Annotated in this window: 51 protein-coding genes and 1 pseudogene; 35 read left to right on the plus strand and 17 right to left on the minus strand. The window is 64.6% G+C overall.

Annotated features, from left to right (window positions below; genetic code table 11):
- Positions 1-74: 74 nt before the first annotated feature.
- The gene (locus tag QM685_RS21350) at positions 75-1502 is read left to right on the plus strand and encodes an aldehyde dehydrogenase family protein (RefSeq protein ID WP_415119042.1); all 1428 of its coding nucleotides are present in this window, start codon (positions 75-77) and stop codon (positions 1500-1502) included.
- Positions 1503-1584: 82 nt separating this feature from the next.
- On the opposite strand, the gene QM685_RS21355 is transcribed toward QM685_RS21350, so the two are convergent.
- The 7 genes from QM685_RS21355 to QM685_RS21385 all read right to left on the minus strand — a co-directional run bounded on the left by QM685_RS21355 (position 1585) and on the right by QM685_RS21385 (position 9906).
- Positions 1585-3279 (minus strand): GMC family oxidoreductase, encoded by a 1695-nt coding sequence (locus tag QM685_RS21355; RefSeq protein WP_415119044.1) that lies wholly within the window; start codon positions 3277-3279, stop codon positions 1585-1587.
- A 70-nt stretch (positions 3280-3349) separates the two neighbouring features.
- The gene (locus QM685_RS21360) at positions 3350-4411 is read right to left on the minus strand and encodes an ABC transporter substrate-binding protein (protein ID WP_415119046.1); all 1062 of its coding nucleotides are present in this window, start codon (positions 4409-4411) and stop codon (positions 3350-3352) included.
- Positions 4412-4705: 294 nt separating this feature from the next.
- The gene (locus QM685_RS21365) at positions 4706-6034 is read right to left on the minus strand and encodes an NAD(P)/FAD-dependent oxidoreductase (RefSeq protein WP_415119048.1); all 1329 of its coding nucleotides are present in this window, start codon (positions 6032-6034) and stop codon (positions 4706-4708) included.
- A 52-nt stretch (positions 6035-6086) separates the two neighbouring features.
- Positions 6087-6431 carry a cupin domain-containing protein gene (locus QM685_RS21370; protein WP_415119050.1) on the minus strand — a complete coding sequence of 115 codons (345 nt, stop codon included), beginning with the start codon at positions 6429-6431 and terminating at the stop codon, positions 6087-6089.
- Positions 6432-6497: 66 nt separating this feature from the next.
- A complete protein-coding gene (locus QM685_RS21375) occupies positions 6498-7976 on the minus strand; it encodes an NAD-dependent succinate-semialdehyde dehydrogenase (protein ID WP_415119052.1) in 1479 nt (492 codons plus the stop codon).
- Positions 7977-8091: 115 nt separating this feature from the next.
- Positions 8092-9015, minus strand: a complete 924-nt coding sequence (locus tag QM685_RS21380; RefSeq protein WP_415119054.1) for a 2-hydroxyacid dehydrogenase — start codon at positions 9013-9015, stop codon at positions 8092-8094.
- A gap of 6 nt (positions 9016-9021) precedes the next feature.
- Complete coding sequence (locus QM685_RS21385; protein ID WP_415119056.1) at positions 9022-9906, minus strand: GNAT family N-acetyltransferase; 885 nt, start codon at positions 9904-9906, stop codon at positions 9022-9024.
- 304 nt (positions 9907-10210) lie between these two features.
- Between QM685_RS21385 and QM685_RS21390 the strand changes: the two genes are divergently transcribed.
- From QM685_RS21390 to QM685_RS21440, 11 genes are all read left to right on the plus strand, one after another.
- A complete protein-coding gene (locus QM685_RS21390; RefSeq protein ID WP_415119058.1) occupies positions 10211-10822 on the plus strand; it encodes a cupin domain-containing protein in 612 nt (203 codons plus the stop codon).
- Between the two features lie 424 nt (positions 10823-11246).
- Positions 11247-12740 (plus strand): aldehyde dehydrogenase family protein, encoded by a 1494-nt coding sequence (locus tag QM685_RS21395; RefSeq protein WP_415119060.1) that lies wholly within the window; start codon positions 11247-11249, stop codon positions 12738-12740.
- Positions 12741-12843: 103 nt separating this feature from the next.
- A complete protein-coding gene (locus QM685_RS21400) occupies positions 12844-13512 on the plus strand; it encodes a haloacid dehalogenase type II (RefSeq protein ID WP_415119062.1) in 669 nt (222 codons plus the stop codon).
- Positions 13513-13593: 81 nt separating this feature from the next.
- Complete coding sequence (locus tag QM685_RS21405; RefSeq protein ID WP_415119064.1) at positions 13594-14871, plus strand: NAD(P)/FAD-dependent oxidoreductase; 1278 nt, start codon at positions 13594-13596, stop codon at positions 14869-14871.
- Positions 14872-14941: 70 nt separating this feature from the next.
- Positions 14942-15745, plus strand: coding sequence for an ABC transporter substrate-binding protein (locus tag QM685_RS21410; protein ID WP_415119066.1), 804 nt, complete (start codon positions 14942-14944; stop codon positions 15743-15745).
- A gap of 114 nt (positions 15746-15859) precedes the next feature.
- Positions 15860-16516: an amino acid ABC transporter permease gene (locus QM685_RS21415; protein WP_415119068.1), complete on the plus strand. Its 657-nt coding sequence runs from the start codon at positions 15860-15862 to the stop codon at positions 16514-16516.
- An 18-nt stretch (positions 16517-16534) separates the two neighbouring features.
- Complete coding sequence (locus tag QM685_RS21420; RefSeq protein WP_415119070.1) at positions 16535-17326, plus strand: amino acid ABC transporter ATP-binding protein; 792 nt, start codon at positions 16535-16537, stop codon at positions 17324-17326.
- Positions 17323-17634, plus strand: coding sequence for a (2Fe-2S)-binding protein (locus QM685_RS21425; RefSeq protein WP_415119072.1), 312 nt, complete (start codon positions 17323-17325; stop codon positions 17632-17634). Before QM685_RS21420 ends, QM685_RS21425 begins: the two co-directional genes overlap by 4 nt.
- Positions 17613-18989 (plus strand): FAD-dependent oxidoreductase, encoded by a 1377-nt coding sequence (locus QM685_RS21430; RefSeq protein WP_415119074.1) that lies wholly within the window; start codon positions 17613-17615, stop codon positions 18987-18989. Before QM685_RS21425 ends, QM685_RS21430 begins: the two co-directional genes overlap by 22 nt.
- Positions 18986-20164 carry an NAD(P)/FAD-dependent oxidoreductase gene (locus QM685_RS21435; protein ID WP_415119076.1) on the plus strand — a complete coding sequence of 393 codons (1179 nt, stop codon included), beginning with the start codon at positions 18986-18988 and terminating at the stop codon, positions 20162-20164. The genes QM685_RS21430 and QM685_RS21435 overlap by 4 nt, the downstream gene beginning before the upstream one ends.
- An 11-nt stretch (positions 20165-20175) precedes the next feature.
- Positions 20176-20544, plus strand: a complete 369-nt coding sequence (locus QM685_RS21440; RefSeq protein WP_415119406.1) for a helix-turn-helix domain-containing protein — start codon at positions 20176-20178, stop codon at positions 20542-20544.
- Positions 20545-20636: 92 nt separating this feature from the next.
- Here QM685_RS21440 and QM685_RS21445 read toward each other — a convergent pair whose 3' ends face one another.
- From QM685_RS21445 to QM685_RS21455, 3 genes are all read right to left on the minus strand, one after another.
- A complete protein-coding gene (locus tag QM685_RS21445) occupies positions 20637-21140 on the minus strand; it encodes an Lrp/AsnC family transcriptional regulator (protein ID WP_415119078.1) in 504 nt (167 codons plus the stop codon).
- 88 nt (positions 21141-21228) lie between these two features.
- Positions 21229-22629, minus strand: coding sequence for an aspartate aminotransferase family protein (locus tag QM685_RS21450; RefSeq protein WP_415119080.1), 1401 nt, complete (start codon positions 22627-22629; stop codon positions 21229-21231).
- Positions 22630-22836: 207 nt separating this feature from the next.
- Positions 22837-23727 carry a GNAT family N-acetyltransferase gene (locus QM685_RS21455; RefSeq protein WP_415119082.1) on the minus strand — a complete coding sequence of 297 codons (891 nt, stop codon included), beginning with the start codon at positions 23725-23727 and terminating at the stop codon, positions 22837-22839.
- A gap of 494 nt (positions 23728-24221) precedes the next feature.
- On the opposite strand from QM685_RS21455, the gene QM685_RS21460 reads away from it, so the two are divergent.
- The 6 genes from QM685_RS21460 to QM685_RS21485 all read left to right on the plus strand — a co-directional run bounded on the left by QM685_RS21460 (position 24222) and on the right by QM685_RS21485 (position 34016).
- Entirely contained in the window at positions 24222-25802 is a 1581-nt protein-coding gene (locus QM685_RS21460) for an ABC transporter substrate-binding protein (RefSeq protein ID WP_415119084.1), read from the plus strand.
- A gap of 73 nt (positions 25803-25875) precedes the next feature.
- Complete coding sequence (locus QM685_RS21465) at positions 25876-26829, plus strand: ABC transporter permease (protein ID WP_415119086.1); 954 nt, start codon at positions 25876-25878, stop codon at positions 26827-26829.
- A complete protein-coding gene (locus tag QM685_RS21470) occupies positions 26826-27818 on the plus strand; it encodes an ABC transporter permease (protein ID WP_415119088.1) in 993 nt (330 codons plus the stop codon). Before QM685_RS21465 ends, QM685_RS21470 begins: the two co-directional genes overlap by 4 nt.
- 41 nt (positions 27819-27859) lie before the next feature.
- Positions 27860-29785, plus strand: coding sequence for an ABC transporter ATP-binding protein (locus QM685_RS21475; protein WP_415119408.1), 1926 nt, complete (start codon positions 27860-27862; stop codon positions 29783-29785).
- 155 nt (positions 29786-29940) lie between these two features.
- Positions 29941-31983, plus strand: a complete 2043-nt coding sequence (locus QM685_RS21480; protein ID WP_415119090.1) for a hydantoinase/oxoprolinase family protein — start codon at positions 29941-29943, stop codon at positions 31981-31983.
- A 20-nt stretch (positions 31984-32003) separates the two neighbouring features.
- Entirely contained in the window at positions 32004-34016 is a 2013-nt protein-coding gene (locus QM685_RS21485) for a hydantoinase B/oxoprolinase family protein (RefSeq protein WP_415119092.1), read from the plus strand.
- Positions 34017-34142: 126 nt separating this feature from the next.
- Here the strand turns inward: QM685_RS21485 and QM685_RS21490 are convergent, their stop codons facing one another.
- A complete protein-coding gene (locus tag QM685_RS21490; RefSeq protein ID WP_415119440.1) occupies positions 34143-34283 on the minus strand; it encodes a hypothetical protein in 141 nt (46 codons plus the stop codon).
- On the opposite strand from QM685_RS21490, the pseudogene QM685_RS21495 reads away from it, so the two are divergent.
- A pseudogene (locus tag QM685_RS21495) lies at positions 34261-34410 on the plus strand (helix-turn-helix domain-containing protein); the annotation flags it as partial. The gene QM685_RS21490 and the pseudogene QM685_RS21495 sit on opposite strands and share 23 nt — an antisense overlap.
- Before the next feature lie 85 nt (positions 34411-34495).
- Here the strand turns inward: QM685_RS21495 and QM685_RS21500 are convergent.
- Both QM685_RS21500 and QM685_RS21505 read right to left on the minus strand, forming a co-directional pair.
- On the minus strand, positions 34496-35731 hold the full coding sequence (locus tag QM685_RS21500; RefSeq protein WP_415119094.1) for an NADH:flavin oxidoreductase/NADH oxidase family protein: 1236 nt from the start codon (positions 35729-35731) through the stop codon (positions 34496-34498).
- Positions 35732-35888: 157 nt separating this feature from the next.
- Complete coding sequence (locus QM685_RS21505) at positions 35889-36719, minus strand: alpha/beta fold hydrolase (RefSeq protein WP_415119410.1); 831 nt, start codon at positions 36717-36719, stop codon at positions 35889-35891.
- 267 nt (positions 36720-36986) lie between these two features.
- Here QM685_RS21505 and QM685_RS21510 point away from each other — a divergent pair, with 267 nt between their 5' ends.
- From QM685_RS21510 to QM685_RS21525, 4 genes are all read left to right on the plus strand, one after another.
- Complete coding sequence (locus QM685_RS21510) at positions 36987-37424, plus strand: MerR family transcriptional regulator (protein ID WP_415119096.1); 438 nt, start codon at positions 36987-36989, stop codon at positions 37422-37424.
- A 150-nt stretch (positions 37425-37574) separates the two neighbouring features.
- Positions 37575-38489, plus strand: coding sequence for an acetoacetate decarboxylase (locus QM685_RS21515; RefSeq protein ID WP_415119098.1), 915 nt, complete (start codon positions 37575-37577; stop codon positions 38487-38489).
- A gap of 17 nt (positions 38490-38506) precedes the next feature.
- On the plus strand, positions 38507-38992 hold the full coding sequence (locus tag QM685_RS21520; RefSeq protein WP_415119100.1) for a MerR family transcriptional regulator: 486 nt from the start codon (positions 38507-38509) through the stop codon (positions 38990-38992).
- Between the two features lie 127 nt (positions 38993-39119).
- The gene (locus QM685_RS21525; RefSeq protein ID WP_415119102.1) at positions 39120-39836 is read left to right on the plus strand and encodes a type 1 glutamine amidotransferase domain-containing protein; all 717 of its coding nucleotides are present in this window, start codon (positions 39120-39122) and stop codon (positions 39834-39836) included.
- Positions 39837-40057: 221 nt separating this feature from the next.
- On the opposite strand, the gene QM685_RS21530 is transcribed toward QM685_RS21525, so the two are convergent.
- Positions 40058-40621, minus strand: coding sequence for a helix-turn-helix transcriptional regulator (locus QM685_RS21530; RefSeq protein ID WP_415119104.1), 564 nt, complete (start codon positions 40619-40621; stop codon positions 40058-40060).
- 46 nt (positions 40622-40667) lie between these two features.
- Positions 40668-41363, minus strand: coding sequence for a flavin reductase family protein (locus QM685_RS21535; protein WP_415119106.1), 696 nt, complete (start codon positions 41361-41363; stop codon positions 40668-40670).
- Positions 41364-41763: 400 nt separating this feature from the next.
- Between QM685_RS21535 and QM685_RS21540 the strand changes: the two genes are divergently transcribed.
- From QM685_RS21540 to QM685_RS21555, 4 genes are all read left to right on the plus strand, one after another.
- Entirely contained in the window at positions 41764-42213 is a 450-nt protein-coding gene (locus QM685_RS21540; RefSeq protein ID WP_415119108.1) for a MarR family winged helix-turn-helix transcriptional regulator, read from the plus strand.
- Positions 42214-42248: 35 nt separating this feature from the next.
- A complete protein-coding gene (locus QM685_RS21545) occupies positions 42249-42557 on the plus strand; it encodes a hypothetical protein (RefSeq protein WP_415119110.1) in 309 nt (102 codons plus the stop codon).
- On the plus strand, positions 42554-43930 hold the full coding sequence (locus tag QM685_RS21550) for a DHA2 family efflux MFS transporter permease subunit (protein ID WP_415119112.1): 1377 nt from the start codon (positions 42554-42556) through the stop codon (positions 43928-43930). Before QM685_RS21545 ends, QM685_RS21550 begins: the two co-directional genes overlap by 4 nt.
- A gap of 518 nt (positions 43931-44448) precedes the next feature.
- Positions 44449-46305: a potassium transporter Kup gene (locus tag QM685_RS21555; protein ID WP_415119412.1), complete on the plus strand. Its 1857-nt coding sequence runs from the start codon at positions 44449-44451 to the stop codon at positions 46303-46305.
- 116 nt (positions 46306-46421) lie between these two features.
- Here the strand turns inward: QM685_RS21555 and QM685_RS21560 are convergent, their stop codons facing one another.
- Entirely contained in the window at positions 46422-47426 is a 1005-nt protein-coding gene (locus QM685_RS21560; protein WP_415119114.1) for a LysR family transcriptional regulator, read from the minus strand.
- A 607-nt stretch (positions 47427-48033) separates the two neighbouring features.
- Between QM685_RS21560 and QM685_RS21565 the strand changes: the two genes are divergently transcribed.
- From QM685_RS21565 to QM685_RS21600, 8 genes are all read left to right on the plus strand, one after another.
- Positions 48034-48957: a VOC family protein gene (locus tag QM685_RS21565; RefSeq protein ID WP_415119116.1), complete on the plus strand. Its 924-nt coding sequence runs from the start codon at positions 48034-48036 to the stop codon at positions 48955-48957.
- A gap of 53 nt (positions 48958-49010) precedes the next feature.
- Complete coding sequence (gene bphD / locus QM685_RS21570; RefSeq protein WP_415119118.1) at positions 49011-49865, plus strand: 2-hydroxy-6-oxo-6-phenylhexa-2,4-dienoate hydrolase; 855 nt, start codon at positions 49011-49013, stop codon at positions 49863-49865.
- Positions 49866-49885: 20 nt separating this feature from the next.
- Positions 49886-50233, plus strand: coding sequence for a hypothetical protein (locus QM685_RS21575; RefSeq protein WP_415119120.1), 348 nt, complete (start codon positions 49886-49888; stop codon positions 50231-50233).
- 29 nt (positions 50234-50262) lie between these two features.
- Positions 50263-51813, plus strand: coding sequence for a bifunctional 3-(3-hydroxy-phenyl)propionate/3-hydroxycinnamic acid hydroxylase (locus QM685_RS21580; RefSeq protein WP_415119122.1), 1551 nt, complete (start codon positions 50263-50265; stop codon positions 51811-51813).
- Between the two features lie 82 nt (positions 51814-51895).
- Entirely contained in the window at positions 51896-52684 is a 789-nt protein-coding gene (mhpD, locus tag QM685_RS21585; RefSeq protein WP_415119124.1) for a 2-keto-4-pentenoate hydratase, read from the plus strand.
- Between the two features lie 14 nt (positions 52685-52698).
- Entirely contained in the window at positions 52699-53649 is a 951-nt protein-coding gene (locus tag QM685_RS21590; RefSeq protein WP_415119126.1) for an acetaldehyde dehydrogenase (acetylating), read from the plus strand.
- Positions 53650-53654: 5 nt separating this feature from the next.
- Positions 53655-54680 (plus strand): 4-hydroxy-2-oxovalerate aldolase, encoded by a 1026-nt coding sequence (gene mhpE, locus QM685_RS21595; RefSeq protein WP_415119128.1) that lies wholly within the window; start codon positions 53655-53657, stop codon positions 54678-54680.
- 86 nt (positions 54681-54766) lie between these two features.
- Entirely contained in the window at positions 54767-55858 is a 1092-nt protein-coding gene (locus QM685_RS21600) for a porin (protein ID WP_415119130.1), read from the plus strand.
- A gap of 154 nt (positions 55859-56012) precedes the next feature.
- Here the strand turns inward: QM685_RS21600 and QM685_RS21605 are convergent, their stop codons facing one another.
- Positions 56013-56891: a cupin domain-containing protein gene (locus QM685_RS21605; RefSeq protein WP_415119132.1), complete on the minus strand. Its 879-nt coding sequence runs from the start codon at positions 56889-56891 to the stop codon at positions 56013-56015.
- Between the last annotated feature and the right edge of the window lie 160 nt (positions 56892-57051).

Here is a 57051-nt window from a genome sequence, read left to right on the forward strand (position 1 = left end):
CTCCTGAACATAGCTTCGGTCGTCATGACGGGGCGCTTTTCAACAACCTGCTAGGGTCGTTCGTGGGAGAACGTATGCGACATCTACAGCATTTCTATATCGACGGCGAGTGGGTGGAGCCGTCGGGCACCGCGCGCCTGCCGGTGATCGATCCCTGCACGGAACAGTCCCTGGGCGACGTCGCGCTCGGTGATGCAAGCGACGCAGGCCGCGCGGTGGCGGCGGCGAAGCGCGCTTTCGCGTCGTTCTCGCGGACGAGCGTGGAAGAACGCGTCGCGCTGCTCGAAAAGATACTGGCGGAGTATCTGAGGCGTTACGACGAAATGGCCGATGTCATCACGCGCGAGATCGGCGCGCCCACGACGCTCGCGCGCGAATGGCAGGCCGCGCTCGGCAAGCGGCATCTCGAGGAGACGCTGCGCACGGTCAGGCGCTTTCAGTGGCAGCGCATGAAGGGTACGACGCTCGTGAATCACGAGCCCGTGGGCGTGGCGGCGCTCATCACGCCGTGGAACTGGCCGGTCAACCAGATCGTCTGCAAGGTCGCGCCGGCCATCGCCGCGGGCTGCACGATGGTGCTCAAGCCGAGCGAAATTTCGCCGATGAACGCGGTGCTGTTCGCCGAGATCATCGACGCGGCGGGCGTGCCCAAGGGCGTCTTCAATCTCGTGAACGGCGACGGCCCGACGGTCGGCGCGGTGCTCGCCGCTCATCCGGATGTCGATATGGTGTCGTTCACGGGATCGACGCGCGCGGGTGTCGAGATCGCGAAACTGGCCGCGCCGACGGTGAAGCGCGTGCATCAGGAGTTGGGCGGCAAGTCGGCGAACATCCTGCTCGACGATGCCGATTTCGAAACCGCGGTCGCGGCAGGCGTTCGTTCGTGCTTCGGCAACAGCGGCCAGTCCTGCAATGCACCGACGCGCATGCTCGTGCCGGCATCGCGTCACGACGAAGCGGTGGCCATCGCGGTGCGTGTCGCGCGGACGCTGCGGGTCGGCGCGGCGGACGATCCGGCCACCACGATGGGCCCGGTCGTCAGCGGCGTGCAGTTCGAGCGCGTGCAGCGGCTGATCGGCGTGGGGATCGAAGAGGGGGCGTCGCTTGCCGTCGGTGGCCTCGGCCGGCCCGCTGGGCTTGCGCGCGGATATTACGTGAAGCCCACCGTATTCGCGAACGTGGATCCGTCGATGACGATCGCGCGTGAGGAAATCTTCGGTCCCGTGCTGGCGATCATGCCGTATCGCGATGAGGAAGACGCGATCGCCATCGCCAACGGCACGCCGTTCGGGCTCGCCGCTTATGTGCAGTCGGGCGATCAGGCGCGCGCGCGACGAGTGGCGTTGCGCATGCGCGCGGGCAGCGTGTACGTCAACTATCCCGCGTGGGATGCGGGCTCGCCGTTCGGCGGCTACAAGCAGTCGGGCAATGGGCGCGAGTATGGCGAGTGGGGGCTGGAGGCGTTCCTGGAAGTAAAGGGCGTGGTGGGATACGGCGCGTGACGGGCAGGGGGCTGCCGGGCGGCATGCGCCCCGCGGCCTTTTCTGAGCGGGGGCGCCCGAACGGCGGCTCACGGCGCACGGCTCACGGGTTCGCGCGAAGGTCTCCAGTGCGCAGACAGTCGGCCACTTTCTCCGCCATCATGATGGTCGGCACATTCGTATTCGCGCAGGGAATCGAGGGCATCAGCGAAGCGTCGCACACGTATAGACCCTCGACGCCATAAACCGCGCCGTGCTGATTGGTCACCGCCGACGGATCGGCTGGGGACCCCATCCGGCAAGTACCGGAAGGATGCCATGTCCCGCCGGCCGAACGGGTGACGAACTCGGTCATCGCGCCATCGTCGGAAAGCAGATCGTCGATGCCGACACCTTGCGTCACCACCCGTCTGATCAACGTGCCACGCAAAGGCCCGGCGATATCGAGCAGCCCGCTCAGCGCGCCGCGCTGCATCGCATTCCAGATGCCCGGCAGCGCCACCGCCGCCACGCGCGGCGAATAGCTCGATGGAAAGATCACGTCGCGATACGCGGCCATCGAGGGCGACGCCAGTTGGGCCGCTCCGAACCGCACCGCGAGCTTGAGCCGCTCCAGATCGCGCGTGTCGGAAAGCATCGCGAAGTCGACATCGGGTTCGTCGAGCACGTTGGACGATGCGAGCGTCACCCGTCCCCGCGAATACGACTTGTTGACCCAGAAGAACAGGGTTCCGATGCGATATCCGACTGAATGCCATCCCGAGCGCGACAGAATCGCGCCGTGCATGTCGCCGGGAACCGTGTCGGGCAGCCCTGATGAAAATCGCACGACCGCCTGTTCGTGATGTTCCGCGGGAAACGGCGTGCGTGCGTTGCGGGGCAGGAAAGCGGAGACGGCAATCGACGGATGCTCCATCAGGTTGCGTCCCACCCCCGCGCGATCCGCGACGATTTCGATGCCGTGCTTCTTCAGTTCGTCCGCCGGCCCGATGCCGCTGCGCAGCAACAGTGCGGCACTATGAATCGCACCGGACGACACGATCACCCGGCGCGCGCGCAGGTCCTCGCTCGCGCCATCCGCGTGGATGATGCGCGCACCGGTCGCGCGGCGCCCGTCGAACAGAATGCGGGCGGCCACTTCGTCGGTGCGTATCGTGAGGTTGGGGCGCGCGCGGGCCGCATCGTCGAGATAACAGACGGACGTGGGAATGCGCTCACCCGCGGCACTCACCCCGATCGAACCGATAAACGTGCCGTCTTCCCACGGCCCGTTCTGATCGTCATGCTGCGCATGACCGTTTTCACCGAGCGTGTGAAGCACCGCGCGCACGAACGGCGAGATGCGCGGCCAGGGAGTGCGCTGGATGCGAAGCGGCCCGTTACCGCCATGCAGCGGGCCGCTGAAATCGCAGTCGGTTTCGAGCTTGCGGAAATAGGGCAGACACGACGCCCAATTCCAGCCCGACGCGCCGAGCGCTTCCCACTCGTCGTAATCCGCGGGCGCGCCGCGATTCGCCATGAGGGCGTTGATCGCGGAACCGCCGCCGAGCAGACGCGCCTGTTCATATCGACGAAGCAGGCCGCGCGCGCTCATGCGCGCCTTGAGCTCTTGCCAGATGTTGCGCGTGTCGAGATAGGCGCGTCCCGGATAACGGCTGCGGATCGCGTCGGGCATCGTATCGGCGGAGATATCGCGGCCCGCCTCGATGACGCACACGTTCGTGCCCGCATCCTCCGACAGGCGCGCGGCCAGCACGCAGCCCGCGGAGCCGCCGCCCAGAATCAGATAGTCGATCACGTTGGAACAGGAGGGCCGCGCACGGCATCGTACGCGGCATGTGAAGAACGCTGCAACGAAAGAGCCGTACTTACTGCATGAACTTGAGCCAGCGTGCCTTTGCGTCGATCCCCTGCTTCGATGCCCACCACTCCTCGGACATCAATGCCTGCCTGGCCGCATTCGCGGGCGAGCTCGGCAATTGGGCCGCGCGGGCGTCGCTGATCTTGCCCGTCTTGAACGCGGCCGGATTGCCCGGCCCGTAATCGATGTAAAGCGGCAGATTCGCCTGCAGTTCGGGCGATACCGCGGCGTTGATGAAGCGCATTGCATCGTTGAGGTTCGGCGCGTTCTTTAGCACGCAGAGCTGTGTGTTCTGCAGGATGCCATCGTTATAGGTAAACGCGATGTCCGGATCGTCTTTCATCACGGCGCTCGCGCGGCCGTTCCAGATCATCGTCATGTCCACTTCGCCGTCGTGCAGCAATTGCGCGGACTGCCCGCCCGAGGTCCACCACACCGTGATGTTCGGCTTGATCTCCTCGAGTTTCCTGAATGCGCGATCGACGTCGAGCGGATAGAGCTTGTCGCGCGGCACACCGTCCGCCAGCAACGCGGCTTCGAGCACCGTCATCGGATCGTTGCGCAGCGCGCGCGTGCCGGGAAAATTCTTTACGTCCCAGAAGTCTTTCCAGCTCTGCGGGACTTTCTTCAGATTCTTCTTGTTGTAGCCGATGACCGTCGAATAGAACTCATAGGCGACCGAATAAGGCGTGCGGTACTTGTCCGGTACGGCGGCCGCGTTGGGGATCTTCGAGAAATCGAGTTTTTCCAGCAGGCCCTCGCGGCCGCCGCGCAGGCAGTTCGAGGTCGGTGTGTCGACCACGTCCCACACCGGTTTGCCGGTTTCGCCCTGGGCCTTGATCTGCGGCCACGCGTCGGGAATGCTGTCCTGATTGATGGTGATGCCGAGCTGTTTCGCGGCGGGATCGAGAATCGCCCTGGTTTGCGCTTCCTGATAAGCGCCGCCTTGCGAGACGAAAGTAATTTTGCCTGCCGCGAACGCCGGCGCGCCGCCCGCGATACTCAACGCTAAAGTCATGGCCAGCGGACACAATGGGAACATCGAGCGGCGAAACCTTGCAGTATTCATCACGGTGTTTCCTCGACGGGGATGAAACGATGGACGTCTTGCAGTTCGAGCCTTGCGCCTGATCTCCGCTACGTTCCAGAGACGCGGGAGTGGTATCGAATATATTGATTCATTAATACGGCAGCAACGCCAGAATTGTTGGACTCACCATGATCTGAAGTTATGCCTGGGTCGGTCCGGATCTGACGAGTCTCCCGATCGGACGATCGGGAGACTTCGACGATCGACGACGATCGAACCCGGTGAATCCGGCGCCGCGACGTCTCTTCATTTCTCTCGTGGCGCGCACGTCCGTTACATCATTTCGGGGCTCGCGAGCCGGGTTCCGTCGGTAAAGCGCGTCAACCGGTATGGCTGAATGTCGGTCCCGCTCGCGTCATCTGTGACGATGCGGCTGACCAGCATGCCTGCTCCCGGTCCCAGCCCGAATCCATGACCGCTGAACCCGGACGCGATCACGAGGCCCGCTTTGCTTTCCACGCGCGACATGACCGGCACCAGATCGGGCGTCGTGTCGATCGCGCCCGCCCACGTGTGAGCGATACGCAATCCCGACAGTTCGGGAAATACCATCGCAACGTTTTGCAGCGCGCGCGTCGGCCATTCGGCATCGGGCGCGGGATTGAGAACACGCGTCACTTCGAACGGAGAGATGTCGTCGTTACGCCAGTTCGCACTTCCTTCGGGGCCGCTGAAGAAGTGCTGCGCCATCCGGAATTTGAGCTTCTTGTTGAGCTTGCTGCGGAACATCTGGCGAAACCTGACCGCGTGCCGCAGGTTCTGCGGCGCGATTTCCATGCGTCCATAGCCGGGCACCGCGATCGTGTAGCCGCCGTCGAGCCGCCGCCGTATCGCGAAGTTCGGGCCGGAGAAGCACCCGTCTATCACGGCGGGCGCTTCCGCGGTGCGCAGCGCGGTGCCGATCACGTTGACCGCCGGCAGATCGATCCCATGATGCCGGCAGAAGAGGGCGCTCCACGCGCCGCCGGCCAGCACCACGGTGCCCGCGCCGATCAGGCCGCGCTCCGTCCATACCCCGGCAATCCGCCCCGCGCTGATATCGAGTCCGCGAACCGCGCAGGTCTGATGCACGCGCGCGCCGAGCCGTTGCGCGCCTCTTGCGATGGCGGGCGCCGCTTTCGACGGTTCCGCGCGGCCATCGGAAAACGACCACACACCGCCCGCCCACTTTGCATGACCGGTGGGAACGCGCGCGGCCAGTTCGCGAGCCGACAGCAACTGACTGTCGAAGCCGAGCGCGCGCGCCTTGCCGAGCCATGCTTCCCATTGAGCGACGTCGGAAGACTGCTCGCTTCCGTACAGAATGCCGGTGCGCCGGAAGCCGACGTCCTCGCCGAGTTCGTCGCTCAGTTCCGCCCAACGCTTGAGGCTCTGCATCGCGAGCGGCAACTCGTACAGATCGCGGTTCTGCTGACGCACCCAACCCCAGTTGCGCCCCGACTGTTCCGCGCCGATGACGCCTTTCTCGAGCAGCGCGACCGATATGCCGCGCCGCGCGAGCTCGTAAGCGGTGCTGACGCCGATGATGCCGCCGCCTATCACCACGACGTCGCAGCGCTCGGGAAATCCGTCGCTATTCGAGACTTCGTCGATTCTTAGCATGTTTGAGCAACCGTTAATGACATCACAGCGGAAGAGGGGGCGCGCGGCGTCTTCAGAAGATCACATAAATCTTGCGCAGCGTTTCGTCGATGTGCCAGAGCCCTGTCGTATCCGCTTCGAAAAACAGCGTGTCGCCCGCGGCGAAGCGGATCGTGTCTTCTCCGTCGGGCGTGAAGCTGCCGCTGCCCTTGATGAAATGCATGACTTCCGCCTGCGCGACGGAGCGCCTGTAGGTGCCGGGAGAGCATTCGAATACGCCGGTATCCACGGCTTCGTGGCCGGGAATTACGTACTGGCGTCCCGATACGCGCGACGGTTCGGTGCCGGGCAGGCCAGCGGTCCCCCAGTCTTCCAGTGCGGCGAGGTCCGCGGCTTGCCTGATCTGCTGGACTTTCATGCGGCTTGTTCCCATGGTCTTGATGTGAGGTCGATGCGCGTGGTTCGAGCGGCCGGCCTTGCGCGTTTACTCCAGGCCGCCCTGACACAGATACTTGATCGACAGATAGTCATCGAGTCCGTACTTCGATCCTTCGCGACCGTAGCCGGACTCCTTGACGCCGCCGAACGGCGCCGCTTCCGAAGCGAGCGCCCCTTCGTTGATGCCGACGATGCCGGCCTCCAGCGCGCGCGACACGCGCTCGATACGGCGCATGTTCTCGCTGTAGAAATACGATGCGAGCCCGAACGGCGTGTCGTTCGCGGCTTGCACGGCTTCCTGCTCGTCGTCGAACGGGAACAGCGGCACGACCGGTCCGAAGGTTTCTTCGCCGCACAACGCCATCGCCGGGGTGGCGTTGCCGAGCACCGTGGGCGCGTAGTAGTGCGGTCCCAGCGCGGTGAGCCGCCGTCCGCCCGTCAGCACGAGCGCGCCGTTCCCGAGCGCGTCGTCGACATGGCGGGCGATCTTTTCGACCGCGCGCACGTTGATCATCGGCCCGATCTGCGAGGCGGGATCGCTCGCGGGGCCGACCCGCAGCTCGGCCACCTTCGCGCACAGCAGCGCGGAGAAATGCTCGTATACGCCGCGCTGCACGTACACGCGGTTCGGGCACACGCAGGTCTGTCCGCCATTGCGGAATTTCGCGGCCAGCAGGCCTTTCACGGCGGCATCGAGGTCGGCGTCGTCGAACACGATGAATGGCGCGTTGCCGCCGAGTTCGAGCGAGAGCTTCTTCAGCGTGTTCGCCGATTCGCGCGCGAGATGCTTGCCGACCGGCGTCGAGCCGGTGAACGTGATCTTGCGCACGCGGCTGTCGGCGAGCCATGCGCCGACCGTGTCGGCCGCCGCGGCGCGAGACGCCGAGATCAGGTTGAGCACGCCGTCCGGCGCGCCCGCCTCGTGCGCCAGCAGCACCAGCGCGAGCGCGGTGAGCGGCGTGTCTTCCGCGGGTTTCGCGACGACCGTGCAGCCGGCCGCAAGCGCCGGCGCGATCTTGCGCGCGATCATCGCGAGCGGGAAATTCCACGGCGTGATGGCCGCGACCACCCCGATCGGCTCCTTCACCGCGCTCATGCGTTTGCCGCGCTGCTGCTGCGGAATCAGATCGCCGTAGATGCGGGTGGCTTCGTCGGCGAACCACGCGACGTACGACGCGCCGTAGGTCACCTCGGCGCGTCCTTCGGCAAGCGGCTTGCCCTGTTCGAGCGAGATCAGCGCGCCGAGCGCGTCGCGATTCGCGATGATCAGCGCGTGCCAGCGATGCAGCACGGCCGCGCGTTCGCTCGCCAGCAGCGCGCGCCACGCGGGGAACGCCCTGGCGGCGGCGTCGGCGGCCGCGCGTGCGTCGGCGGGGCCGCTGTCGGCGACTTCCGCGATCAGGTTGCCGGTTGCCGGATCGGTGACCGCGAAACGCCGGCCGCTCGCGGCCGCGACCCACCGGCCGTTGATGAAGTTGTCCGAGCGGATCAGCGCGCCGGCCTGCTGTTCGAGATTCGTGTGCATGTGAGTCTCCGTGCCTTGTGACGGTCGGTGGCGAAGTATCCGGCGCGCGCTGTCCGCCGACACCGCGCACCCGGCGAAACGAGGCGGCGTCCCGGTGGCGGGCCGCGCCTCGGTATCAGTAGCCGCGCGTGCGGTCGATCTGGCCATTCATCCGCTCGCCGGCGCGATGGCGGCGCAGGTTTTCCAGCACCGCGTCGACCGCCGATTCGGGCCGCGTCGCACTCGCGATATGCGGCGTGATGCGCACGCGCGCTTGCGTCCACAGCGGATGGTCGGCGGGCAGCGGCTCCGGGTCGGTCACGTCGAGCACCGCGCTGTGCATCTGTCCGCGTTCGAGGGCGTCGAGCAGATCGGCGCTTACGAGTTGCGGTCCGCGCCCGACGTGAACCAGCGACGCGCCTCGCGGCAGCATGTCGAACACCCGGCGCCCGAGCAGGCCGCGCGTCGCCTCCGTCAGCGGCAGCAGGCAGATCAGTACGTCGGTGCGGGCCAGAAACGCCGCGAGCCCGGCGTCGCCCGCATAACAGTCGATGCCTTCGATCTCGTGCGTCGAACGGCTCCAGCCCGCGCATGCAAAGCCGAACAGCCGCAAACGTTGCAGTACCGCCGTGCCGAGCATGCCGAGGCCAAGCACACCGACGCGGCGCGACGCGGCCGCGCGCAACGGCATGGGCTGCCATACGCGCGCGCGCTGCTGCAACTCGTAATCGAACAGATCGCGGTGAATCGTGAGCACGGCTTGCGTGACGTACTCGACCATGCCGTCGACGATGCCCGGCTCGATCATGCGGACCACCGGCAGATGCGCGGGGATCTGCGACAGATCGAGTTGATCGACGCCCGCGCCGACCGAAAACACCACCTGGAGATTCGGCAGCGTGGCGGCGAGACCGTCCGGCTGCCACGCCACCAGATAGCGCACGGCCGCGGGGTCGCCGAGGTCCGGCCACACCCGGAACGGGATGTCGGGCGCAAGCTGCGCGAACCGTTCGGCCCACAGCGCTCCGCGCACCGGATCGGCTTTGTAGAGAACGGTCATCGCCGCTCAGGCCATCGCCTGATTGATGATGCCATACGTGCGCCAGGTCGCGTCCGGGGCCGCCTCGCGCGCGTCGGCGGAAGCGTTGCGGACCATCTTTTCGACGGAGTCGACGCGCGTCATGCCGAGACTGGTCAACCAGTCGTGGATGCCCGCGTCGCCCGGTACGTCGATCCGCACGAAATCGCCGGCATGCTGCGCGAGCCAGTATGAAATCAGCGCGCGGGCGCGCAGATCGTCGGGCGAATGACGCGCGACGACAGGTCCGATCGAGTAGCCGCGCCCGAACGGACGGAACAGCGAGAAACCCAGCACTTCGCCGTCGCGTTCGAGCACCACGCCTTGCGAGAATTCGAGCAGCGCGGGTATCGTCGCGCTGCGGTCGAAGCCGCTCGCGCGCGACGCGAGTTCGATCAGCGTGGGCGTGTCTTCAGGCGTCGCGGCGCGCAGATGCTCGCCGGCGGGCGGCGCGACCGCGGCCACGCTGCCCAGCGTGCCCTGGTGCTGGGTCAGTCCGCCGCAGGTGACGAAGCCGAGCTTTTCGTAAAGCGGCTTGCCCGCCACGGTCGCGTGCAGGAAAGTCACGCGGCTGCCGAGTTCCTCGAGCACCAGTTCCATCAGCTTGCGGCCGATGCCGCGGCCCTGTTCGTCCGGCGCGACGATCACGAGGCCGAGCGTGCCGCGGTCCTCGCCGAATTTCCAGCACAGCGCGGTGCCGATCACGGTGCCGTCGTCTTCGGCGACGAAGCCCGTGCCGGCCTCGTACATGAAGCGCCAGTCGTCGGCGCGGTGCGGCCAGCGCACGGCAATGGAAAGGCCGTGCGCGGCGGGGATGTCAGCGGACGTGAAACGGCGGTAGCCCGGTGATTTCTTCACGGATGATTCGGACACTGCAAACTCCTGCTGGCGGCATGATCAGCCTAGACTGTCGCATTCCCGGTGCCTGCTTCATAGGACGATCTTTTTGTTATTCGCCGTTGCATGGGGCAGGGCTTGCAGCACCGCGCCACGCACTGCGCGGGGTATTTTTGATGTTCACCGCAAGGGTGGTGAATTCAATATAATGATGAGAAATCGTGCGGATGTTCATTGTAGCGACGCGGCGGGCGCCGCTTCGCATGCAACGGGTCCGCACCCGGCACACAACAGCGGCGGCGCGTAGCGGGCCGGCCGCATCGTCATCAACAGGAAACACATGCAGCGAACACAGCTCAAGAAGCGCGCGGTCGAGCCGGGTCACGGCGATGTCGGTGCCCGTCTGCGGGCGCTGCGCATCGCGCACGGTCTGTCGGTCAACGAACTGGCGATGCGCGCGGGCGTGTCGGTCGGCACCGTCAGTCAGGTCGAGCGCAACAAGGCGAATCCGTCGGTGCGCATTCTCGAACGTCTGCGCCAGGCGTTGCAGGTGCCGCTCACCGCGCTGCTCGAGGAAGACGACGCGGTGTCGGACCCGGTCACCGGCGATTTCGTGCGCAAGGCGGCTGAGCGGCCGCTGTTCGACGTCGGCACGCACGGCATGCAGAAAGAGCTGCTGTCGCCGCACGGCGATCACGATCTGCAGATGATGATCATCATGCTGCCGGCCGGCTCGGGGTCGGAGGAAGTGCTGGTCGGCATCGGCGAAAAAGCGGGGCTGGTGCTGGAAGGCACGGTCGTGCTGAATGTCGGCGACCGGCGCTCCGAGCTGCGCGCGGGCGACAGCTTCCAGTTCAAGAGCACGGTGCCGCACAGCGTGCATAACGAAAGCAACAAGACCGCGCGTTTGCTGTGGATCATGAATACGCAGCCGCCCGTCATTCATCTTTGATCTTTCCGTGGTTCCGAAGCCGTGTGTCTGGTGACAGGCGGCTCGGTCTTTCCTGTTTCCCTCTCCCTGGCATCCTTCTGATGCGCGGTGTCCGGTTCCGCCGGGCCGGCGGCTGACGTCGGCGCCTTTCGTTCTCGCTTTCCACTGTTCATTTTTGCGTTGCACGATCGCGCGGGCGTGGCGCGTGGACCCGCGCGTCGGCGCGATGGCCGGGGGCCCAACGCATTGCGGCGCACAACGAACTTTTCGCAAAGTTTATTTTTGACCACTAGTAATTCATTTGGTGTTCATTAAAATGAAATTCATTGGCGGCTCGTTCATTCGGTGATTGCGAGGACGAACCGCCGTGCCGGGCGGTGTCGTGCGTCGTGGAGGGATGAGCGGGCGCGGCATCGCACACTTGAACCTACTGATCAGGCCGGACATGTCGACTCCGTCACTCGATTTCGATCCTTCCGCCATTGCGTTGCCGCAGGGGCATTTCATCGGCGGCGCGTACTACTCGACGAGCGAGGCGCGGATCGCCGTTCATCGTCCGTCGGATGGCGCGCTGCTTGGTCACGTGCCGGACGCATCCGACGCCACCGTGGATTACGCGGTCAGCAATGCGCTGTCCGCCTGGAAGGAGAGCGGGTGGGGCACGCGTTCTCCGCGTGAGCGCGCGAAGGTGCTGACCCGCTGGGCCGAACTGATCGATCGCGATGCGCTGAGCCTCGCCCAACTCGAAACCGTCAGCTCGACGCGTCCGGTGGCGGAAAGCTATGCATCGGACGTGCCGTTCACCGCGGAAGCGATCCGCTTCTTCGCGGAGCTGGCCGACAAGCTCGGCGGCGACCTCGCGGCGACGCGCCGCGACAGTCTCGGCTTCACCACGTCGGAACCGTACGGCGTGATCGGCGCGATCACGCCGTGGAATTTCCCGCTGTCGATGTGTTCGTGGAAATGCGGGCCGGCGCTCGCCGCGGGCAACGCAGTCGTGATGAAACCATCGGAGATGACGCCGTTCTCGACGCTGCGTCTCGCGGAACTCGCGATCGAAGCAGGTATGCCGCCCGGCATCTTCAATGTGGTGAACGGCCGCGGAGCGACCACCGGCGCCGCGCTCACGCGTCATCCGGACATCTCGAAGATGAGCTTCACGGGATCGACCCGCACCGGCGCGGCGATCATGAGCGACGCCGCGCTGCACGGCACCAAGCCCGTCACCCTGGAACTCGGCGGCAAGAGCCCGCAACTGGTGTTCGAACACGTGAGGGATCTCGACCATACGGCGACTTGCATCGCGCGCGGCTTTACGGCCAACGGTGGACAGGCCTGCGTGGCCGGCACGCGGTTGATCGTTCATCAGCGCATTGCCGAACCGCTGATCGACGCGATTCAACGGAAATTGCTGCCGATCAGGCCGGGTCCGTTGTGGGACAGCCGCACCGCGTATTCGCCCATCATCAACCGCAATCAGGCGCAGCGCATCGAAACGCTGATCGAGCAGAGCCGCGACAGCGGCGCGGAAGTCATCTTCGGCGGCGGTTTTTTCGAAGGCACCGGCGAAGGCTATTTCCACCGTCCGACACTGCTCGCGAATGTGACCGGAACGACGCCCGCCGTGCGCGAGGAAATCTTCGGCCCGGTACTGACCGTGCAGACGTTCAGCGACGAAGAGGAGGGCATCGCGCTCGCCGCGCATCCGGTCTACGGTCTCGCGGCGGGTGTGCACAGCAGCGACATCGGCCAGGCGCTGCGCGCCATGCGCCGCATCGCCGCGGGCACCATCTGGATCAACCGCTATGGCCGCAGCGGCGACATGATCATTCCGACAGGCGGCTTCGGCCAGTCCGGCATCGGCAAGGATCTCGGCCGCGAGGCGGTGGTGGCGAGCATGCGGCACAAGAGTGTGCTGATCGATTTCGAAACGCTGTGAAGCACGGCCTTGCACCGGATTCGCGCAAACACCGATCGCACTGATTCAACCCGAAACTGAACCCCGAGCCTGCGAACAGGTTCGCCACGACAGGATGTTGACCATGATCGATTTCGAGCCGAAGTACATCACTTTCGACTGCTATGGCACGCTGACCAACTTCCAGATGGGCCAGACCGCGCGCCAGCTATACGGCGACAAGCTGGACAAGGCGAAGATGGACGAGTTCGTCGAATTCTTCCGCGGCTACCGCCTCGACGAAGTACTGGGCGCCTGGAAGCCCTATCGCGAGGTGGTCGTGAACTCGGTGCGCCGCACCTGCGAACGCACCGGCGTGCCGTTCGACGAAGCGACCGCGCTGAAAATCTACGAAGCCGTGCCGGGCTGGGGGCCGCACGCGGACGTGCCGGAAGGGCTGTCGCGACTGGCCTCGAAGTACCGGCTCGTGATCCTGTCGAACGCGTCGGACGACCAGATCCAGAGCAACGTCGACAAACTCGGCGCGCCGTTCCACAAGGTCTATACCGCGCAGCAGGCGCAAGCTTACAAGCCGCTGCAGAAAGCCTTCGAGTACATGTTCTCGCAACTGGACTGCAATCCGGAAGACGTGCTGCACGTGTCGTCGAGCTTCCGCTACGACCTGATGACCGCGTACGACATGGGCATCCGGCACAAGGCGTTCGTCAACCGCGGCCACGAGCCGTTGAACGCGTATTACGGCGTCAACGAAGTCTCGGGCATTCCGCAACTGGCATCGTTGCTCGGCCTCTGATCCGCGCATCCGGCCTGCTCACGACAGCGCTTGCCGCGCGCCGCCGCCGGCGGCGCAACCCACCGACAGGAACGCATCACGATGAAGCTCGACTCCTACTGGCTCGACACCGCGCCACGCTTTACGAAGGCCGCCGAGGGTCCGCTCCCGCGGCAGGTGGACGTTGCCGTGGTCGGCGGCGGCTTCACCGGACTGTCGGCCGCGCTGGAGCTGGGCAAGCGCGGCATGTCGGTGGTCGTGTTCGAGGCGGGGCGGCTCGCCGCGCAGGCATCGGGGCGCAACGGCGGCCATTGCAATACGGGCGTCGCGCAGGACTACGCCGCGTTGTCCGCGCGCATCGGCGGCGAGCGCGCGTCGGAGTTCTACCGCGCCTATGCGGGTGCTGTCGAGACGGTGAAGTCGATCATCGCGGAGGAGCAGATCGATTGCGATCTGCGTCACTCCGGCAAGATCAAGCTCGCCGCGAAGCCGCAGCATTTCGTGTCGCTCGCGAAGTCGTACGAGGTGCTGCGGCGCGAAGTCGATCCCGATGTCGAACTCGTGCCGCCCGAGCGGATTCACGACGAGATCGCGTCGGACGGATTTTTCGGCGGCCTCGTGCAGCGCAACGGCATGCAGATGCACATGGGCAAATTCGGCGTGGGTCTGGGCGAAGCCGCGGCACGCCGCGGCGCGCGGATCTACGAGAACACGCCTGTCACGAACCTGAAGCCGCTCGGCGGCAACGCGTTCGACGTGCAGTGTCCGCTGGGGACGCTACGCGCCGGGCGCGTGCTGCTTGCCACGGGCGCGTCGCAGGTGGGTCCGCTGCAATGGTTTCGCCGTCGCATCGCGCCGGTCGGCAGCTTCATCGTCGCCACCGAGCCGCTCGGCAAGGCCCGCCTCGATGCGCTGCTGCCCACGCGCCGCTCGTATGTAACGACGCTGAACATCGGCAACTATTTTCGCGCGACGCCCGACGAGCGTCTGCTGTTCGGCGGCCGCGCGCGCTTTGCGATGTCGAATCCGCGTTCGGACGAGAAAAGCGGGCGCATTCTGCGTGATGGTCTCGCCCGCTATTTCCCGCAACTGGCCGACGTGCGCATCGACTACTGCTGGGGCGGCCTCGTCGACATGACGGCCGATCGCCTGCCGCGCGCGGGCCAGCATGAAGGACTGTTCTATTCAATGGGCTACAGCGGCCACGGTGTGCAGATGTCGGTGCACATGGGCCGTCTGATGGCCGACGTGATGTTCGGCGCCGCCTCGCGCAATCCGTGGCGAACGCTCGAATGGCCCGCGATTCCAGGACATTTCGGACGCGCGTGGTTTCTGCCGCTGGTCGGCGCGTATTACCGGTTGCAGGATGTGCTGCATTAAACGACGAACCCTGCCGTCGGACGGCAGGGCAGCGCGCAGATTGAAAATCACTACTTCCAGAGGAAAACCCATGTTGCGTTTCATGTTCCAGCCTGCTTCCGCCGTCCGCTTCAACGCCGTGCAGCGCTTTGCCGCCGGCGCGGGCCTCGCGATGACGATGATGTTCGGCGCCGCCCACGCCGCCGAAACGGTGACGCTCACCGCGGGCTCGCCGCCGTCGAGCGCGCCGACCACGTTCATGAACGTGAAGACGCAGCAGATCGAAGGCCTGATGCCCGACGTCGTGAAAGAGATCGGCAAGCGCGAGGGCTTCAACGTGTCGTATGACGCGGTGCCGTTCTCGGCGCTGATCCAGTCGGTGGTGTCCGGCAAGATCGACATCATCGTCGCGGGCATGACGCCGACGCCGAAGCGCGCCGAAGTGGTCGATTTCTCGCAGCCGGTTACGGCGTTCGGCGAAGGCATCATCGTCAAGGACACGAACAAGGCCGTCTATCACTCGGTGCAGGACCTGAAAGGCATGGCGGTCGGCGCGCCGACCGGCACCGACTACGGCGACCAGCTGAAGAAGCTCGGCATCTTCACCGAGGTGAAGATGTACGACAGCCCGGCCGACATGACGCGCGACGTCGCGCTCGGCCGCATCGTCGCGGGCTTCAACGACTATCCGATCCTGAAGGCGCAGGAAGCGGCGGGCGCGATGGCGGGCACGCGGGTCGACGACGCGTACGTGCCGATGAAAAAATTCGACATCGCGATTGCGGTGAAGAAGGGCAACACCGCGCTGATGGCGAAGATCAACGACGCGTTGACGAAGATGAAAGCCGACGGCTCGCTCGACGCGATCCTGAAAAAGTGGCATCTCGCGGGCTGACCTGCTCCCTGAGAAAAGAGGCGTGCCCGCGGCGACGCGGGACCCGCCCTGCGACGTCCGCCGCCCAGCGGCGCGGCGGACGGAACGAATGCAAAGAGCAATGGAAGGCACGACATGCACTGGCACGATATAGCCGACTTTGTACCGATTCTGCTTCAAGGCGCGGTGATGAGCATCGTCATCACGCTCGGTTGCCTGCTGCTGAGCACCGTGCTCGGCCTCGCCTGGGCGTTGTTGAAGATGTCGCGCTATCCGCTCGTCGTACGCGGCGTGAGCACGATGATCAACGTCGTGCGCGGTCTGCCGATGATCGTGCTGCTGTTCTACATCTACTTCGTGCTGCCGGATATCCATATCCAGGTGACGGCGCTGCAGGCGAGCATTATCGGCCTGGGTTTCGGCTACTCGACTTACATCGCGGAAATTTTCCGGTCGGGCATCGAGGCGGTCGATCCGGGCCAGTACGAAGCCGCGCAGTCGATCGGCATGGGCCGCGTGAAAACGATGATACGGGTGATCCTGCCGCAGGCGATCAAGGTCGCGCTGCCGCCGTACAGCAACACGCTCGTGATGATGCTGAAGGACTCGTCGCTCGCGTCGACCATCACGGTTGCCGAAATGACGCGCGAAGGGCAACTGATCGCGGCGTCGACGTTCCAGAATCTGACGGTTTACACGCTCGTCGCGGTCGGCTACCTGGCGATGAGCCTGCCGCTGATGAGCATGACACGCACGCTTGAACGACGTTTCGGCCGGCACAAGGCCAGATAGGTGCGAAGCGAGGATGCGATGATCGAAATCACGAATGTGCACAAGAGTTTTGGCGCCGTGCCGGTACTGAAGGGCATCTCGCTCAACGTCCGCCAGGGCGAGGTGGTCTGCCTGATCGGCGCGTCGGGCTCGGGCAAGTCGACGCTGCTGCGCTGCATTAACGCACTCGAATCGTACGACGAGGGCGAGATTCATCTGCTCGGCCAGCGTGTCGCGCAGAGCGCGCGCAACATCAACCAGTTGCGCACCCAGGTCGGCATGGTGTTCCAGCGCTTCAATCTGTTCCCGCACCGCACGGCGCTCGAGAACGTGATGGAAGGGCCGGTGCACGTCAAACATATGGCGCGCGCGGACGCGCAACACGAGGCGTCGGAACTGCTCGTCAAGGTGGGGCTCGGCCACAAGCTGCATGCGTATCCGCATCAGCTTTCGGGTGGGCAGCAGCAGCGCGTGGCGATTGCGCGCTCGCTCGCGATGAAGCCGAAGGCGATCCTGTTCGACGAGCCGACCTCGGCGCTCGATCCGGAGCTGGTCGGCGAAGTGCTCGGCGTGATGCGCACCTTGGCGCGCGAAGGGATGACGATGCTGGTCGTCACGCACGAAATGGGTTTTGCGCGTGAAGTGGCCGACCGGGTGTGCTTTCTGCACGCCGGGCTCATCATCGAGGAAGGCACCGCGCAGCAGGTGCTGGGTTCGCCGCGCGAGGCGCGGACCCGCGAATTCCTGCGCCACGTGCTGACCAATCGCCGCGACGATCACGCGGCGTCCGATGGCGTGCCGCCCGACGATGTGGCGGGAGCCGCGGCATGAACGGCAGATTCGTACGCTTGGGCGAGACGGCGCGCGCCAAAGTCGAGTTCACGATCGACGGCGTGCCGGTCGACGCGCTGGCCGGCGACACGCTGCTCACGGCGATGCTGTGCTCGGTGCGGCAGGTGCGGCAGTCCGAATTCGGCGATGAGAAGCGCGCCGGCTTCTGCCTGATGGGCGCGTGTCAGGACTGTTGGGTATGGACCGCGGACGGCGAGCGGCTGCGCGCCTGTACCACCGTGGTCGAAGCAGGCATGCGCGTCGTCACGACGCAACCGGAGGCGCAATGGGCGAACCTCGCATCGTAATCGTCGGCGCCGGGCCCGCGGGCGTGCGCTGCGCGGAAACACTGCTGGCGGCCGGCATTCGCCCGATCCTCGTCGACGAAGGCAGGCGCGATGGCGGCCAGATCTACCGGCGTCAGCCCGAAGGTTTCACGAGGCCGTACGGGAAGCTGTACGGCACGGAAGCCGCGCGCGCGGAAAACCTTCATCGGACCTTCGAGCGCTTGCGCGCGCGGATCGATTACCGTCCGCAAACGCTGGCGTGGAACGTCGCGCAAGGCAAGCTGCATATCGTGCATGAAGGCCACGCGAGCGCGTTGGGCTACGACGCGTTGATCCTGTGTCCCGGCGCGACCGACCGGCTGATGCCGGTCAAGGGCTGGCAGTTCGCCGGCACGTACAGCCTCGGCGCGGCGCAGATCGCGCTGAAGTCGCAGGCCTGCGCGATCGGCCGCGAGGTCGTTTTCATGGGTACCGGACCCTTGCTGTACCTGGTCGCGAACCAGTATGTGCAGGCGGGCGCGAAGGTAGTCGCGGTACTCGACACGTCGAAAGCCGGTGCTCGCTGGCGCGCGCTGCCGAGGTTACTGGCGCGGGTCGACGTATTGCGCAAGGGCCGGGCGCTCGTGGCCGCGTTGAAGCGCTCGGGCGTGCGGGTCGAAAACGGCATCGAGCCGCTTGAAATTCCCGGCAATCCGGACGATGGCGTGCTTGGCGTACGCTTTCGCGATGCGCGCGGCAATGTTGCGCAGATCGATTGCGACGCAGTGGGACTCGGCTATCACCTGCGCCCGGAAACCCAGCTAGCCGATCTTGCGCGCTGCGCGTTTCGTTTCGATGCGATCACGCGGCAATGGGTGCCGCAAATCGACGAACTCGGCCGCAGTACCGAAAAGGGCGTCTATATCGCGGGCGACGGCGCGCGCGTGCTCGGCGCGGACGGCGCCGAGATCGCGGGACGGCTCGCCGCCTACGCGGCGCTGAGCGATCTCGGGCATGCCGTCGCGGCCGCGACGCTCGACGCGTTGCGCCGCGAACAGCGCAAAATGGACCGCTTCCGGCTCGGTCTCGCCGAGGCGTTTGCGTGGCCTGCCGCGCAGGCGGCCCGGCTGTCCGACGATACGATCGTCTGCCGTTGCGAAGGCATCACCGCGGGCGAACTGCGTCGCGTGGTGCGCGACGAGGGCGCGCGGGAAGCCAATCGCGCCAAGGCATTCAGCCGCGTCGGCATGGGGCGCTGCCAGGGGCGTTACTGCGGCCATGCGGGCGCCGAGGTGATCGCGGCGGCCGCGCACGTGCCGCTCGAACAGGTCGGCAGGCTGCGCGGACAGGCGCCCGTGAAGCCACTGGCCATCGCGACCGTGGAGGATACCGAGTGAGCGCGAACCGCGTGCAGGCCGATGTTCTGATCGTGGGCGGCGGCTTCATGGGTGCCGCCGCCGCCTTTTTTCTGCGGAAGCGGGGCCGCTCGGTGATCCTGCTCGAGCGCCAGCTCGTCGGACAGCAGGCGAGCGGCACCAACTTCGGCAACGTGCGCCGTCAGGGGCGTTTTCTGCCGCAGCTGCCGCTTGCGAACCGCTCGCGCGAAATCTGGGGCCGTCTGCCGGAGCTGATCCAGCACGACGCCGAGTTTCTGATGTCCGGCCATGTCCGCGTCTGTTATCGCGACGAGCAGGCCGACCAGTTCGAAACCTACGCGAAGGAGGCCGCGCACTACGGTCTGAACCTCGAACTGCTGCGCGGCGACGCGTTGCGGGCGCGGTTTCCGTTTCTCGGTGCCGAGGTGCTGGCGGGCTCCTATTCGCGGCTGGACGGGCACGCGAATCCGCGTCTCGCGGCGCCCGCGTTTGCCCGTGCCGCGGCGCGGCTCGGCGCGCGGATCGTGGAGAGCTGCGATGTCGTGACGGTCGAAAAGGAAGGCGCGGAATTTCGCGCGACGAGCGCCGACGGCCGCGCGTTCCATGCGCCCGTGCTGCTGATCACGGCGGGCGCGTGGGGCAACCTGCTGTCGGAGCAGTTTGGCGAACCGGTGCCGATCGCCGTCAACGGTCCGCAGATGGCCGTCACCGAACCGGTGCCGTATGCGATCCAGCCGGTGGTCGGCATGTCGTCGCCGCATATCGAAGAGGTGGTGTACTTCCGCCAGGTCGCGCGCGGCAATATCGTGATCGGCGGCTGCGCGCGCGCGCCGGCGTTTCTCGACGAACGCCGCGCGAAGGTGCTTCCGCAAAGCACCTTGCTGCAGTTCAGGCAGGCGCAGCGCGTCGCGCCGGTGCTGCGCAAGCTGAACATCATTCGCGTGTGGAGCGGCGTCGAAGGCTATATGCCCGACGACAGGCCGATCATGGGCGCGAGCGGCACGACCAGCGGCCTGTTCTATGCGTTCGGTTTTTGCGGCCACGGTTTCCAGCTTGGCCCGGGCGTCGGCGACACGATGGCCGAGCTGATCGATACCGGTGCAACCCGCACGCCGATCGAGCCGTTCGACATCCGCCGCTTCGCGGCCGGCCGGGATGCGGCGCCGGCGGTGCCGCCCACGTCGCGAGTTGCGTGAGCGGGGCACCGATGCTGAGCCCGAACCCGATCTCGTCATCATCATCGTCCGCGCCGGAGCGCGTGAGCCGCGCCGTGCAGCGTGCGCTCGACTTCATCGACGCGTGTTTCGCCGATCCGATCAGCCTGTCCGAACTGGCGGCCGTCGCGGAGCTGAGCATTTCGAGGTTCGCGGTGCGCTTCAGCGCCGAGATCGGCGTGTCGCCGCAGCAATACGTGCGGCTGGTGCGCGTGCGGCACGCACAGCGCCTGTTGCGGCGCGGCCTGCCGCCGTCGATCGTCGCGGCCGAGGTCGGCTTCTTCGATCAAAGCCATCTGTGCCGGCACTTCAAACGTGTGCTTGGCAGGACGCCGGGTGAGTGGCTGAGCGCCAACGGCTGACTGCAAGTTGAAAGGCCACCGGCATTGCGCCGGTGGCCTCGAAGGCATTCAACACGAGCAGGCCGGCACGCGCGGCCGGAACGATGCCCCCTTCATGGATGCTGTTGCGAGAACAGCGTTTCGAGCGGGTATTCGGATTTCACGAACGGCGTCTTGATGATGACGTAGCTGAAATATTTCTCGATGCCGATGTCGCGCTCGAGCAGCCCTTCGATCACGCTCTGATAGTGATTGACGCTGCGCGTGACGAACTTCAGCAGGTAATCGTAGCCGCCGCTCGCGAGATGGCATTCGACGATCTCGTCCACGGGACGGATCGCCGCCTCGAATTTGGCGAAGTCTTCACGGCGATGGTCGGCAAGCGTGACCTCAGTGAACACGATCTGTACGTCACCGAGTTTCTGCAGCTGGATATGCGCGCCGTAGCCGACGATATAGCCGGCCTTCTCGAGCCTTTTCACGCGGATCAGACAGGGGCTCGGCGAGAGCCCGACGGCGTCCGCAAGCTCGACGTTCGTGATACGGCCTTTCTTCTGGAGTTGCGAAAGAATGCGCAGGTCGATCCGGTCCAGCTTCGTGTCGCCGCTTGTCGTCATGTATCGGTCTGCCCGTCGAAGATTCTGCTTTTCGCTTCGTCGCGCTTCGCCCGAGTCAAGCGCCGCGCAGGCCGATGTTATCACGCGCTCAGGCGGCCGCGCGGTGCGCGGCGCGCAACGCGGCGCGTACTTCCGCCTGGTCGAGCACGTCGTCGAGCGTGCGCCGCAGACGCTCGAACAACTGGTCGAATTCGGCCTCGCCGAAGCAGAGCGCCGGCGCGAAGCCGAGAATGCTGTCGCCGAATGCGCGAAACACGAGACGGTTGCGGTAGGCGGCTGCCGCGATCCGGTCCGGCAGCTTCAGCGAAGGGTCGAAGCGGGCCCGCGATGCCTTGTCGGCGACGAGTTCCAGCGCGCCGAGCAGGCCGCGATGACGCGAGTCGCCCACCAGCGGATGATCGAGCAGCGCGTCGAGCCCGGCGGCAAAGCGCGGCGCCTGCGCGTTGCCGTTCGCGAGCAGACCGCCCTCGTGATAAAGACGCAGTACTTCGAGCCCGATCGCGGCGCTCACCGGATGCGCGGAGTAGGTCTGGCCGTGACCGACCACCGCGGTATCGCGCGCATCGCCCGCAATGCCCTGATAGATTTCATCGGACATCAGTACCGCGCCCATCGGCGCGTAGCCCGAGGTCAGCCCCTTGGCGACCGTCATCAGATCCGGCTCGACCTGTTCCGCCTCGCACGCGAAGAGCGGACCCGTGCGGCCGAAGCCGGTGATGACTTCGTCGGCGACGAACAGGATGTCGAGACGCCGGCACGCTTCGCGCATCGCCTTCAGCCAGCCGACCGGCGGCACGATCACGCCGCCCGATCCCTGGATCGGCTCGCAGAAGAACGCGGCGACGTTCTCCGCGCCGAGCGACGCGACTTTCGCTTCGAGCGCGGCGACGGACGCGGCGATCAGCGCCTGCGCGTCGCCGCCTTGCGGCTGACGGTACGCATACGGCGACGGCAGGTGGTGCTGGTGCGGCAGCGGCAGGTCGAAGTTGCGGTGGAACGCGGGCAGCGCGGTGAGTCCCGCGCCGACCGACGACGAGCCGTGATAGCCACGTTCGAGCGCGATCATCTGCTTTTTCGACGGGCGCCCGGTCGCGTTGAAGTAATGCGTGATGAAGCGAATCGCGGAATCGACCGCGTCGGAGCCGCCCAGCGTGAAATAGACATGCCGCAGCGAAGCGGGTGCGAGCGCGACCAGTTTTTCGGCCAGCTCGATGGCGGGTTCCGACGAGAAGTGGAAGTAGGTGGTCGCGTAGGGCAGCTTCGTCATCTGGCGCGTCGCCGCTTCGACGATGCTCTGCTGGCCGTAACCTACGTTCACGCACCACAGGCCGGAAAACGCGTCGAGCAGCGTGTTGCCGTCGATGTCGCGCAGATACGCGCCCTGTCCGGATTCGAGTACGGTGGCGCCGCGCGCTTCGTGCGCGCGGTAGTTGACGACGGGATGAATCAGATGCTTGCGGTCGGCTTCGATAAGCGATGAATTTGACATGATGGTATTTCCCGGCACGTTTCGATCAGGTGAGATTCACCCCTTGATAGTAGCGACAGCCGCATGCGTGCCGTTCAGCCAAAAGAAAGTCTAAAGAGCGTGGGTGCAGCGTTTTGTACCCCGCGGACAGCATTTTCTGCTGCACGTGCTTAATAGCGGCGCCGCATTGCGCGTGGTTCGGATTCGACGCAGCTTCCGTCGCGCGGCTCACGCGAGCGACTGCGTGATCACCGCATACTGTTGCAGGCCGTCGTCGGCGTGGCCGGATTCGGCGTTGCGTGGCGCGGAGGCAAGCCGTCGCATCTTCACGACCGTCTCCGAGCGCGCGAGACCGAGGCCGGTGAGCCACGCTCGCAGGCCGTGTCCGTGCGGCACGTCGATACGCACCAGCGCGCCTTCGTTCAGCGCGAGCCAATGGCGGATCAGCGCCTTCGCATGCACGGCGTCCGGCGTGGCGCCGGCGACCACGGGGCCGATCACGAAACCGCGTCCGAAGCGGCGGAACAGCGAGAAGCCGAGTAGTTCGCCGTCGCGATCGAGCGCGATGCCGTCGGCCAGATCGAGCAGCGGCGGCAGCACATGGTCGCGGTGGAGGCCGCTCGCGCGCGACGCAAGCGCGACGAGTTGCGCCGTATCGTTCGTCCCGAGCGGGCGCAGCCGTTCATTGGCGGGCAGCGCCACGAGCGGCGGACGGAACGCCGCGCCCTGCATCTGGTCAAGCGCGCCGCAGGTCTCGAAGCCGAGCGCGTCGCACAACGGCCGGCCAGCCTCGGTCGCATACAGCGTGATGTCGCGCCCGCCGAGTTCGTCGAGCGCGCGCGCGAGCAACGCGCGGCCGATACCCACGCCGCGATGCTCCGGCGCGACGAGCAGCATCCCCAGCGTGGCCTGGTCCGCGCCGAACTTCCAGCAGACCACGGTGCCGACCAGCGCGCCCGCCATCTCGGCGACGAAACCGATGCCGGTGCGCGCCGAGAACCGCCAGTCTTCACGGCGATGCGGCCAGCCGATCGCGGCGGACAGGCGTTGCGCGGCAGGGATGTCGTCGGCGGTCAGCCGTCTGCAGGTAAACAGTGCGTGGGTGGTCGGATCGGACACGGGTCGCTCCCGGAGTAGTCGGCCGTGCCGCGACTGTTGCACGTTGTTTGGCCAATGACTAGTACGAATTTCTCATCGCGGGGCGCTCGCCTGAAGAAGCGCCCCTTGTGCCCGCGTCGATGGCCGCCGGGCGAAATGCGCAGTCGAGTCCTGCAAATCGCGCGCGGCGTGCTGAAACAGCCAATTTTGTCGGTGCAATCTGCGGCGCGCTCCCTTCTACGATGAGGGTCATGCACCGGCGCCGGTCTCCCGGCACGGCGCGCGGCGCCCGGCACGCGCATCAGGGTCAACGCCAGGAGCGGCAAATCATGCTGTTTGGACCACGCAAAACCGTGTTTTCGAATGGTCGAATCCACCGATACGCGATCAACGGCATTTTTTGCGGTGCTTAAATCGGTTCATGCAGTCACACCGCGCCGCGACCAGCACGCGGCGCGCCGTCGAACACCAATGCTGGATATCCCGCGTTCAATCTCGAGTGAGGAGCAGTTCGCATGTACGACGACGAAATCAAAACGGGCGGTTTCAGCCGCCGTGACATGATGCGTTTGCTGGCCGCCGGCGGCATGCTCGCCACCGGCGCGGGAGGCCTGCTGGCGGCGGCTCGCCCGGCACTCGCGGCGCCCACGCCGAAGAAGGGCGGCAAGATCCGGGTGGCCTACGACGCATCGTCGACCGCGGATACGCTCGACCCGGCCAAGGGTTCGGCAGGCTCCGATTACATCCGCTTCTTCATGTTTTACAGCAGCCTGACGCAGCTCGACGCGTCGCTGACGCCGCGGATGAATCTCGCCGAATCGGTCGACAGCAGCGACGCGAAGGTGTGGGTGATCAAACTGCGCAAAGGCGTGAGCTTCCATGACGGCAAGCCGCTCGCGCCCGCCGATGTCGTCTACTCGCTGATGCGCCACAAGAATCCGGCTACCGCGTCGAAGGTGAAGACACTGGCCGATCAGTTCGCGGACGCGAAGCAGACCGGTCCCAACGAAGTCACGCTCACGCTCACCTCGGCCAACGCGGATCTGCCGGTGATTCTCGCGACGCCGCAATTCGTGATCGTCAAGGACGGCACGACGGACTTCACGACGGCCGTCGGCACCGGCCCGTACAAGGTGAAGACGTTCAAGCCGGGCATCTCGACGGTAGGCGTGCGCAACGACAATTTCTGGAAGACGGGCGGCGGCCCCTATCTCGACCAGATCGAGCTGATCGGTATCGGCGACGACGCGGCGCGCGTGAACGCGCTGCTCTCGGGCGACGTTCATCTGATCAGCTCGGTCGATCCGCGCGCGACGCAGCGCATTGCCGCGACGCCGGGCTACGAGGTGCGCGAGACCAGGTCGGGCCTCTATACCGATCTCATCATGCGCCGCGACAATCCGCAGTCGGGCAACCCCGATTTCGTGCAGGGGATGAAGTATCTGTTCGACCGCGACCAGGTCCGCACCTCGGTGTTTCGCGGTTATGCGGTGATCGGCAACGATCAGCCGATTCCGCCCGGACACCGCTACTTCAACGCGTCGCTGCCGCAGCGTCCGTATGACCTGGACAAGGCGAAGTTCCACTTCCAGAAGGCGGGCGCGATCGGCGCGACGCTGCCGCCGATCTACGCGACGACCGACGCGAACGGCTCGATCGAAATGGGCGAGCTGCTGCAGCAGGCCGGCGCGAAGATCGGCGTGAACCTGAACATCAACCGCGTGCCGGCGGACGGCTACTGGTCGAACCACTGGATGAAGCATCCGCTCGGCTTCGGCAGCGTCAATCCGCGTTCCAGCGCCGACGTGCTGTTCACGCAATTCTTCAAGTCGGATGCACCGTGGAACGAGTCGGGCTGGAACAACCCGAAGTTCGACCAGTTGCTGGTCGCGGCCCGTTCGGAAACCGACGACGCGAAGCGCAAGCAGATGTACGGCGACATGCAGGTGCTGGTATCGGAGCAGGGCGGCATCGGCATCCCGACGTTCCTGAGCCTGCTCGATGCGAACGACAAGCACCTGCAAGGACTCGCGCCCGTGCCGACCGGCGCGATGATGGGCTTCGGCTTCGCCGAGTACGTGTGGTGGAACGCCTGACACGCTGAAGCGCGCGGACGCGCCGGGCATAGGCCCCGCCGCGTCCCGCGGCCTAATCGAGGAGGTCTTGCCAATGAACGGGAACATCGCCCAGTTGATCGGGCGGCGCGTCGCCGTCGCCGCGCTGACGCTGCTGATCGTCTCGATCATCATCTTCGTGATCACCAACCTGCTGCCGGGCGATGCCGCGCAAGCCGCGCTCGGCCAGTCGGCGACGGCGGAGACGGTCGCGGCGCTGCGCCAGCAGTTCGGCCTCGACCAGCCGGCCTACCTGCGCTACTTCCATTGGCTCGTCGGTCTGCTGCACGCGAACTTCGGCGTGTCGCTGTCGAACAATCTGCCCGTCTCCGAACTGATCGAAGGGCGCTTGCCGAAGTCGCTGACGCTTGCCGCGATCACCACGGCCGTGTCGGTGCCGATCGCGGTGTCGGCGGGCATTCTCGCGGCGGTGAACCGCGAGTCGCTGATCGACCGGATCGTGAGTCTCGGCACGCTGTCGCTCGTCGCAACGCCCGAGTTCCTGATCGCGACGCTGGCGGTGTTCGTGCTGGCGGTCAAGCTGCACTGGCTGTCGGCGCTGTCGTATAGCGGCGAGATCGACAGCCTGCACGATTTTCTGCGCGCGTATGCGATGCCGGTCGTCACGCTGTGCGCGGTCGTGATCGCGCAGATGGCGCGCATGACGCGCGCGGCGGTGATCGAGCAACTCAGCTCGTCGTATGTGGAGATGGCGATGCTCAAGGGCGCGAGCCCCGCGCGCATCGTGCTGCGTCATGCGCTGCCGAATGCGATCGGCCCGATCGCCAACGCGATCGCGCTGAGCCTGTCGTATCTGCTCGGCGGTGTGATCGTCGTCGAGACCATCTTCAACTATCCGGGCCTCGCCAGCCTGATGGTCGACGCGGTGAGCAACCGCGACTTCCCGCTCGTACAGGCCTGCACGCTGCTGTTCTGCCTCGGCTATCTGCTGCTCGTGCTGCTGGCCGACCTGTGCGCCATCATCTCGAACCCGAGGCTGCGGACATGACGATTCTTCGACCTTCTTCCCGATCGCCTCACCGGCTCGGCGCGCTCGAACCGGTGCAGCGCAGCAGCATGTTGCCGCGGGACGCCGAGCCCGCGCCGTCGTGGGGCGGAGGCGGAAGCCCGGCGCCCCGGCCGGTGCGCCGTCGTGGCTTCGCGCGGCGCCTGAACCTGTCGACCGGCGGCTGGATCGGTCTCGCGATGGTGAGCTGCGCGCTGTTCGTCGCGGCGTTCGCACCGTGGATCGCGCCGCATCCGGTCGGCGCGATCCTCACGCCCGACGTCTTCGCGGGCTTCAGCGCGAAGCTGCCGCTCGGCTCCGACTACCTGGGCCGCGACATGTTGACCCGCATCATCTACGGGATGCGGCTGACGGTCGTGCTGGCGCTCGCGGCGGCGCTGCTCGCGGCGCTCACGGGGACGATGCTGGGGCTGCTCGCGGCGGTGGCCGGCCGCCGTATCGACGAAACCATGAGCCGGCTGCTCGATGCCATTACGTCGATTCCGTCGAAGATGTTCGCGCTGATGATCGTCGCCGCGTTCGGCTCGTCGCTGCCGTTGCTGATCGGCACGGCCGCGGTGAGCTACATGCCGGGCTCGTACCGGATCGCCCGCTCGCTGGCGGTCAATATCGGCACGCTCGAATACGTGCAGGTCGCGCGAGCGCGCGGCGAAAGCGCGCTCTACATCGCGTGCTTCGAGATGCTGCCGAACATGATTCATCCGATCCTCGCCGACACCGGCCTGCGGTTCACGTTCGTCGTGCTGCTGCTGAGCAGCCTGAGCTTTCTCGGTCTCGGCGTGCAGCCGCCGTATGCCGATCTGGGTTCGCTGGTGCGCGAGAACATCGCCGGGCTCGGTGAAGGGGTGCCCGTCGTGATCCTGCCCGCGATCGCGATCGCCGTGCTGACGGTCGGCGTGAACCTGCTGATCGACGGACTGCCGCATCGTGGCCGCCGCAAGGGCGCGGTGGATGCCGACGGAGGTCACTGATGATGAAGGCCCCTCTCTTCAAACGTGCTCCCGCGGCCTTCATGGCTACGTCGGGGAGCGCGCCGCCGCCGTCGAATCTCGTCGAGGTGCGCGGCCTGCGCGTGGTGGGCAGCCGGCCGGGCGAGCCGGACACGACGATCGTGCACGGCATCGACTTCGAGATTGCGCGCGGCGAGGTGCTCGCGCTGATCGGCGAATCGGGCTCGGGCAAAACCACGATCGCATTGTCGCTGATGGGCCATGCGCGCAGCGGCTGCCGCATCGCGGGCGGCGCGATCCGGGTGGGCGACACCGACGTGCTCGGTCTGTCGGCGAAGGCGCTGGCGGGACTGCGTGGCCGCAAGGTCACCTATATCGCGCAGAGCGCGGCGGCCGCGTTCAACCCCGCGCGCACGATCATGGACCAGGTGATCGAGAGCGCGCTGATTCACGGCACGCTCGGCAAACGCGCCGCGCAGGCGAAAGCGGTCGAGCTGTTCCGCGCGCTCGCGCTGCCGGACCCGCAGACGATCGGCCGGCGCTACCCGCACCAGGTGTCGGGCGGCCAGTTGCAGCGACTGATGGCGGCGATGGCGCTGATCACCGATCCCGAACTCGTGATCCTCGACGAACCGACCACGGCGCTCGACGTCACCACGCAGATCGACGTGCTGCAGGCGTTTCGCCGGGTGATCCGCCAATACGGGATGACGGCCGTCTACGTGTCGCACGATCTGGCGGTGGTCGCGCAGATGGCGGATCGCATCGTCGTGCTGAGCAACGGTGAGATTCGCGAAACGGGCCGCACCGAGCAGATCCTGCATGCGCCGGCGCATCCTTATACACAAAGCCTCATCGCCGCCGTGACGCCGGTCGCGCCCGCCACGCCGGTTGAATCGACGCCGGCCGCTTCGGGCGTTGCATCGCCCGAAGCAGTGCCGCTGCTCGAACTGCGCGGTCTGACGGCCGGCTACGGCGGCACCGATGCGAAGGGCTGGCCGCACAAGGTCATTCTGAACGACGTGGACCTCGTGATCGGCCGTGGTCAGACGGTGGGTGTGATCGGCGAATCCGGTTCCGGCAAGACGACGCTCGCGAAGGTGATCGCCGGGCTCGTGCCGCTGGCGCGCGGCAGTCTGCTGCTCGACGGCCAGCCGCTTGCCGGCGAGCTCGGCCGCCGCAGCCGCGAACAGTTTCGCTGCATCCAGATCGTGTTCCAGAACGCCGACACCGCGCTCAATCCGACGCACACCGTCGAGCACACCCTCGCGCGTCCGCTGAAGTTCTATCACGGCATGAAGGGCGAAGCCGCGCGTCGGCGCGTCGCCGAGCTGCTCGGACTCGTGCGGCTGCCCGCCGAACTGGCGCAGCGGCGCACCGGCGAGCTGTCGGGCGGCCAGAAGCAGCGCGTGAATCTCGCGCGGGCGCTGGCCGCCGACCCCAAGTTGATCCTGTGCGACGAAGTCACGTCCGCGCTCGATACGGTGGTCGGCGCGGCGATTCTCGAACTGCTGCGCGATCTGCAGAAGAAGCTCGGGGTGTCGTATCTGTTCATCACGCACGATATCGCCAAGGTGCGCGCGATCAGCGACGACATCGTCGTGCTGTACGCGGGGCGCCGCGTCGAGACGGGCAATCGCGACGCGTTGTCGGCGCCGCCGTATCACCCGTATTCGCATCTGCTCGTGTCGTCCGCGCCGGAGCTGCGCGCCGGCTGGCTCGAAGAAGCCGGCGAGCGCTGCCGTCAGACGCTGCCGCCGATCGGCGCATCGACTCACGAACCGGAGCTGTGCACGTTTCTCGCGCGCTGTCCGATGCGTATCGATGGCGTCTGCAATCGCACGTCGCCGGGCGTGCGCACGCTGGCGAGCGGCGCGCGGGTGCTGTGCCATCGCACCGAGGCGGAACTGGAGCAATACCAGAACGCGCCGCCCGGCGACGCCGCGGCGGCCGGCGTGCTCGCGCAGTCCGCGACGGTGCGCGTCTGATGCCGCGCTCGCGCCAGCGTATGAACGCGCCGCATGCCTGAGCGTCGCGTGTCCGAAGCGAGGTTTCTGTTCGCGTTCCCGCTGCTTCGCGCGGCGGGGCGAAGTGTCTCGTCCGGTGCCAGCGGGTGTCGGACCTTTTGCGAGGATACGGGTCAATGGGCTTGAGAATCGGAGTCGACATCGGTGGATCGTTTGCCGATTTCGCGGTGCTGGACGATGCGACGGGCGAGCTGAAAACGCTCAAGGTGTTCTCGCGGCCGGATAGTCCCGGCAGCGAGGTGCTGCGTGGCATGGAGCAACTGCGCGAGCGTGACGGCATTGCGCCCGCCGATGTGACGTACTTCACGCACGGCACGACCGTCGGCGTGAATGCCGTCGTGCAACGCAAGGGCCTGCGGCTCGGTCTCATCACGACGCGTCATTTCGAGGACGTGCTGGATCTCGCGCGCCTGAAGGGTCCCGACATGTACAGCCTGCTGTCGAAGCGCCCCGCGCCGCTGGTGCCGCGCGAGCGCGTGTTCGGGGTGATCGAACGGCTCGCGGCGGACGGCAGCGTCGAGACGCCGGTCGACGAGGCGAGCGTGCTCGACGCGGTCGCGCGGCTCGAACGGTCCGGTTGCGAAGGGGTGGTGGTCGCGCTGCTGCACGCGTACCGCAACCCGGCGCACGAGCATCGGGTGAAGGCGCTCATCGAGCGCGCGCTGCCGGGTTTCTTCGTGTCCTGTTCGAGCGACGTGTGGCCGATCATCCGCGAATACGAGCGCACGTCGACGGCGGTGATCGGCAGCTACGTGCAGCCGAAGGTGTCGCACTACCTGACTTCGCTGCAACGCGCGCTGGTGGAGACGGGCATTGCCGCCGACATGAAAGTGACCAAGTCCAATGGCGGCGTGATGAGCGCCGAGGCGGGCAAGACCAACTGCGTCCAGATGATCCTGTCGGGCACCGCGTCCGGCGTGATCGGCGCGGCTTATGTCGCGCGGCAAAGCGGTATCGATCACTGCATGAGCCTCGACATCGGCGGCACGACGGCGGACGTCGCGCTGATCGTCAACGGCGAGCCGCAATACGCGAGCGGCGAGTATATCGGCGATTTCCAGATTCATATTCCGTCCGTGTCGGTGTCTTCGATCGGCGACGGTGGCGGCTCGATCGCGTGGGTCGACGACTTCGGCGTGCTCAAGGTCGGCCCCGAGAGCGCCGGCTCGAATCCCGGGCCGGTGTGCTACGGACGCGGCGGCACCCGCGCGACGATCACCGACGCTTTCGTCGTGCTCGGCGTGATCGGCAATGCGAGCCTCGGCTACGACGCGGTGACGGTCGATCACGACGCCGCGCATCGCGCAATCGGCGTGCTCGCGCACCGCCTCGGCATCGACGTGTACGCCGCGGCCGAGGCGGTCGTCGATGTCGCGGTGTCCGGCATGTACACGGGCGTGAGCCGGATCGTGTCGCGCTTCGGCATCGATCCGCGCGCGTTCGCGCTGCTGCCGTTCGGTGGCGCGGGGCCGATGCTCGCGTGCTACTTCGCGCGGGCGCTCGGCATGGAGCGCATCGTCGTGCCGACCGCGCCGGGCGTGCTGAGCGCGCTGGGCGGACTGATCGCCGATACGCGCAACGACTTCGTGAAAACCACCTATTACGACCTCGACGCGGGCACGCTGGCGCGTCTTGCCGACGACGCGCGCGCGCTCGAGGCGGCGGCGCGCGCGTGGCTGCGCGAACAGATCGGCGACGACGCGCGGGCGGCGCTCGCGGTGTCGGCCGACATGCGCTACAAGGGCCAGTCATTCGAGATCGATACGCCACTCGATATCGCATGGCTGCCCGGCGGAGACCTCGGGCCGGTGAAAGAAGCGTTCCATCGCGAGCACGAGCGGCTGTATGGGCATCGCGATGTGCAGGCGACGGTGCAGGTCATCGCGCTGCGACTCGTGATCAGCGCGGCCACGCCCAAGCCGACCCCGGTGCCGATCGCGGCCGGCAACGGCGCGCCGGTGTCCGCGGGCCGGATTCGCGTGTACATGGACGGCGCGTTTCGCGACGCCGCGCTCTACCGGCGCGCGGACCTGAAAGCGGGCGAGCAGTTCGACGGACCGGCGGTGATCGCGCAGGACGATTGCACGACCAGCGTGCTGCCCGGTTTTCGCGGCCGGGTGGATCCGTTCGGCAACCTCGTTTTCACGCTCGTTCACTGAGCCCACACGGAGCAGCGCTCATGCAATTCGACAAGGCAGTGCTTCAGATCTTCGCGAACTATTGCGTCGCGGCAGCCGAGAGCATGGCTTACACGCTGGTGCGTACCGCGCATTCGACCTTCGTGAAGGAAACGGAAGACTTCTCGTGCGCGATCACGACGCCGGAGGGGCTCACCTTCGCGTCGCCGAAAACGCTCGGCGCGACCTGGTACGTCGGCCTCGACTACAGCGCCGTGATCGGCATGATCGATCACTACGAGCCCGGCGACATCGGCATGACCAACGACGCGTATAGCGGCTTCGTCGCGACCCATACGCCGGACATCGTGCTGTGGAAGCCGGTGTTTTACGAAGGCGAGATCGTCTGTTTCGTCGGCGGCCACATTCACAACACCGACATGGGCGGGGCGGTGCCGGCATCGCTGTCGCGCACGTTGACGGAGATCCAGCAGGAAGGCATCCGCTTTCCGCCATGCAAGATCGTGCGCAAGGGCGTGGTCGACGAGTCGCTGATCCGCCTGATGGCAACCAATGTGCGCGTGCCTGGACAGAACACCGGCGATCTGCATGCACAACTGGCGTCGCTGCATACCGGCGAGCGCCGCGTGCTGGAGATCATCGGGCGCTTCGGCATCGACGGATTCAAGGCGGGCATGAGCGCGTTGCTCGACTACTCGGAGGAACAGGCGCGCACCATTCTGCGCGGCATTCCGGACGGCGATTATTTCTTCGCCGAGTTCGCCGACGAGGACTCGGTCAACGGCAAGCCGATGCGCGTCGCGCTCACCGCGCGCATACGCGACGGTCTCGTCGAGATGGACTACACGGGCAGCGATCCGCAATTGCAGTCGTCGCTGAACATGCCGACGGGCGGCCGCGAAAGACACGCGCTCGCGCTCGTCGGGCTCGTCTACGTGCTGTACACGCTCAATCCGGAAATCCTGCTGAATACGGGGATGCTGCGCGTGGCGCGCTGCATCCTGCCGGAGGGCACCGTTGTGAACGCGCAGCCGCCCGCCGCGGTGGGCATGCGCAGCCTGACGTGCAAGCTCACGCATCTGCTGACGTTCGGCGCGTTCTCGCAGGCCGTGCCGGACCGGCTCGGCGCGTGTCCGGCGGGTGGGCTGTCGATTCTCAGCGTGAAGACGACGGGCGCGCACGGGGCGACCGTGATGGCGTCGATCGGGCCGATCGGCGGCGGCGCCGGAGGCGGTCCCGGTGACGATGGGGAAGACGGCTCCGGCGCCAATAATGCGTTCCTGCGCAACACGCCGGTCGAGATCAACGAGGCGGAAGTGCCGATCCGCATTCTGCGTTACGGCGTCGCGCCGGGTTCGGGTGGCGCGGGACAGTATCGCGGTGGACGGGGGCTCGTGATGGAGTTCAAGGTGTTCTCGCCGAATACGCTCGTCACCGCCCGTAACCGCGACCGTACGCGATTCGCGTCGTGGGGCGTGCGCGGCGGCCACGCCGGTGCGAATGCGCGCTTCACGCGCAACCCCGATACGCCGCACGCGGAAGAACTCGACAACAACGATCTCGTCGTCTGCATGCCGGGCGACGTGATCCGGCTGATCGGCGCGGGGGCGGGCGGCTACGGGCGGCCGGTCGATCGCGATCCGCTGCGTGTGCGCGACGACGTGTTGCGCGGCTATATAAGCGCCGACGAAGCGCGCGAGGTCTACGGCGTCGCGCTTGCCGGCGACGCAGTGGATGAAGCAGGGACGGCGTTGCTGCGCGGCGTCCTGCTTGAGCAACTCGCGGGCGTGGATGTGCCCGCTTTCACCTACGGGCCGTACCGCGAATCGTTCGAGGCGAAATGGACCCGTGAGCGTTACGCGGCGCTCACCGGCATCCTCGCGCGCGTGCCGGTGCAATGGCGCTATTTCATCAAGCACAGGTTGTTCGAGGCACTCGATGCGCGCGTCGCGGAGCGCGAGGCGCAAGGCGAAACGGACGACGGCGATGCCGCGCTCGTGCATCTGCTTTTCCAGCAGTTATGCGTCACTTATGCGGCATTGAACGTGGCGTAGTGTGCCGCGCATCGGATGGGGCCACGGATGATGGCATCTGCGTCGCGAGGACCCGAATCCGTGCAATCGGAGAATCAGCGCCGGCAATCGCGGCGCGAGGGGATATGACATGACCGGAGTTTTCGACTACGCCGCGGGCGATGCATCGGTGTCGATGTCGCGCGCCATCAGGCGCAGCGTTGCCTTCATCGAGAGCTCGTTCGCGCAGCCCGTCAGTCTCGCGACGCTCGCCGCCGCGGCCGGGTTGAGCGTTTCGCGTTTTGCCACGCTGTTCCGCAAGGAGGTGGGTATCCCGCCTCATCGCTATGTGTGCCTGGTGCGAATTCAACACGCCAAACGGCTATTGCGCGACGGCGTGCCGCCCTGCGCAGTCGCCGCCGAAGTCGGATTTTTCGATCAGAGTCACTTCGGCCGGCATTTCCGGCGCGCGGTCGGTGTGACGCCGGGGCATTTCGTTGCTTCGCCGGAAGCGGGGCGCGCTATTGTTTCGCCCGCTGTGCCATCCAGCGCCGGTACTTGCGGGTGCGACAGGCATTGGCGATCTGCTGGACAACCAGCGCATGCAACGGGGACACCTTGGGATCGGTCGTGCGGCCTTGGCTTAGCTTGCGCAACTGAAACTTGACGGCGGCCATGTTCGCGAGGGAAGCAAGGCTCTTGTTCTTCCATCTGATCGTCGACAGTTCAGGCGCCGTGTCGTTACCGGTCTGCCAGCTACGTGGCAGGTCTGGATCGATTGCCAGCGCGGTGCCGATCCCGACCATATCCACTCCGCTTGCGACCACCTGTTCGGCAACCAGGCGCCGGCGGATGCCGCCTGTCACCATGATGGGCATCCTCGCCACTTTCCGGATATCGCGGGCGAACTCCGCAAAATAAGCTTCGCGCGCCAGTGTGCGGCCGTCGCGAGCCTGTCCCTGCATGGCCGGCGCCTCGTAGCTTCCACCCGACAGCTCGACCAGATCGACCTTCTGGTCGTTCAATAGCATTACCACCTGCCTGGCATCGTCGGCACTGAATCCACCGCGCTGGAAGTCCGCGGAGTTCAGTTTCACCGCGACGCAAAACCCCGGAGAAACGACCGAGCGGACGGCCTTCACAATCTCAAGCAGCAGCCGGGCGCGATTCTCCAGTGAGCCTCCCCATTTATCCGTTCTTCGATTGGTGAGCGGCGACAGAAACTGGCTCAGCAGATACCCGTGTGCCGCGTGAATTTCCACGCCGGTAAAACCGGCCTTTTCCGCGAGCCGGGCGGTACGCGCGAAGCGTTGGATCACATCGTCGATGACTTCCTGTGTCATTGCGAGTGGCGTGTTGAAATGCTTCGACATTTTGCCCAGTTCCAGCGGGACCGCCGAGGGCGCCCAGGTCTGCTGCCCCAGATTGGCCCGCATCTGTCGGCCCGGATGATTGATCTGCAGCCAGAATTGCGCGCCTCGGGATCGGCCGATCCGCGCCCAGCGCGTGAATCGGTGCAACTGCCTGTCGTCTTCCAGCACTACACCTCCCGGCCCCGTCATGGCCCGGCTGTCGACCATCACGTTGCCGGTAATCAGCAGGCCTGCACCGCCGTTTGCCCATGCTTCATAGAGGCGCATCAATTTTCCGGATGGACCCTGGCCGGCATCGGCCATGTTTTCTTCCATCGCAGCCTTGGCGATACGGTTGGGAACAATCGAACCGTTTGGGAAAGTCAATCTGTCGAACACGTTCATATAGATACCTCATCTGATCGTGTAACGACTTTAAGATTGAAGTCAGGTTTAATGTCAACGGAATATCGAGGCGTTGGAGGAAATGCTCGACAGCGGTCAGGACGACGGACGGGCTGCCTGCGGCAGCCCGTTTCCCGGCTTATATAAGCCTATGCAATCAGCCTTTCACGAACGCCAGCAGATCGGCATTGATGGTGTCGGCGTTGGTAGTGGGCATGCCGTGCGGAAAGCCCGCATACGTTTTCAAGGTTCCGTTCCTGAGCAGCTTCGCCGACAAGGGGCCGGAATCGGCATAGGGGACGATCTGGTCATCGTCGCCATGCATGACGAGGACAGGAATCGTCGCGCCTTTCAGGTCTTCAGTGAAGTCGGTCTGCGAGAAGGCGACGATCCCATCGTAGTGGGCTTTTGCGCTGCCCATCATGCCTTGCCGCCACCAGTTCCAGATAGTACCGGCGGACGGTTTCGCATCGGGCCGGTTGTAACCGTAGAAAGGACCCGCGGGTACATCGTAGTAAAACTGAGCCCGGTTTGCCGCGAGTTGTGCCTGCAGGTCGTCGAACACCTGTTTGGGCAGGCCGCCCGGATTGCTTTCGGTCTTCACCATGATCGGTGGGACGGCGCTGATGAGCACCGCCTTGGCCACGCGATCCTCGCCGTGGCGCGCGACATAATGAATGACCTCGCCACCGCCGGTGGAGTGGCCGACATGAACCGCTTTCCGCACGCCGAGATGATTGACGACGGCCGCTACGTCGTCGGCGTAGTGGTCCATGTCATGGCCGTCCCATACCTGACTCGACCTTCCGTGTCCGCGACGGTCGTGAGCGATCACGCGGAAACCGTGAGCCAGAAAATACAGCATCTGCGCGTCCCAGTCGTCGGCGCTCAGCGGCCATCCGTGATGGAAGAAGATCACCTGCGCGTCGCGCGGGCCCCAGTCCTTGTAGAAAATTTCTACGCCGTCCTTCGTTGTCACATATCCCATGTTCGCTTCTCCGGAGATGTATTCGCATTCAATTGGCGTCGTGCGCTGATGACTGCCGTTCAGGGTTGAAGTCCTGCTCCTTTTGTCTGATCTGCAAGTGGCGACGGTTGGCCGAAAGCGCACGTCGGGCCTGTTCGGCGTCGCCGGTCTCCCTTGTCACGGCCAACAGATGCGAACGCCGGAGCGTCGCCCGAGCGCCCAGCTTGACCGAGCTTTTACTGTAGGATTAAAGTCAACTTCAAGGTCAATACTTTTTAAAAGTGTCATATGCGGATCGGGGAACTGGCGGAACTCAGCGGATTGACGGCCTCCCGTATCCGCTTCTACGAGTCGACGGGACTGATCAACGCGGTTGAACGAAAGGCGAACGGATATCGCGATTACCCGCCTGAAGCGTTGTCAGTGCTCGAGATCATCGCCAGCGCCCAGCGCGCGGGGTTCACGCTCGATCAGATCCGTCATCTGCTTCCGGTGAAGCAGGGCAACTGGCAGCACGAGGCGTTACTGCTCGCGCTGCGGCAGAAGGTGGCGGAAATAGACGAGATGCAAGCGCGACTGAATCGGAACAGGGCGCAGTTGCTCGTCGCTATTGAAAGCATCGAGAACAGACCGAAGGACCTGAACTGCTCGGACCGGGCAGATTGGGTGCTGGGTCGCCTCCGCGAAAGCGGCGCCGTACCGAAGCGGAAGAAGCCGCAACGCTAGCTGCGAGGGGGGGACCGCTTGCGTTGCCGGTAACGAATTGCGCGTCAATGCTTGACCTTGAAGTTGGGTTGAACCTTAGAGTGTGCCCTGCGGGATAAATCGGCAGGCACACGCTGCCTGTGGGTCAACCATCAGGAAAGGTCAACGGATATGGACAGGCGCTTCACACAGGTCGAGTTCGGGTCGCACAAGGTTGAAGTGATCGAGGGCGGCTATTACGACCGCTTCCGCATGAATCCGGACCTCGACGAGGTGGCGCTCGATCGAGCCGCTGGAAATATCGATTTTTTCCGCGGAATTCCCAAGCAACTGGTCAGGTCGCGAGTAGGCCAGACATGGGCACCGAATTTTTACTACCGTACCAGCAGCGTTCAGGTATTGATGCTCGCGCCTCTGCAACGGCTTCGGGGAGCACTGCCAACGCCGCTGGAGCCGCTGCGCGCGTTGCCCGGTCATGGACTGGTGGCGCTGTCGTTCTTTTCGTATGCCGTCTGCGATAACGATCCCTATGACGAAGTTTCCGTCGCAGTGGTAATCCGCCGGCCCGGCGCACGAGGTTCTCATCTGGCGGAACTGGTCGACTCCATGCGTCGTCGAAATTTTTTCGCGCATGTATTGGCGCTTCCTGTCACCACTGAAATCGCAAGGGTGCGTGGCGTTCACGGTTATCAGCTACCCAAGTGGCTCGCGAAGATCGACGTCGATATCGGCGCTGACGTGAAGGCCGGCATAGCCGCCCTCGACGGTAAGTCCGACTTGACACTGCACGCCCCGCTGCCGGCGCTACGCGGCGTCGCGCCTCAATCCCATATGGGCACGACGACAATGATTCATCGTGTCGATGGCGAATGGCATCAGACCAGGGTGCTGACCAACACGTTATCGTTCGCGCAGCGCAGTCTCCCCCGAAACGTCACGCTGGTGCGCGGCGGCGGTCCATTGAGTCAGCTTCTCGACAGGCTGGGTGCATCGACTATCGTTCGTCTCGATGTGGTCAAGGATGCTCAGGTGGTGCTGAATTTGCCTGTGCCGTTGGCGTCGTCGCTTGCTGTAAAGACGGAATAACGATGGGAGCCGTATAGATGAAGATCGGAGAACTTTCGAAGCGCACGGGTCTTGCTGCTTCGCGTATCCGCTTCTACGAACGCATTGGCTTGCTGAAAACGGTCGAGCGGCAGCCGAACGGTTACCGGACCTATCCGGCCGAAGCCGTGCTGGTGCTCGACCTGGTCGCGACTGCGCAAAAAGCTGGCTTCAGCCTTGAAGAGATCGGCATGCTGCTGCCGCCCAACCCGTCGCAGTGGCAACATGGGGTTCTCCTCGAAACGCTGCGCCGCAAGTTGCAGGACATCGAGGCGCTGGAGGCACGTCTGGCGCATAGCAAAACAAACATCGTGTCGCTCATCGTCGAGATCGAGGCGAAGCCACCGGAAATCGACTGTGCCGCCAACGCGAAGAGGGTGCTGTCACGGATGCGCGGAGGCGAAATCGCGAGCCCGATTCTGGGGGCCAGCGACGTCAAGGCGCTGGGCAACGCAAAACGTCGGCAGCCTGGCAGATCCGGTTAGAGACGGGGCGACCCGCGCGTGATGGTTTGACATGTCAGACGCATCGCGACTGCACAGGCTTCCGACAGCGGCAAAATCGCGGTGTGCTCGCAACAGCACCGCCGACGAGCAAAGGATAGATCCCGATATGACAAAGCGAATACTTCACGTCGTCAGCAACGTGACCAGCTATGCCGACCAGACCGAGCCGACCGGGCTTTGGCTGTCGGAGTTGACCCATGCCTGGCATATCTTCGGCGATAAGGGATACGACCAGCGTCTCGTCAGTCCGAAGGGCGGCATCTCGCCTCTTGAACCGCGCTCCCTCAAATGGCCGCTTGCCGACGCTTCCGTGAAGGAGTGGCTCACCGACAAGGGCCGTCAGACACTGCTTTCGACGACTGCCCGGCCCGACGAAATCGATCCGGCGGACTTCGATGCGATCTATTTCACGGGCGGCCACGCCGTCATGTGGGACTTCCCCGATGACGCAGGGCTGCAGCGAATCACGCGCGACATCTACGAGCATGGTGGAATTGTCTCGTCCGTTTGTCACGGCTATTGCGGCCTGCTGAACACCAGGCTGTCGGACGGCTCCCTGTTGGTGGCCGGACGCCGGCTCACCGGCTATTCATGGGTCGAAGAAGTGCTCGCCGGCGTCGCCAGCAAGGTTCCCTACAACGCCGAGCAGGAAATGGTTCGACGCGGCGCGCGCTATGAGAAGGCCTTGCTGCCGTTCGTATCGAAAGTCGTCACCGACGGACGGCTGGTGACTGGTCAGAATCCGGGATCGGCCAAGGCGACGGCCCGGCAGGTCGCCGCGCTCCTGGCGGTTGAGCCTGTTACGCGGCTACATGTACTTTGAGTGTCATCTGGAAGTGCGGGGTGAATTCTTTCGTGGAACCGGTGTTGGGTTTTGATGCCCGCGAGCGTTGCTCGATCGTCAGTGGGCCGCTTTCAGCACTTGAGAGGACTCCGCGACATCCGGGCCCGGCAGGTGCCGGCGGGGGCCGCGATAGCGTTGTACGCAGCGATGTTTCAGCGGCCTCGAATATCGGTCAATCGCACACCGTATATTCGCCTGCATCATCTCGAAAGGTGGCTGTGATCGGCAAAGCCTGTCGCATACGCTATCTCCGCGAAGGGCTCCTTTCCATGTTTCGCCATCGCTATCGCGACTTGCACGCGTCGGTGCATGAGGTAGACAGCGGGAGTCATGCCAACTGTTCTCGTGAATGCGCGGAGAAAATGAAACTTGCTCAAGCCGGCGGCCATGGCCAGGTCATCCAGAGTAATCGGCCGATCGAGCGATTCCGCTATAAAGGCGTTCACCCTCTTGAGAGTCGTCGAGCCTATTGAAGGCGATTGGCCCTCCGCTGCTTCGGACATGTGCCGAAGTGCGAGTTGCAGCGCGAAAATGGCGGAGAGTTCCGCCCAATGCATGCGAACGGACGCGTAAGTGTCTCCCGGATCATGGACGTGCGCGAGCCCGACATTGGCTGCGCCCTTTGGAGCATGCTGGTTCAGAAGCGTGAGCGGCGGACCGTCAAATTTCAGCGTGAAACCAGCTTCGGCGTCCGGATGCCACGCCACGGGGGAACGCCCCCATATATCTGGAGCTGGGCGGTTCAGGTTTTCGGGCAATTTCATGCTGTGCGGTTCTCGCAATCCTCCCCGCAGTGACTACACAGCCTGGCTAGGCGATGGGTCGCTTACTCATATCCTCGTAAGGCCTGTACATCTCCTCCGGGATTTCCGCCAGCCTTGACGGAACAATCCGGTCCGGCGCGAGACCGTAATATTGCGCGAAGCTCATCAAAAGCGGCTTCCATTTGTCGGGATCGATGTGATTCTTCTTACCCGGTACGAGAAGCGATTCTTCTGCATGAACCCGCAGGATTTTCAGTTCCACTGCAAGCACGAGCGGATCGTCACTTGTGCCGGTGTTGTATGCGCGCTCGGGCTCGAATCCCCCAAACCGGTGAGTGGCCTGTACCACTGCCTCAAGCTGAATCGGACACTCGACTATCCTCGGCGGCTTTACGACATCGGAACGCATATCTGTCAAGCCTGCGGCGCCCAGCTTGTCTTTTTCGTAGCGATAGCCCATGGCCACTTTGTCGGCGGTGAGAGGGTATCTGCCGGTCAGACGCGCCAGCCGGTTCGGCGCATACGCCTGTTCAACCGACGGAAGGTTGAGTACGCATTCCCTTTCACGTAACAGGTTCAGGGTTGTCTGGGAGCCGCTGTTCAAACCAATCATGCATCCCCAGCCAAGAAACCAGCTCGACGACATCGGCGCGACATTCGTCGTGCCGTCTTCGTTTCTTGTGGTGATTAGCACAACCGGTGTGCCGAAGTAGAGAATCGATGGTTCAGTCGTGGTGTGCATACGTTCGGATATCCAACAGGTTGATCAAACGGGCGATCTGCATCGCGATAAGGGTATGCGAGCCGGTCGCGCCGGTCTTGGACAAAATTGCGCAAACCTCCGTGTGGTTTTTCGCTTATAGGCGGTTGCAACGATCATCTGACCCACTGGGGAATCGATCCTGCTCAGATTGAATTTCATGGTGGGCACTCGTTGAATCGCGTGATGTGTTTGCATGACATAGCATCGCGCGACTGGGGAGCGAGCGACATCCGTTTGTTGCGGTTCAATTCCGGAAACTCGCAGCACGGTCATTCCGCAGTGACAGCAAGTTCCGGAGTTTCATGCGCGCGTCGTAGCTCGCGCCCACAACTAGACAGATAAACTTGCAAGTTTATCTGTCTTAATCTACGCTTCACGCATGGCCCGCTCCCGTGAATCCACTCCGCCGCTGGAATGCGTCGTCTCCGATCTGACGCTGGCTGTCGGCCAGCTTTTGCGTCGGCTGCGCAACGCCAATCCCGGCGACCTGAACCTGTCGCAGTCCAGCGTGCTCGCGCGGCTGGAACGTGAAGGCCCGATGACCACCGCGGATCTCGCGCGAGCCGAATTGATGAAGCCGCAGTCCATGAAAACCATCCTCGCGGGCCTCGAAGAAGAGGCATGCGTCGAGCGCGAACCGCATCCCACGGACGGCCGCCAGATCCTGTTCGCGATCACGCGCAAAGGGCTGGACGAACGCAGGCGGCGCACGGCGGCCAAACGCGAATGGCTGCTGGCGAAGCTCGAACAGTTCGACCCGCAGGACGTCGCAACGCTTGCGGCGGCCATTCCACTCATCAGGCGGCTCGGCGATTCCTCACTTCCTTAGCCTTTCCGGCTTCTCCATCTTTGATAGGACGAACCATGAGCTTCGTTGCGATCTTTTTCGCGGGTGCCTTCCTGTGCAACGCGATGCCGCATCTCACCGCAGGTCTGCGCGGCGAGGTGTTTCCTTCTCCGTTCTCGACGCCGCATGGCAAGGGGCCGTCGTCGCCGCTGGTCAATTTCCTGTGGGGCATCTTGAACGCATTGATCGGTCTGGCGCTGCTGGTTCACGATCCGTTCGCGCCCGGCGTGAACGTCGATAGCGCGGCGCTGCTCGTCGGCGTAGTGGTCACGGGTGTTTTCACATCGGTTCATTTCGGCCGTGTACGTCGCGAAGGTCTGTTTTGAGCGCGACGCAGCGCGATCAGCTCGATCCGCTGGTCTGGAAAATCACCGCCGTCGCCGTACTCGGCTCGCTGCTCGCGCAGCTCGATGCGACTATCGTCAACGTGTCGCTGTCGAATCTCGCGCAGGATCTCCATGCCACGTTGCCGGCCATTCAGTGGGTAACGAGCGGGTATCTGCTCGCGCTCACGCTGGTGCTGCCGCTCAACGGCTGGCTGATCGACCGGATCGGCGGCAAGGCGCTCTACCTGTGGTGCTTCTCGTCGTTCACGCTCAGTTCGCTGCTGTGCGGCTTTGCATGGTCGGCTGATGCGCTGATCGGCTTCCGTCTGTTGCAGGGCGCGAGCGGCGGTCTGCTCGCACCGATGGCGCAGTTGATGATGAAGCGCGCGGCGGGTAACCAGTTCACCCGCGTGGCCGGCTACGCGACCGTGCCGATCCTGCTCGGGCCGTTGCTCGGGCCGGTGATCGCCGGCTTCATTCTTCGCCATGCGTCGTGGCGTTGGCTGTTTCTCGTCAACCTGCCGGTCGGCGTGCTGGCACTGATGTTGTCGGTGCTGTTCCTGCCCGACGATCGTGAAGTTCGTCGGCCGCGCGAGCTGGATTGGCTCGGTCTGGTCCTGCTGTCGCCCGGACTCGCATTGATATTGTTCGGCGCGGAGCGCATCCGGCAGCATGTGGGCATCGTCGCGATGGTTGCGGGCGTCGTGCTGCTGGTCCTTTTTTTGCGGGTGGAAACGCGCAAGGCGGGGCGGGCGCTGATCGATCTGAGCCAGTTTCACAACCGCACGTTCACGCTGGCGGCGGTTGTGCAGTTCCTGTCGAACGGTGTGATGTTCGCGGGGCAGATGTTGATTCCGCTCTTTCTCATTCAGGCGTGCGGCCGTTCTCCCGCGGCGATGGGCTGGCTGCTCGCGCCGCTCGGTCTGGGAATGATGGTCGCGTTTCCGCCGCTCGGTTTTCTGACGGGGCGCTTCGGCGGTCGTGCGGTCGCGACCGGTGGCGCGTTGCTGTCGCTTGCCGCGACGTTGATGCTGGCGTGGCTGGCCTCACGTCCGCTGCAGGTCGCAACGCTCGTGCTTGCGTTGTTCGTGCGCGGCGCCGGGCTCGGCGCGACGGCGCTGCCGGCGATGTCGGCGGCCTACGCGTCGGTCGAGCCGCGCAATCTGCCGATGGCGACTACGACGCTCAACATCGTGCAGCGGCTCGGTGGGCCGACCTTGACGACGCTCTGCGCGCTGGTGCTGGCGGCGTTGCTCGGCGCGCACCCGACGCTTGTTGGGTTGAACGCATGGGAGGCAACGTTTCTGCTGCTTGCCATGCTGCATGCGGTGATGGCAGTGATGGCGGTGCGGCTGCCGGGGCGCACGAAATGACCAGCGAGCGCTGGCTGTTGGCGCACACGATAGCGGCGACACAAGCACATGGACGACGACCACCACGAAGTCATGCAGCGCGATATCCAGTCGGTCCGTCGGCGACGTGCTGGTGAACAACGCGGGTATTACGCAGGATGCCAGGCTCATGCGCATGACCGAAGCGCCCACCGGCCGTTCCGGCTCGGGAATTCGATTATTCGGATGAATGCATTCCACCATGACAGGTTCGCGAAAGCAAAGCGTTCAATATTTTTGCCGGAAGTTCCTATACTTGCTCTAGCGCGCCAACAGAATGGGCCGCACGACGCGAAGACCATTCATGCCAGGAAGGCGAAAGAAGTCGCATAAGCAAAGAAGTCGCATAAGAGAAGTGAGAAGAGGCGGCAATACGAAGCGAAAGCTGCGCGGCCATCTGTGCCCGCATGCCACAGCATGAGGAGGGAGACGTGGGATCATCCGCATCCACCGCGCCGGCGGACGCTCGCCCTGGCGACTCCGGCCCGCATCGCCCGGCCATGCCCGCGCTCGCGTTGGCCGCGCTTGGCGTGGTCTATGGCGACATCGGCACGAGTCCGCTCTATACGCTCGCCACTGTATTCGATCCCGGCAATGGGCTAGCGCTCAATGCTTTCAATCTTGTAGGCATCGTCTCGCTGATCTTCTGGTCGCTGATGATCGTCGTGTCGCTCAAGTACGTCGCGCTGATCTTGCGCGCCAACAACCACGGCGAAGGCGGCATCATGGCGCTTCTCGCGCTCGCGGCCTCGTCGGTCTCGTCGCGGCCGCATCTGCGTCGCACGTTGCTCGTGGTCGGCGTGATGGGCGCGGCGCTTTTCTTCGGCGACAGCGTGATCACCCCGGCCATCTCGGTGCTGAGCGCGGTGGAAGGCCTCGAGGTGGCGGAGCCCGGGCTCAAGACCTATGTGATTCCGGTGACGCTCGCCGCGATCATCGTGCTGTTCGTCATGCAAAAGCGGGGCACGGGAGGCATCGGCGCCGTGTTCGGTCCGGTGATGGTGCTCTGGTTCGTCGTGATCGGCGTGGCAGGCATCGCCAACATCCTCGCCGCGCCGGTCGTGCTGGTCGCGCTCAATCCGCTGCGCGGGCTCGCGTTCTGCGTGCATCACCGCTGGCTCGCTTTCGTCGCGCTTGGCGCAGTCGTTCTCTCGCTCACGGGTGCCGAGGCGCTATATGCCGACATGGGCCACTTCGGCAAGCAGCCTATCCGCCTCACGTGGTTCTGCGTGGTGTTTCCCGCGCTCGCGCTGAACTACCTCGGCCAGGGCGCGCTGCTACTCGCGAACCCCGGCGCGGTGCAAAACCCGTTCTATCACCTCTTTCCGCAATGGTCCATCGTGCCGATGATCGTGCTCGCAACGGTCGCGACAGTCATCGCGTCGCAGGCCGTCATATCGGGCACCTACTCAATGGCGATGCAGGCGATGCAACTCTCGTTCCTGCCGCGCATGAACATCGTGCATACCTCGGAGCGCGAGAAAGGCCAGATCTACGCGCCCGGCATCAACTGGATTCTGCTCGTCGCGGTGGTCGCGGCGGTGCTCGGCTTCCGCTCGTCCACGGCGCTCGGTTCCGCTTACGGCATCGCCGTGACGGGCACGATGCTCATCACGACTGTCCTCACGTTCTTCGTGGTGCGTTACGCGTGGCACTACAACTGGCTGCTGTGCGTGTTCGCCACGGCTTTCTTCTTCGTGATCGACGCGATGTTCTTCTCGGCCAACCTGCTCAAGATCGTGGACGGCGGCTGGTTCCCGCTCGTGATCGGCGGATTGATGTTCACGATCATGGCGACATGGGGACGCGGCTGGGAGATGATGGCTGCCGAGGCGCGCGTGCGCGCGGGCGAGACGCCGCTCAAGCCCTACCTTGCGGCGCTGCTGCGAAGCTCGCCGGTGCGCGTGGGCGGCACCGCGATCTTCCTTACGCCAAACGCCGACGCCGTGCCGCATGCGTTCGTCAACAACCTCCGGCACAACCGCGTGATGCACGAACGCGTCGTGTTCCTGAGCGCGAAGACGAAAGACGTGCCCTGGGTGGCCGAAAGCGAGCGTGTGGAGGTCGAGCCGCTGTGCCCCGGCTGCTATTACGTGATCGTCAACTACGGATTCAAGGACGAGGTCGACTTGCCGCGCACGCTCGCGTCGTACAGGTCCGCGGAACTCACGTTCGATCTCGACGAAACTTCGTGGTTCCTGAGCCGTGCGCTGGTCGTGCCCAAACGCGGGCACGGCATGGCGCTCTGGCGCGAGCGTCTGTTCGCGGTGATGCTGCACAACGTCGGCAACATCGCGGCGTTCTTCAACCTGCCGGCCAATCGCGTGATCGAAGTGGGCGCGCGCGTCGAGATCTAGCCGGCGTTCGACCTGGTGTCAGACGTAACTCAATAGATGCCCGCAACTTCAATGCATCGACGGACATGTGTACGCCCAACAAAGCACCCAGGACAAGTCCATCGCCCTATGCGTCTTTATCCAGTACCTGCTGATGCCGGGTTGCCGTATTCGCCCGCGGCTTCCGCCCATCCGGCGGCGAGCTCCCGGATGCTTTCGCGAACCTGTTGGCGGAACCAGCATTGCGACGCATCGCGGTCGCTCGCCTTGGTCCAGGCCATGATGATCTTCAGCGGCGGGAATGTCACCGGCGGCTCGAAAATCCGGATCGGCAGCACGGCCTGGAACGGTCGCGCGAGCGACAGCGGTATCGCCGCGATGCAGCCGGTCGCGGCCACCATGTGCGGCAGCGTCGTGAATTCGGGCAACAGAAACTGATCATTCTGCGTGAGACCGGCTCCCGCCAGCGTATCGCGTTCGATGCTCGCGTTCACGCGTGAGCCGAGATTGAAACTGATGTGCGTATGCCGCAAGTACGCGTCCTGGTCGAGCCCGGCCAGCGACGGCGCATGCCTTGTCGATTCGATGCAGACCATCTGGTCGGTGAACAGATACTCGTACTGGTAATCGGAGTTCTCGTTAAACAGATTGAGGCCCGACCAGTCTGATACTTTTTCAGGGGCGATCACCATGTCGATCATGCCCTGCCGCATATCCTCGCCCGAGCTCCTGTCGCCATGAACGAACTGCACGCCCGCTTTCGGAGCGTTGCCGTTCAGCCGCTCGTGCAGAGGCGGCACCAGCAGAAAACTCAGCCAGTCCGCCGAGGCGATCCGGAAGCGGTTGGTGATCTCGCCAGGATCGAATTCGAGCGTTCCGAGCAGCGCCTCGCCCGCGAGCTGGAATCGTTCCAGCTGCGGCAGCATCGCCTTCGCCTTCTCCGTCAGGAGCAACTCCCGCCCGTTGAATACCAGCAGTTCGTTGTCGAATACTTCGCGCAGACGTTTCAGACTACCGCTCACCGTGGACTGGGTCAGATGCAGTTCCTTCGCGGCTATCGTCACGTTTCGATGCTTCAGCAACGTATAGAGGATCGGCAACAGATTGAGATTGACGTTACGAAGCTGGTTCGATTGGCTCATGACTGGTCTCGTCGTCGTTTGCTGACCCGCGCGGCAATCTTCGCCTTCGGGGATCGGGAATCCTCCGGCGGACCGTGCCGGCGCGCAATCGGGAAATGCCCGCCATCCCCCCATCTGCCTGTTGGCGTTTTTACCTAATCGGCTCCGCCAATACCTCCTATGGAAAACGGCGGTTTCCGTTCACGCTGCCCGCGTACCTATACTTGGTCCCACATTAAAACACGCGTGGCGTCGTCGAAGCGGCATTCGGCGCGCTGTACCCGCGTGTCGAATACGAAACGCTGAAGAACACCGGCGACTGCCCGATGCACGAACTGCCGGTTGACCTGGCAACCGCCATCGACACATTCATCGCGCGCCATCGCTGACACGGCTTTCGTCTGCTACATGAATTGTTGGTACACCAACGACAAGCAAACGTTCGGGAAGGAATACGACATGAGTTCGGCTCGCATGCGGTCGCGCTTCGCCCCGACCGCTTCGTCATGGCGAGCGATGCAACGGGACTGCGCATGCCCGCACCTTGATGCCGACCTCACGCGCGGATGGACCGTCAATCACCGGCCAATCCGCGATCTTTAAATCGCAATACGAACAAGGAGAAGTCATGCACAGCGTATCGACGCTCGGATATATGGTCCTCGGAGTCAGCGATCTCGCGGCATGGGAAGGGTTCGCCGTCAACGTGCTCGGTTTGCAGGTCGGAAAGCGCGTGGCCGGCGAATCGCTCGGCCTGCGGATGGACGATTACGAACAGCGCATCCTGCTGCTCAAAAGCGACATCGACGACTTCCTCGCGGCCGGCTGGGAGTTCGAAACGGATGCGCAGCTCGACGCGTTCGTCGCCCAGGTGCGTGCCCGCGGCGTCGAAGTCGCCGAGGAAGGCAGGGCGGTTGCCGGGCAACGCCGCGTGACGCGGCTCTTCGTCTGCGTGGACGACGACGGTATTCGCCACGAGTTCTATAGCACCGCATATCGGGCCAACACCCGCGACACGTTCCACTCGTCGGTGTTGCGCGGCGGATTCTGCACCGGGCGCTTCGGGGCGGGCCACTTCGTCACCGTGCCGAAGCAGAGCGCGCGCGCAAAAGCGTTCTGCGAGGACATCCTCGGCCTGAAACTCAGCGACACCATTCAGGGCGACGCCGCGCCGGGTCTGACGGTAGACGTGACCTTTTTCCACGCGCGCGCCGGCCGCCACCATTCGCTCGCGATCGCCGAGGTCCCGTTCCCTGCGCGCAAGCGCATCCACCACATGATGATCGAGTGCACCGACCCCAACGACGTCGGCCTCGCCTACGACCGCTGCAAGGCGGCCGGCGTGCCGATCCTGATGGAGCTCGGCCATCACCCCAACGACCAAATGTTCTCGTTCTACCTGATCTCGCCCTCGGGTTTCGCAATCGAATTCGGCGCGGGCGGCATCGTCGTGAACGACGACACGTGGGAAATCAGGCGCTACACCGAGCTCAGCGACTGGGGCCACGAGCTCAACCCGCCGCCGGACGCACCGGCTTCGAACGCGCATTGAAACCACCCGCACCCGTAAAGCAGCGAAATACCACTAGCCACTGGAGCAAAAAAATGTCCTTCACCGAAGCCGATACCAGCAAGTTCGTGACGATCAATGAAGCGGGCCTCGAGAACTTCACCATCCATTTCAACGACGCTGGCAGTGGTCCGGCGATCGCCATGCTGCACGGCGGCGGCCCCGGCGCGAGCGGCTGGAGCAACTACTACCGTAACCTCGACGCGCTCGTGAACGCCGGCTATCGCGTATTGCTCCTCGACAGCCCGGGCTTCAACAAGTCCGGCGAGATCGTCACCGACGTGCCGCGCCCGCTGATCAATGCACGCGCTACCAAAGGCGTGCTGGACGTTCTCGGCATCGACAAGGCCCATCTGGTCGGCAATTCGATGGGCGGTGCGTCGGCCATGAGCTTTGCGCTGGAATTTCCCGAACGGCTGGATCGCCTGGTGCTGATGGGACCGGGCGCGCAAGGTCCGAGCATCATCCAGCCGCAGCCGGGGGAGGGCATCAAGCGCATGTTCAGGCTCTACATGCAACCCACCTATGAGAACTTCGAGGCCATGCTCGAGGTATTCGTCTACGACCCGCAAGCGATTACCGAAGAGTTGCGTAAGGGGCGATGGAGCAACATCGAGTCGAACCTGAATCACCTGAGGAACTTCGTCGAAAGTTCGCGGCTTTGCCCCGTCACGAAGTGGGACCTGACTGCCCGCTTTCCGGAGATCGCGCATAAAACCCTGGTTACGTGGGGGCGCGACGACCGCTTCGTACCGCTCGATCATGGCCTGCGCATGATCAACACCTTCCAGGACGCACGACTCCATATCCTGCCGAAATGCGGTCATTGGGCGCAATGGGAGCACGCCGAAGAATTCAACCGGCTGGTCATCGATTTCCTGAGGAGCTGAAAGCGGCGGGCTTTTACATCGTGTCCACGGTGGCCGATGTCGACGTGCTGATTGCAGGCGCATTCGTCGCGTGCTTCGGCGGGGGCATCGTCATGCCGCTGATGCTGAACTGGATCATGGTGCGCCTGCCGTTCGCCCAGCGCGGCTGCGGCGCGGGTGGCTACATGGCGGCCTTTTTCCTCGGCAACTTTCTCAGCCCATTGGTCGTGACCGCCGGGGCGGCCAGGGCAGGTGGCCTGTTCGCATCGATCGGGGTGCTGTCCGCGGTCTGCGCGGCGGTCGCCGTCGTATCGCTGATTCTGGTGCTGCTCAGGCGCGGTCCCACCGAGGCCGTGAGCGCGCACGTCAATATTCCGTTGCCGCATTGAAGCTGCAAATCATTTGGTGGAACCATCTCATGAAAGAACGTTATGACGCCGACGTCGCCATCGTCGGCTATGGTCCGAGCGGCGTCGTTGCCGCACTCACGCTGGCGAAATACGGCATCTCCACCGTGGTATTCGAACGGTACCGCGACATTTACCCGCGTGCCCGCGCCGTGACCGTCAACGACTGGACCATGCGTATTTTCCAGAGCCTGGGAGTCGACGAACCCGTTCTGAAATGCATCGATCCGCAACGCGCGCTGCGCTGGATGCGCTACGACGGCACCGAGATCATGCGCATCGAGCATCCTCCTTCGACGCTGGGTACCAGGCCGCGCTTCTTTAACATCTACCAGCCCACGATGGAGGCGACGTTGCGCGAATGCGCAAGCCGGCATGCGCGGATCGACGTGCGCTACGGGATGGAGGTGGTGTCGCTGGAGCAGGATGAAACGGGCGTCACGGTGACGGCAAAGGATGCCGCAACGGATGCCAGGACCAGCACGCGCGTGCGCTATGCGATCGGCTGCGACGGCGGGAGCAGCGCGACCCGTGGCGCCCTCGGTGTGAAGCTGCTCGGCGACACGCTGGAAGTGCTGTGGATCGTCGTCGACTGCCGGGTGAAGCGCTGGTGGCCGGACCGGAATCTGCTGACCTTCTGGTCCGACAAGGAGCGGCCGGTCGTGGACATCGCGCTCTCCGGCGGCAATCACCGCTGGGAGCTGCCGCTCAAGCCGGGCGAAACCGAGGCGGACTTCGCGACGAACGACCAGGTGTGGCCGCTGCTCGAGGCGCTCGGCGTGAGCGCGGACGACGTCGAAATTCACCAGCACGCGTTCTATCGCCACCACACCCGCATGGCGGACAAGTGGCGAGTCGGGCGCGTCTTCCTGGCCGGCGATGCGGCGCATCTGATGCCGCCATGGGCTGGCGCCGGCATGCAGACCGGTATGCGCGACGCGTTCGATCTCGGCTGGAAGCTTGCGGGCGTGATCAACCGGACCTTGCCCGAGCATTTCCTCGATACCTACGAAGCGGAGCGCCGGCCCAACGCGGAGTTCTACACGCAACTTGCCGTTCAGCTTGGCCGCGTCATCAAGCAGGAGCTTTCGGAGGAAGAACAGGCCGCGCTCAGTGCGCCGCCTGCCGAGGACGCACCGGAGCCGCCGCTGATCGCGCCGCCGGTGCTCGCCGCCGGATGGCTGCGCGGCCCGCTCGCCGAGGACAGCATCGTCGGCCGCATGGTGCCGCAACCCGTCGTCGGCGACACGCGCGGGGTGATGGCGCGCCTCGACGATCTGCTGGGCGACGGCTTCGTGCTGCTTGGGGATGACGTCGATCCCGCGACGCTGCTCACCCCCGCGGAGAAGGACGAGTGGAACCGGCTCGGGGCTCGCTACATCGCCGTGCGTCAGCAGGACCAGCACACCCAGGGGCCCGACGAACTGATCGACCTGGACGGCGTATTGCGCCCCTGGCTGCGCAAGTACGGTGCGCGCGCAGTCGCATTGCGACCCGACCGGTTCGTGGCCGCCGCCGATGTGAGCGGACTGTCGGTGCCCGCTTGTCCCATCGCCGCATAGGCGGCAACCCGTGGCGCGAAATACGACGCGCGGGTGGCCGTAGCGCCGCCCGTACAGAACGATCGAAGAAGGAGCTTTACCGATGCTCGACATCACCGTAGTGAATACACTTGCCACCCGCCTGCGCAATGCCGAAGCCGCGCGCCGAACCATCGCGCCCGTGCGCGGCGAGATCGCCACGCACGACATGGCCACCGCATACGCCGTGCAGCAGGCCAACGTCGATCTGCGCGTGGCGAACGGCGAGCGCATCGTGGGCCGCAAGATCGGTCTCACGTCGCTCGCGGTGCAGAGGCAACTGGGCGTCGATCAGCCGGATTTCGGCACGCTGTTCGCTTCGATGGCTTACGGCGACGGCGAGCCGATTCCGCTTTCGCAACTCATCCAGCCGAAGGTGGAAGCCGAAATCGCGCTCGTGCTCGAACGCGACCTCACGCATGAGAAGCACACCTTCGTCGATATCCTGCGCGCCAGCGCGTATGCACTCGCGGCGCTCGAAGTGGTGGACAGCCGCATCGAGAACTGGGACATCCGCTTCGTCGATACGGTGGCGGACAACGCCTCGAGCGCGCGCTTCGTGCTGGGCAGCCGCCCGGTGCCGCTCTCGCGGATCGACCTCACCGCATGCGCGATGGAACTTGCGTGCGATGGCGAGATGCTGTCGCGCGGCAACGGCGCCGCGTGCCTCGGCAATCCGCTGAACGCCGCCGTATGGCTCGCGGACCGCATGGCTCAGCTCGGCACACCGCTGCGCGCGGGCGATGTCGTGCTCACGGGCGCGCTGGGCCCGATGGTGGCCGTCAAGGCGCCGGGCACGTACAGCGCGCAGATCGAAGGGCTCGGCAGCGTCCGCGCGACTTTTACCGCCTGATTCAGGGGACTTGCATGGCTTCGGAAAAACTCAAGGCCGCGATCATCGGCTCGGGCAATATCGGCACGGATCTGATGATCAAGATCCTGCGCAACGACCGCCATCTGGAGATGGCCGCAATGGTGGGCATCGACCCGAACTCGGATGGCCTCGCGCGCGCCGCTCGCCTTGGCGTGGCCACCACGCACGAAGGCGCGCAGGGCCTCACGCGTCTGCCGTGCTTCAAGGACATCGACTTCGTGTTCGATGCAACGTCGGCCGGCGCGCATGTGAAGAACGACGCGCTGCTGCGCGCGCACAAGCCTTCGATCCGCGTGATCGACCTCACGCCCGCCGCGATCGGCCCGTACTGCGTGCCGGTGGTGAATCTCGACGCGCAACTCGACGCGCTCAACGTCAACATGGTCACCTGTGGCGGCCAGGCGACGATCCCTGTCGTCGCGGCCGTCTCGCGCGTCGCGAAGGTGCACTACGCGGAGATCGTCGCGTCGATCAGCAGCAGGTCGGCCGGCCCCGGCACGCGCGCGAACATCGACGAATTCACCGAGACGACCTCGAAAGCGATCGAAGTGGTGGGCGGCGCCGCGAAGGGCAAGGCGATCATCGTGCTTAATCCCGCCGAGCCGCCGCTGATGATGCGGGACACCGTCTACACACTCTCCGCCGTTGTGGACCATAAGAAGGTCGAGCAGTCGATCGAGGAAACCGTTGCGAAGGTGCGCGCCTACGTGCCCGGCTATCGGCTCAAGCAGAAAGTGCAATTCGACGAGATTCCCGCGAATGCGCCGTTGAATATCCCGGGTCTCGGCAAGTTCAGCGGTCTGAAGACTTCGGTGTTCCTCGAAGTGGAAGGCGCCGCGCACTATCTGCCCGCGTATGCCGGCAACCTCGACATCATGACTTCGGCCGCGCTCGCGACCGCCGAACGCATGGCGCAGACGCTGTTGAGCGTTCAGGGAGCGTGATCGCCATGAGCAAAAAACTCTATATCTCCGACGTGACGCTGCGCGACGGCAGCCACGCCATTCGTCACCAGTACTCGATCCAGAACGTGCGGGACATCGCCTGTGCTCTGGACCGAGCGAAAGTGGACAGCATCGAAGTCGCGCACGGCGACGGCCTGCAAGGCTCGAGCTTCAACTACGGCTTCGGCGCGCATAGCGACCTCGAATGGATCGAGGCGGTCGCGGACGTCGTGAAGCACGCGAAGATCGCGACGCTGCTGCTGCCCGGCATCGGCACGATTCACGATCTGAAGGCCGCGTATCAGGCCGGCGCGCGCGTCGTGCGAGTCGCCACGCATTGCACGGAAGCGGACATTTCGAAGCAGCACATCGAATATGCGCGCGAACTCGGCATGGATACGGTCGGCTTCCTGATGATGAGCCACATGACCACGCCGGAGAACCTCGCCGTCGAAGCGAAGAAGATGGAGAACTACGGCGCGACCTGCATCTACGTGGTCGACTCGGGTGGCGCGATGAACATGAGCGACGTGCGCGCGCGCTTTCGCGCATTGAAAGCGGTGCTGAAGCCCGACACGCAAACCGGTATTCACGCGCATCACAACCTGAGCCTCGGCGTCGCGAACTCGATCGTCGCGGTCGAGGAAGGTTGCGACCGCATCGACGCGTCGCTCGCGGGCATGGGCGCGGGGGCGGGCAATGCGCCGCTCGAAGTGTTCATCGCGGCGGCCGGGCGCGGGGGCTGGAATCACGGCACCGATCTGTACACGCTGATGGACGCCGCCGACGACATCGTGCGGCCGTTGCAGGACCGGCCGGTGCGCGTCGATCGCGAGACGCTCGCGCTCGGCTATGCGGGCGTCTATTCGAGCTTCCTGCGGCATGCGGAAGTGGCCGCCGGCAAATACGGACTGAAGGCCGTCGACATTCTCATCGAGCTGGGCCGGCGCCGCATGGTGGGCGGCCAGGAAGACATGATCGTCGACGTCGCGCTCGACTTGAAGAAGCGCCAGCAGGAAACGCAGTCCTGATGGAAGCCGGCCACGGTGACTGTCGAAGCGTGAACGAATCCCTATGAGTTCCGTGTAGAACATAAAAATCAGGTTTGGAGACACAGATGAAAAAGCGCTACGCTTTAGTATGTTTTCTGGTACTTCCGGTTGAAACTGCTTTTGCACAAAGCAATGTCACGATGTATGGCTTGCTCGACGCCGGCGTATCGTACATATCGAATCAGGGCGGACATTCCGTCGTAAAGTTCGACGACGGAATCTACGCGCCGAACCTGTTTGGTATTCAGGGTGCTGAAGATCTGGGGGGCGGCACAAAAGCAATCTTCAAGCTGGAGACGCAGTTTCAGTTCGGGTCGGGCGCGACGATGCAACCGGGGATTTTCGGGCGCAACGCGTACGTCGGGCTCGACGATCCGCGCCTCGGCAAGTTGACGTTGGGGAACGTCTACGAGTTCATGTTTGCGTCGCTGACAGAAGGCCTGAACACACCGGGTCTGATTTCCGGCGGTCTATATAGCTTTGCGGCGGGCCCGTTCCAGAACCTCGGAATTCCTCAAAACCCGACGGGCTGGTTTGGATGGTCCCGTACGAACGGCATACCCATCAACAATTCGGTCAAGTACCAGTCGCCCCGGATCGGTGGGGTTTCCTTTGGCGCACTGTATTCCTTCGGTGGCGTTGCGGGATCGTTCGGATCGAACTCGGGTATGAGTTTCGGCCTGAACTATGATCGCGGTCCATTCGGACTCGGCGCCGCTTATACCGAGCAGAAGTATCCCGGCGCCGTCAATGGTTCTCCGCAGGTTCCGGTTCGAAACTGGGGTGTCGGCGTTCATTACGCGCTGGGTCCCACAATGACCTCCGCAAGCTTTGTGACGGTCCGAAATGAGCTGACGGGCGCATACGCGTACGCTGGGCAACTTGCGAGTAACTGGCAAATGACGCCCGCGCTTTCACTCGGCATGAGTTACATGTACATGAAAGGCAATGATGTTCTATACGGTAATCACGCCAACCAGTTGAACGCGATACTGAGCTACTCGCTTTCCAAGCGCACGATGGTCTACGCGGAAGGTGCCTGTCAGCGGGCAAACGCCGGCGCGCACGCCGCCATCAATGGAATCCTCAGTCCTGACGGCTCCTCGGGCGGCGCCTCACAGGCGATTGCCCGGATCGGGCTGCGAACCACGTTCTGAGCGGTGAATTGTCACAAATGCGAGGCCGCGAAGCACTTCAAGGGGGAAATACTGGTTGGCTATGACCTCATGGTCGTGTGATCTTCGACACGTCGACCGCTCCGATTTTCGCTGGATCGAAATCCGCTTCCACCGGGCGGCCGGCCCGCTTCTTTTACGCAGGGTCGAAATCAACCGGTGCGCGATTGGCGAAGCGCAGCGGATCCCCGTGCGCGGAAGTGAATCCATAGAGCTCGGGTGAAATGGGTCCTTCCTCCCACATGGACGGGCCATCCGCCCACACCAGCACACTTGCTCCAAATCTGGACGTATAACTAACCTGCGTTTGCGGCTCGAGCACAACAAAATCCCCGGTCTTTGCGCTCGACGTGGTTCCGCGAGACGCGAAAGTGACATCCCCCGCGAGCACGTACATGTCGACCAGCGCACCCAGGCGATGAACCGGCACCTTTGTGCGTGGAAGCAACATCAAATGTGTCATTCGACGATTGACCCGCGTATGCGCGTAGTCGTATACGAGCCGGCGCGTCAGCCCCGCCACGCGTGTGCCGCTCGCCTGGACCGCTTCGAGCGTGATGCTCAGATCGGGCAGATGCTCCGGAAACTCGTTTTCGAAATCGGTGTGCCGGTTGCCCGCATGCAGCGTGTGCGTGACATCGGCACCATATGCAACGGGACCCTCCATGCGCCCGACCGTCAGAGTGGGTTGGTAAGCGATAGCGTCGTGCGTCGAGCCCGCGAAGTTCACGCCGAGCTGACCGGCACCGGTCGTGCCCTGGAAGTCGGTGAGCGACCCTGACAGGAAGTAGCTGAACGCGGTGCCGAGATGCTGATGAACGCCCGTGCGGGTCAACGTATCGAACGACATGAAGCCAAACGAATGGCCGGTTCGATCGTCGCGGCGAACGATCTTCTGTGCGAGTCCGCCTTTGCCCACGCTCTGCCACGGCGTGTCCGATACGTCGAACACATAGACGCCAGCCTCGCGCATGGCATGGACGGCACGGTGTGCGGGTTCGGTGGGTGCATGCATGTTTGTCTCCGGAATTTCTCTCATGGACGAAAAGGGGTGCCGGTCTCACACACGGCATTTGATATCATTTGATAATATATTGGCCGGTCGGCCCGCGGCCGTCAATGAGTATTTTCTTTGGTGCGCCCCGCACGCATAATCATCAACTTCGAGTCGCCCG

Origin of the sequence: Paraburkholderia sp., from assembly GCF_047605525.1 — a bacterium.
Classification (GTDB): Bacteria; Pseudomonadota; Gammaproteobacteria; order Burkholderiales; family Burkholderiaceae; genus Paraburkholderia.

Coding starts and splice junctions, on each gene's coding strand:
- QM685_RS21365 (WP_415119048.1), bottom strand. CDS start 6,034: ATGCTAAGAATCGACGAAGTCTCGAATAGCGACGGATTTCCCGAGCGC.
- QM685_RS21520 (WP_415119100.1), top strand. CDS start 38,507: ATGAAGATCGGAGAACTTTCGAAGCGCACGGGTCTTGCTGCTTCGCGT.
- QM685_RS21445 (WP_415119078.1), bottom strand. CDS start 21,140: ATGACGACAAGCGGCGACACGAAGCTGGACCGGATCGACCTGCGCATT.
- QM685_RS21395 (WP_415119060.1), top strand. CDS start 11,247: ATGTCGACTCCGTCACTCGATTTCGATCCTTCCGCCATTGCGTTGCCG.
- QM685_RS21390 (WP_415119058.1), top strand. CDS start 10,211: ATGCAGCGAACACAGCTCAAGAAGCGCGCGGTCGAGCCGGGTCACGGC.
- QM685_RS21535 (WP_415119106.1), bottom strand. CDS start 41,363: ATGCACACCACGACTGAACCATCGATTCTCTACTTCGGCACACCGGTT.
- QM685_RS21420 (WP_415119070.1), top strand. CDS start 16,535: ATGATCGAAATCACGAATGTGCACAAGAGTTTTGGCGCCGTGCCGGTA.
- QM685_RS21600 (WP_415119130.1), top strand. CDS start 54,767: ATGAAAAAGCGCTACGCTTTAGTATGTTTTCTGGTACTTCCGGTTGAA.
- QM685_RS21565 (WP_415119116.1), top strand. CDS start 48,034: ATGCACAGCGTATCGACGCTCGGATATATGGTCCTCGGAGTCAGCGAT.
- QM685_RS21525 (WP_415119102.1), top strand. CDS start 39,120: ATGACAAAGCGAATACTTCACGTCGTCAGCAACGTGACCAGCTATGCC.
- QM685_RS21410 (WP_415119066.1), top strand. CDS start 14,942: ATGTTGCGTTTCATGTTCCAGCCTGCTTCCGCCGTCCGCTTCAACGCC.
- QM685_RS21500 (WP_415119094.1), bottom strand. CDS start 35,731: ATGAACGTGTTCGACAGATTGACTTTCCCAAACGGTTCGATTGTTCCC.
- QM685_RS21485 (WP_415119092.1), top strand. CDS start 32,004: ATGCAATTCGACAAGGCAGTGCTTCAGATCTTCGCGAACTATTGCGTC.
- QM685_RS21400 (WP_415119062.1), top strand. CDS start 12,844: ATGATCGATTTCGAGCCGAAGTACATCACTTTCGACTGCTATGGCACG.
- QM685_RS21370 (WP_415119050.1), bottom strand. CDS start 6,431: ATGAAAGTCCAGCAGATCAGGCAAGCCGCGGACCTCGCCGCACTGGAA.
- QM685_RS21440 (WP_415119406.1), top strand. CDS start 20,176: ATGCTGAGCCCGAACCCGATCTCGTCATCATCATCGTCCGCGCCGGAG.
- QM685_RS21605 (WP_415119132.1), bottom strand. CDS start 56,891: ATGCATGCACCCACCGAACCCGCACACCGTGCCGTCCATGCCATGCGC.
- QM685_RS21515 (WP_415119098.1), top strand. CDS start 37,575: ATGGACAGGCGCTTCACACAGGTCGAGTTCGGGTCGCACAAGGTTGAA.
- QM685_RS21475 (WP_415119408.1), top strand. CDS start 27,860: ATGGCTACGTCGGGGAGCGCGCCGCCGCCGTCGAATCTCGTCGAGGTG.
- QM685_RS21480 (WP_415119090.1), top strand. CDS start 29,941: ATGGGCTTGAGAATCGGAGTCGACATCGGTGGATCGTTTGCCGATTTC.
- bphD (WP_415119118.1), top strand. CDS start 49,011: ATGTCCTTCACCGAAGCCGATACCAGCAAGTTCGTGACGATCAATGAA.
- QM685_RS21360 (WP_415119046.1), bottom strand. CDS start 4,411: ATGAATACTGCAAGGTTTCGCCGCTCGATGTTCCCATTGTGTCCGCTG.
- QM685_RS21375 (WP_415119052.1), bottom strand. CDS start 7,976: ATGCACACGAATCTCGAACAGCAGGCCGGCGCGCTGATCCGCTCGGAC.
- QM685_RS21380 (WP_415119054.1), bottom strand. CDS start 9,015: ATGACCGTTCTCTACAAAGCCGATCCGGTGCGCGGAGCGCTGTGGGCC.
- QM685_RS21580 (WP_415119122.1), top strand. CDS start 50,263: ATGAAAGAACGTTATGACGCCGACGTCGCCATCGTCGGCTATGGTCCG.
- QM685_RS21465 (WP_415119086.1), top strand. CDS start 25,876: ATGAACGGGAACATCGCCCAGTTGATCGGGCGGCGCGTCGCCGTCGCC.
- QM685_RS21430 (WP_415119074.1), top strand. CDS start 17,613: ATGGGCGAACCTCGCATCGTAATCGTCGGCGCCGGGCCCGCGGGCGTG.
- QM685_RS21450 (WP_415119080.1), bottom strand. CDS start 22,629: ATGTCAAATTCATCGCTTATCGAAGCCGACCGCAAGCATCTGATTCAT.
- QM685_RS21530 (WP_415119104.1), bottom strand. CDS start 40,621: ATGAAATTGCCCGAAAACCTGAACCGCCCAGCTCCAGATATATGGGGG.
- QM685_RS21425 (WP_415119072.1), top strand. CDS start 17,323: ATGAACGGCAGATTCGTACGCTTGGGCGAGACGGCGCGCGCCAAAGTC.
- QM685_RS21555 (WP_415119412.1), top strand. CDS start 44,449: ATGCCCGCGCTCGCGTTGGCCGCGCTTGGCGTGGTCTATGGCGACATC.
- QM685_RS21560 (WP_415119114.1), bottom strand. CDS start 47,426: ATGAGCCAATCGAACCAGCTTCGTAACGTCAATCTCAATCTGTTGCCG.
- QM685_RS21460 (WP_415119084.1), top strand. CDS start 24,222: ATGTACGACGACGAAATCAAAACGGGCGGTTTCAGCCGCCGTGACATG.
- QM685_RS21415 (WP_415119068.1), top strand. CDS start 15,860: ATGCACTGGCACGATATAGCCGACTTTGTACCGATTCTGCTTCAAGGC.
- QM685_RS21590 (WP_415119126.1), top strand. CDS start 52,699: ATGGCTTCGGAAAAACTCAAGGCCGCGATCATCGGCTCGGGCAATATC.
- mhpE (WP_415119128.1), top strand. CDS start 53,655: ATGAGCAAAAAACTCTATATCTCCGACGTGACGCTGCGCGACGGCAGC.
- QM685_RS21405 (WP_415119064.1), top strand. CDS start 13,594: ATGAAGCTCGACTCCTACTGGCTCGACACCGCGCCACGCTTTACGAAG.
- mhpD (WP_415119124.1), top strand. CDS start 51,896: ATGCTCGACATCACCGTAGTGAATACACTTGCCACCCGCCTGCGCAAT.
- QM685_RS21350 (WP_415119042.1), top strand. CDS start 75: ATGCGACATCTACAGCATTTCTATATCGACGGCGAGTGGGTGGAGCCG.
- QM685_RS21505 (WP_415119410.1), bottom strand. CDS start 36,719: ATGGGATATGTGACAACGAAGGACGGCGTAGAAATTTTCTACAAGGAC.
- QM685_RS21470 (WP_415119088.1), top strand. CDS start 26,826: ATGACGATTCTTCGACCTTCTTCCCGATCGCCTCACCGGCTCGGCGCG.
- QM685_RS21510 (WP_415119096.1), top strand. CDS start 36,987: ATGCGGATCGGGGAACTGGCGGAACTCAGCGGATTGACGGCCTCCCGT.
- QM685_RS21540 (WP_415119108.1), top strand. CDS start 41,764: ATGGCCCGCTCCCGTGAATCCACTCCGCCGCTGGAATGCGTCGTCTCC.
- QM685_RS21545 (WP_415119110.1), top strand. CDS start 42,249: ATGAGCTTCGTTGCGATCTTTTTCGCGGGTGCCTTCCTGTGCAACGCG.